This window comes from Neobacillus sp. S1115 (genome assembly GCF_055385565.1).
This window is the reverse complement of the sequence record NZ_AP038275.1, coordinates 345,515-403,185: the sequence shown is the minus strand read 5'-3', so window position 1 is coordinate 403,185 and position 57,671 is coordinate 345,515. Positions and strand designations below refer to the sequence as shown.

Below are 57,671 nucleotides of genomic sequence, written 5' to 3'. Positions count from 1 at the left end.
ATCACACCCGAAATGACCCCCAGCATCACGAACAGAACATATTGAAGATGAAACAAGGGCTTATCTCGAAAAATATGAAATAGGATTGGTACATCTATGACATAAATAACAGCATAAATGACAAATAATATAGCGCTTTTTTTCACTGCAGAAAAGCGGGCTATAAACAAATGGCTGATGCAAAAACCTGCCGTAATGATAAGCCAGCCAATCACTGGTATAACCCACTGCCCTCCTGCCATCAGTCTTGCGGTTAATGAAAAAACGGCCGTAACCAATCCGCCGACCGGCCCCAGATAAGCAAAACTGATAATAACAGCAGCATAGCGGATATCGTAAACGTAGCCATTCTGATGGATTGAAATTGCAACAAGAATAGCCGCTACAATTCCCGCATAAAGACCATATAGTATAGTTCTATGCTTCACCTGTTTCATGATATTAAACGATTGAAGCACCAAAGGGATACATACAAGGACAGAAAAAAGTGACAGATTAACAATGTAATCTAATAGAACCAACGGACTCCCACCTAAAAACTAGTATATTCATATCATAAACCAGACTGTCTTTCATTGGAATAGTTACCTTTAGGTGGAATTTTCCAATAAATGAATAATCTCCATATGCATTAGCCAGCCAATTTGATGCCTTGAGGAATCTGGATGATAAAGCGGCTTCCTTTTCCCAGTTCACTGTCGACTTTTATGGTCCCGCTGTGGGTTTCCACAATCCATTTGGCAATCGAGAGCCCCAAACCATGCCCTTCTGTTTGCCGAGTCCTCGATTTATCAGCCCGGTAAAAGCGCTCAAAAATATGGGGGATATCTTCCTTTATGATTCCTATCCCGGTGTCCTCGACGACCATTCGCAGCCCCTGCCCGTCCTTTTCAAGACGGAGATGGACTTCCCCGCCGTTTGGGGTGTATTTAATGGCGTTGTCCAATAGTATATATAAAAGCTGTGATAGTCTGTGCGGGTCGCCAATGATATTCAAGGTTTCTGGCGCACTCAGCGTAAAAATGATCTGTTTGGAAGCGGCAAGGGCTCCAACAGATTCGATGGCTTTATCAGCAAGCGACCGGAAATCAAATTGTTCTGCCCGTAATTCAATCGTATTCGTGTCCGAACGGGCCAATGTTAACAGGTCACCGACCAAATGATTCATCCGCTTGACTTCCTGCCTCATGTTCGTGAGGATCCTGTCCAGAAAAGCCTCAAATGACCAGATAAAGATCGGAAAACACAATGACAATAAAGATGGCACGAAATAGAATCAACAGCCCGCTTTGACTTCTCTCCCATGCATAAATGCAGGGGATTCTTTTTCAAACCTTCATCAAGGTTGCCTTTCGGCCTGAGCCTCCGGGTCTTACTGCCTCTCCAGTTCATTACGACATGTGGTTAAAACCACATACCGCAGCCCAATCATAGGCACTACGCCACTGTTAGCTTGTACTTCTTGCTTTTGACAATCGGTACAAGATTCACTCGACGATACTTTGTATTTTCGATTTTAGGAAGGGTTCTTCCTTTCGTTATTTCCCTATTCAACCCTTTGTCCAATATGTTTATGGCACCCACTACATCACGATGGCCTTTTTCTCCACACGGACAGTTAAAATTACGACTACTCTGTTTAGAGTACGTTCCGCATTTCGGGCAGGTCCCTGAAGTGTAGCTCTCTTCTTGCATTATAACCTCAGTCCCTATCAATTTCAGTTTATAGGTGATTAATCTTGTCAGCCTTCCGAAACTCCAATTGGATAGTTGTTGCCTTTGTTCATTTCTGGTTTTTCTCTTTTTCTTCGTTCCTCTTTGAACACCCTCAGGTGTACCAATGAAAAGCGTCTTAATTTGGTTCTCTTCGCACCAATTCACTGCTTGCTTAGAGATACAATGTTCGATGTATTCGATTTTTCGTTCCATTTTTTCTAAAAAACGGCGTTTGCGAAGAATCAATTTATAACGAGCATTGGAACCTTTTTGTTTTTTACTAATTTTCTTTTGGAGTTTTGCTAAAGTTTTATTTCTTAATCGGTGCAAAGAACGAAGCTCTTTTCCAGAAATGATGAAGTGATTTTTACCGTTAGAAAGCGTAATGGCGTGAATGATACCTAAATCTCCGCCAGCATTGTTTTCACCTGCCACTTTTCCTCTTTTTGTCAATTCCACACCCAAGTGAAGCCAATATTCATTTCGGTGCCAAACGATCTCTGCATTCTTAATCGAACCGAAATCAATATGCTTCGGTTTTTTAACATACAGCGGTTTTTCTTTTCCGCCATTACTAAATTTTAAGTACCCATTTGATTCTAAACTTATGGCTGATTTTTTGTATTTCACAGAGAAGAAACGCTTGTACTTCCATGGATACTTCCAATTTTTATTTCCAGCGTCCCGTTGTTTTTTTGTACGTTCACACGTTTCTTCATGTAATTCGATGATAGCTTGGATGGTTTGAGAATGAAGAGTGTGAGATTTAGCATTAAACCATTTTTTCTTATCTGATGCATTCGTCCAAAGTTTGTAAACATCATAGAGCCACCAATGAAGATCCAAAATGTCATTCCAAAGTCTGGCCGATTCTATTCTTAATCTGTCAACCAATTCTCTTTCACTTTCAGTTAAACGCAATGGAAATTTTCTAATTAGAATGTCTCCAGACGCCTCTTTTTTCTTCTTCTTTTTCAGACTCATTTTCTTCACCTCCCCTATGTTAAATTTACCGTATAGAACATATATTTGTATACAAAAAAGAGCAAGAGTTTGCGAGATTCCACAAAAAATGAGGCTTATATCCCCGTATTTAATTAGGGATTTTACGCCTCATTTTGGTAAATTATCTTAAAAAAATCCTCTTTTCTAATATATTGTTGCTTTTAAATATAAAAACTTCTTCAAGTAAGAAGGAATAACTAACTGGCTCGGTATAAGTGACCGAACACTTAAAAAAATCAGGGGACCTGTCTCATACAGCCTTTCTATGCGCTCCAATGCATGATAAATTCAGCGGTACGTTGCATAGAATCAAAAACAACATATTTACAAAAACAGCAAAAAAATATCCCTCCGCAAAATAAGAAAGAGCCATAAAACGTTTTAATTTTCTACTATATGTTAATGTCTATAACATGTCCACGCGCGGTGCCTGACACCATCATTGAGTCAATTTTATATACCCTACCTTTTCAACTAGTTCCTGTCCTTGCGGGCCCTGCATCCAGTCAAGGAAGGGTTGGATATTTGGGTATGCGTTGTCTTTGAGTGTGATGGCGTAGAGTGTGGCGGTGAATGGATATTTGCCGGTTGCGATGTTTTCCGCATTTGGTTCTATCTCATTTATTGCTAACAGTTTGATGTCCGGATTTTCTTTCATTCCCGTTGCAAAAAAGCGAAATGAGAACCCGATTGCATTTTGATAGTTTCGATAGTCGGCCACTTGTTCGATAATCCCGCCCATTCCTTCGGGAACATCCTCCTTTAGAGGCTTCATAATCTTTGTATCTCCCATTATTTTTTCCAAAAGGGTTTGGCTGCCGGAGTTTTTCGGGCGCTGGAAGGCAATGATTTTTTCGGAGTCTCCTCCAATCTCGGACCAACTTTTGATTTCTCCCGAGTAGATTCCTTTAATTTCCGAAACCCTTAAGCTATCTACCTTATTTTTCGGATTCACAAAAAATACAAACGCTTCCTTGCCAATTGGGGTCATCACTAGCTCTTTTCCAGCCTGCTTCGCCATTTCCCGTTGCTCCTTAGATGGCTCAGCCCCAAAGTAAATGTCTACTTCTCCCGATAATAAGCGTTCATAGGAATAAATGGTGTTTGTAAAGCTGACAACCTCCCTGCTTTCACCCATCACTTTTTCAATATTTTCATAAGTTGCGAGGGCAAAGGCGGAATAAACCGGAAAAGCCGCTTCCGCTCCATCAAGAACAGGCATTTCCAATGGGTTCGAAATGATAAAAGTCGATTTTGTGTTAAGCTTAGGCAATTTGTTGTTAGGATTCATTACCTCATAAGGGGTTAGGTCCGTGCTTGAATAGCCACCGGCAAATTTAAAGCCATAGGATGGCAATACAGTTTGGCTGCGATACCATTGAACAGCTGAACCAGCTCCTATTGCCAAAAGGATCACCGCTAAAATGGATAGTAACTGCCTCTTCTTGGTGAAAACAGCAGTGAATTGTACCTTTCGAGTAGCCGCTGCTATAATAACTCCAATAGTAAATGAAAGCTCGTAGGCCAGCGGAGCCCATAAAAACAGCCTTCCCTCGCCGCCAAACATAGCGACAAAGTAAATCGGTGCATAGGCGATATGAAAGATGCAATAGAACAACCATGAATTCGCCCCGTAAAACCCGCCGTTAATCAGCATAAAAACGGCCCACAGCACTGCAGTATAGGCAAGTGGAAGCGGGATTAGGACAATATACTCTTTTAATTGGCACAATCTTAGCAGTTTCCTGCTAGCAAAAAATCCTGTCAGACTACCGCCCGCAATCAGAACAGACAGCAGGATTTCCATTAGCATTTCAAAATTCCCCATTAGCGGCAGTGCTAAGAAAGAAATCACTAGTGGCACTACACCAAAATACAAGATGATGAAAAGCAGTTTTTTCCCCATTTTAAGCCCCCTTTTATAAAATAGAACTCCCAATATATTTTAGTGTAATTTTACACTTTACTACTCCGTTTAGCAATATGATTTTTCCTAAAATTAACATTAAAAAAGACTCCACCACTTTCGGAAGAGTCTGTTCTTCATTACTATTTTACTTATTTAACAGCTTCAGAACCGTATCCAAAACGACATTGACCCCTTTTTCACAGTCTTCCCAGGCAGTCAGTTCTTCCTCGCAATGGCTTTTTCCATTGATGCTTGGAACAAACAGCATCGCTGTTGGAACGTAACCCGCAATAAACTGGGCATCATGCCCAGCGCCGCTGACCATTCGCTTATGGCTATACCCGAGCGTTTCCGCGGATTGTTCCAAAGAAGCGCACAGTTCAGGCGCAAACCAGACCGTGTCACGCTCCCAAAGTTTTGTTACCTTTACCTCACAGCCTTCATTTAGGCCTTGGTGCGGCAGCCCTTGAACAAAATCCTTAAAGCTGTTGACGATGTCCATGTCCTTATGGCGTGCTTCTAGCGTAAAGACCACTTTGTTAGGAATAACGGTATGGATGCTTGGATAGACGTTGACCCTGCCGATGGTGAAAACAAGATCGGAGTCCAATGCACTTAGACGTTTACGGGTCTCATTAATTAGGTTGTTGGCGGCAAATAGGGCATCCTTGCGCATGCTCATCGGAGTTGTTCCGGCATGGTCCGATTCACCGGTTACCTCTATTTCAAAGCAGGCCATGCCCACGACGCATTCAACGACACCGATTGTGCGGGCCTCTTTTTCAAGGATAGGGCCTTGCTCGATGTGTAGTTCCAAAAAGGCTGTTGCTTCTTTAAGACGATTTTCTTCACTGCCTTCGTATCCAATTGCCTTAAGGGCCTCCTCAAAGGTTATACCCTCTGAATCTTTCTTTTGCAGCATGGCAGCTTTGTCAAATTTCCCGGCAAGAACACCTGAAGCCATCAGCGAAGGCTCGAATCTTGCTCCCTCTTCGTTTGTGAAGTTTACGATTGTAATCGGGTACTTGGGTTGGATTTTATGATCAACGATTGTTCGCACGACCTCCAGCCCCGTCACGACACCCAAAACACCGTCAAACCGGCCGCCTTTTTTGACCGAATCAAGATGGGAGCCAATCAGAATAGGAGGCTTATTTTCCGTTCCGGGCAGTGTCGCGTACATACTGCCCATGTCGTCGACCTTCACAGTCATCCCCAGATCCTCACAGCATTTGCGGAAATAACCTCTTGCCGCACGGTCCTCTTCCGATAAAGAAAGACGGGTGACACCATTGTTTTCCGTTCGGCCAAACTGGGCAAAACGTGCCAATTCTTCTTTAAGTCTTTCTCCATTAATCAACAGCTTTTGTTTTTGCATTTAAACACTCCCCTTATAGATTGATAACATTTTTATAAATCTCTTGGAGAAGAATTGCCTTTGTGTTAAAAATGCCCCTTAAACATTACAGGAATATTCAGTTATTTTAATTATAGTCCAGCTAAACAATATTTCACTAGACAGTTTCAAAAATAAAAACGGATAACCGACTAGGGCTATCCGTTCATATAAATTACTCTTCGTGAAATCCGATGAATCCCATAGAAGCATTCGAATCGTTGTCATCCCACGATTGTTTTTTCTGTTTTTGCTGGATGGATTTTAAATCGGCACAGAGGCGCGCGATGTCGACCTGCTGTTCATAATGCCATTGAAGCGCAATGGAGGTGTACAGTTCGTTCAACTGTGCATAGGAAAAGTCCTTCGATGTCTCGACGACCTCCCTTATTTCCTCCTCTGATAAGATTCGGTCAAGCTTTTTCGCCATTAAATACTGATAGCGAAGCTCTTTTGTCGGCAGTTTGATTTCATAGGCGCGGTCAAACCGGCCGGAGCGGTTCATTAGGGCCGGGTCAATTTTTCCCGGATAATTCGTCGTGCCGATTAAGAAAACACCCTCTTTAGAGGTAGCTCCATCGAGCGTATTCAAGAATACCGAGCGGACTCCTGCTGGCATTGAATCAATATCCTCAATCACCAGTACCATTGGAGCCAGCTTCAAAACCGAACTGAACACTTCTTTAATCGTATAGCTCGAGGTATATTCGGTAATCTGCCAATAGGCCACCGGGGCATTGATGCTGCTGGCAATTGATTTTACTAATGTTGTTTTGCCGTTGCCGGGACTGCCGTATAACAGAATCCCTCGCTTGTAAGGGATATCATACGTCTTGAAAAACTCACCGCTATCTGAGAAGAATTCGTCAATCGACCGGAAGATTTCCTTTTTCAAGGGTTCTTCAAGGAAAACGTCCTCTCTTCTTACCAAACTATTAATGCTTTCGATGTCTGTCTCCACACCATCTTCGGTATCCGTATAAACGGTCACGTAGTTTTTAATATAATCCCGCTTTCTTTTTAGAACATATTGCAGGAAAGAAACCAAGCATGCGTCATTTTCGGCAAAAATAAGATCGCGGTGGAGCTCGCCATCACTTTGAAAGGTTAGCACCCTGGATAAGGCAACCCGATAGGCTGGATAGTAGTAAAGACCATTCGCAATCCGCGGCTTGATGATAAACTCCAAGGCTTTATCCGTATGGTTGGAGGAAATCGTCCGGGTCTCACCCTCCTTATAAACATAGCTTAGAAGCCGTACCTCGGGGGATTCCACCTTCAAATCTTCCTCAAGAATCTCCCAAATCTCATTGGAGGTGTCTTCATCGGAATACATATTGAAGTCCACGCCCACTTCCTCATGAAGACGATATTGAATCGTGGAAATTATTTTTCCATAATCGTAATAGTAAGGTAATTCTGTGCGGTCCATTTCCCCTGTATTAAAAAGCACTTTATTGTTTTTCATCCGGCTCTCCTTTTTCAAAAATCTTACAATAAATATATCTCTTAATTAGGTTAATAGTCTAGTGGATTTCTTTTCCGGATTAGGTCTTTTGGAACTATCTAGATAAGCCGCTGCATGACAGCATTTTTTTCCATCCAACATTTGATTCTTGTAATATTAGTGAATATACCTTAAAATTGGTTGCATAAAAATACACACAGAATCGAAGGAGTTACATCATGTCACAGACAAAAAATGTAGATTCAGAGTTAAAGGCTTGGGCCATCGAGCAGCGCCGACATTTTCATATGAATCCGGAGCTGTCCGGGCAGGAATACAATACCTCCGCCTATGTAAAAGAAAAATTGGCGGAATTCGGCATCCCTTTGGATGACAGATTTTCAGGCCCAAGCGTAGTGGCCTTTTTTAAAGGAACGGAAGGCAACAAGACGATTGCCTTAAGGGCCGACATGGATGCCCTGCCACTCCAAGAGGAAGGGGACAAGCCTTATATTTCCAAGGTTCCAGGCGTCATGCACGGCTGCGGCCATGACGGCCATACGGCGGTTTTGCTAGCGGCAGCAAAATGGATGAGCAATCACCCTGATTTGGTGAAAAATAATATCCGCTTGATTTTTCAAAGCTCAGAGGAGGCCTCGCCAAGCGGCGCCCAGAAGCTTGTGAAAGAAGGAGTACTGGACGGGATTGACGCGATTTATGGAATCCATCTGATATCACGCATGCCTATGGGAAAGGTTGGCTTTGCCACCGGCTATGCGATGGCTTCCTGTAATGATTTTGATATTAAAATTGAAGGTAAAGGCGGACATGCAGGCTATCCGCATGATACGGTCGACCCAATTTATATTGCCAGCCACTTGATTCAGGCTTTCCAATCCGTTGTCAGCAGGAATTTGCATCCATTACATGCAGGCGTTATTTCATTTGGTGGGATGCAGGCAGGAAATTCCTACAATGTCATTCCTCACGAGGTAACGTTGAAGGGGACAATCAGGGCGTTGACCTTTGAGGCAGCCGAGCTCATGCACGAGAAAACGGCCCAGCTGACAGAGTCCATCTGCGCAAGCTTTGGGGCTAAAGGACATTATCAATTTATCGAGGGAACCCCTCCGTTGTACAATCACCCGGAGGCATGTGAATTTGCTCGCAGTGTCATTGAAAATACCTTCGGAGCAGATGCCTTCTTGCCAATAGATCCTGTATTAGGAGCCGAGGATTTCTCCTATTACCTGAAAGATAAGGTCGGGGCCTTCATCAACGTCGGGATGCAAAGTGAAAAAAGCCAGTATCCGCACCACCACCCGAAATTCGATATTGACGAAGAAGCTATCCCAACCGCTATCGAACTTATGATCCAACTTGCGCTGCAGGCATAGATTAGAGAGGTTTAATAAGGAATAAAAAGAAGCCGAACCCCAAAAGTAACATTTGGGGCTCGGCTTTTTATATTAGGTGTCCACCCTAGGCGGACAAATATCCACGAGCGTTGCCTGACACCTGTGCTTATGCTTCAACGATATCCGGCTGTTTGTAGGTGTCTATATCGAATTCGCCTGTTGCTTTGCTAGTGAGGACGCCAGCTGTCATGGCTCCGCTGACGTTTAGGGCGGTACGGCCCATATCAATGAGCGGCTCAACGGAGATAAGCAGGCCGACGATGGCGATTGGCAGGTTCATCACGGATAGCACGATGAGGGCTGCGAAGGTCGCACCGCCGCCAACACCGGCAACACCGAAAGAACTAATTGCGACGACAAGTATAAGGGTCAGAATAAAGCTTAGACTCGTCGGATCGACCCCGGCAGCCGGTGCAACCATGACAGCCAGCATTGCTGGATAAATCCCGGCACAGCCATTTTGCCCAATGGTCAGTCCGAAGGAGCCTGCAAAGTTTGCAATCCCTTCAGATACCCCCAAATCCTTCGACTGGGTTTTAATCGTCATCGGCAGCGTTCCCGCACTCGTTCGTGAAGTGAACGCAAAGGTTAACGTTGGCAATGCTTTTTTCACATAGTTAAATGGGCTTAATTTTGCCGCCATTAAAAGCAATAGATGCACAATAAACATAATGATGAGCGCTACATAGGAGGCGATTACAAACGTCCCTAATTTCACAATCGCGTCGTAATCGCTTGTTGCAGCCACCCTCGTGATAATCGCAAGAATCCCATATGGTGTCAGCCGGAGCACCAGGGTGACCACTCTCATAACGATCGAATAGACGGTATCAATGATTTTTGCAAAGAATTCCGCATGATCCGGTTCTTTTCGTTTTACCCCGAGATAGGCAATCCCGATAAAGGCGGCAAAGATGACCACCGCGATTGTTGAGGTTGCTCGGGCGCCTGTAAGGTCTTGAAACGGATTACTTGGGATGAAATCAACGATTTGCTGCGGTAATGTCATATTTTCCACGGTCGGAACCCGTTCCTCCAATTGTGCAATACGGGCCTTCTCTGCATCTCCTTGGGTCAACTGAACGCCGTCTAAATTAAATCCTAGGGCAGAGCCAATTCCGATGGCTGCCGCAATCGCCGTCGTCCCCAGCAGGATACCAATGACAAGGACACTGATTTTGCCAATGTTTTTGGATAATTTCAGTTTCGTAAATGCCCCGACAATCGAGACAAAGATCAACGGCATTACTACCATTTGCAGTAGTTTGACATAACCGTTTCCGGCAATATTAAACCATTCAATGGAACGGGCCAGCACTTCAGATGTCGTACCGTAGATGGCATGAAGAATAATTCCAAAAATAATACCTAAGCCAAGCGCCGTGAAGACACGCTTGGAAAACGAAGCATGCTTCCTTTGCATTTGGAACAACCCGAACATGAGCAACAACAGAACAGCAATGTTTACAATGATCAGAATGGTATTCATGTTAGTCCTCCCTTTAAAAGTTGTGGGAAACAGTATTCTACACATTCCAATGCGCCAAGTCGGAATTCCGTTTTTAAAACCATCAAACGTTTGATATTACATAAATATGTATGGAAGAATGTTAAAATTCCATTACAGAAACGGTGTAATCGAATAAATTTTTTAAATGGAAACTCGCCGATTGGCGAGTCCGATAGGACGAAGACAGAGGCGTAGTTGAATTTCCTATTAGCTAAAAGAAAAAAACTGACCTGCCGCGAAGCAAGTCAGTTAAATAGTATGTTCTTAAAGTGGATTTATATCGTTACTCGTTGTGCTGAGTTTCTCCAACTTCTTATTTCTAAAGTAATAGAACAAATAGCAAATTAATAAGAAGCCTAGTCCAATCAGGAGCCCTGTCAGCTGGGTTGGGTCAAAGGCCAGGAATATTAATATGGATACACAGAAGATGATGCAAACGAGTGGAACTAGAGGATAGTAGCGAACCTTAAATTGCAGGTCTTCCAATCTTCCGCCTGCTTGCAAGAACTTGCGCCTGAACATAAACTGGGACAGAGCGATCCCAATCCACGAGATAGTAACAGAAATACCGGCAATGGACATGAGCAGCACAAACACTGTATCTGCCGCCAACACGCTTGTAAGCAGCGACAATAACGAGAAAATCATCGTAAACACAAGGGCTGCGAACGGCACTTTCCGTTTGGATAATTTTCCGAAATACTTTGGCGCCATATCGTCATGCGCCATCGCCCAAAGCAGCCGGGTGGAAGCATAAATACAGGAGTTCCCCACCGAAAGAATTGCAGTTAAAATAACAAAGTTCATAATATCAGGAGCAAATGGGATTCCCGCCATATCCATTAGCGTTACGAACGGGCTTTCCAGCAGGCCAAGTTCTTTCGTTGGAAAAATAGCCGATAAGATAATAATAGAAGCGATATAAAAGACGATAATTCTAAAAAGGACATTTCGAATGGCACGAGGTATATTCTTCTGAGGTTCTTCACTTTCGCCGGCGGCAATGCCGATTAATTCTGAGCCTTGGTAGGAAAAAATAACATTCATCATGGTGACAAAAATAATTGTCAAGCCTGCTGGAAACAGCCCTTTGGGAGCGAGGTTTTCCATAAATGGTGCCGGTCTGTCTTCAAGCGGAATGATGCCAAAAATAGCCGCTGCCCCGATAATAATAAAGAAAATTACGGCTACGACCTTAATACCTGCAAACCAATATTCGGCCTCAGCAAATCCCCTTGTGGTCAGGGCATTAAGGACAAATAACAAGGCGATGAAAATGGCGCACCAAATCCACACTGAAACACCCGGAAACCACCGCTGCATCAAGATACCTGCAGCTGTAAATTCCACTCCCGCAGTGGTAGCGGAGCCAATGAAATACATCCAGCCTAACGAGAAACCGGCGGCTGGATTAATAAATTTGCTGGCGTATGTTTGAAAGGAACCTGTAACCGGCATATAGACCGCAAGCTCTCCCAGGCACACCATTACTAAATATAAAATAAGGCCGCCAAATAAATACCCTATTAACGCCCCGCCTGCTCCTGCCTGGTTAATCGTGTAGCCCGCATTTAAAAATAACCCGGTACCAATGACACCACCTAACGAAAGCATAAACAAATGACGCCGTTTCATTGACCTGCTTAACTGGTTCTTTTGACCTTCTTGTTCCATCTTTGCCCCCCCTTTTTTAGCGGTGTCCAACCCCACGTGGACAAAACACCCATTTGTCCACGCGCGGTGCCTGACACCCATTCCAATAACATTCATTAATTCCTAGCAGCGAACCTTTTTCTCAGCCAGCATTTTGACCATGCCTTCGACGAGGGCTGGCACTTCTTCGAAGGCGTTTTTGATGTGAAGGCGTTCGGTTCGTTTGTGGGCATCTTTGCCGAATGGTCCGACGTTTAGAACCGGTGCATGGAGCTTGGTCATTTCATCGAATGGGATGCTGTAGCTTGTTCCCCAAACCGGTGTGTTCTCTTTAAATACGGTCCAGCCCTCCCCGGCATCCTGGTAATTGACATAGCTTAGATCGCTGATTCCATTAAAATAATGGACTTGGTTGACAGGCAGACCAAACTTTTCGAAACCGCGTTCCTTCACGTATGAAATACACTTTTTCACTAATTCATTTTCTGATGAATTTACTGCCGGATAATATGGCGGTGCATACAAGAGGACAATCGCCGGTGCGAGTTCTTGGCACTCAATGATTAACGCATCCGCAATTCGGAAGGATTTTTCCCGGTCGTCCCATTCCTCCCTTTTCTGAATCGCAGCTTTGATTCCCGCAACATACTCATCACCAAATTTTCGAACCGCATGCTTTTCCAAGTCTTCGTAACGGAGCACGCGGACGTCTCCTACCGGAGTGACAGTCTGCTCTTTGCAAATCTCATGATAGGCCTGGTTGCAAGCTTTAGCTGCATCTGAAGTCACCTTTTCAAACATATTCATAATTTCTTCGGCGTTTCGCTGCATTAAAAATACATTATATAAAGCTGCCGAACGGTACGGTGTTTGAACAGAGTACTCCGATCGCAAATCCTTTTGCTGCAGTGTCACCGGAAGGGGCGCCCTCTCTCCCATCACCGTTTCCTGCAAGCTTAAGTTCCACTCCATCCGCTGTGTTAAAAAGGAAGCGATATACGGGGCCGTAATGCCGCTGAGCGGTTGCCCCACATGTGTTTCTTTTCCGTAAAATAAAGCGGATGGCATGATTTTGCCGATTGAACCTGAGTACACATAATAATTTCGGTCACCTGGCTCCTGGGTAAAGACCGGCTCACCGTTTAGGAAAAGCTTAAAGGTTAGCTGATGCTTTTCCTTTAATTCTAATAATTTTGGAACCGCGGCCCGCATTCCCGAAGAATTCACTTCTTCATCCGGAACCGTCAGGAGCAAGAGATTAATCGGCCATTGCTCGACCGAAGCTTTTTCAATCAGCCCCATATGCATGACCAGACCCATTTTCATATCCATCGTGCCCCTGCCAAATAGGTACTCTCCTGATAAAAGATCTTCCCGGGCCTCTGCCGGCAATTCATCGATTCGGGAATGGAGAAGCTTCGTTAATTCCTCTGGCCGGTATGCATACTCCTGAAGGTCTCCGTATTCTTCGGTATTCACCGTATCAAAATGACTAATCAATACAACCGTTTCCGCGGCACTCGGGTGTTTATATAAAGCGGTTACAAAGCGGCGGCCCAGATCGGCATCATGAAGACCCAAGTGTTCTGGATTTTCTTGAAAATATGCCAAATCTTTAAGCTTCGCCATCACCTTGGAAGGAAATTCACGCTCTCCCTCCGTCAGCGTCATACTTTTCCAGCTTACTACTTCACATAATAGCTCCCGCAAAGCTTTCGGTGTTCCCCACTTAAGCTGTGTCATTGCTTCCAAACTCCTTCACTCACAATTTTTAAAATCTTAGTGACAAGCAGCTCAAACCGCCGTCTAATTTCCTGAATTCCGAAGTATCCAGCTCAATCGTCTGATAGCCGGCTTCCTCAATACTTTGTTTAGTTTGCGGATAGCCTGACGGGATTATAACGTAGTCGTTTATGCGAATACAGTTCGCTGCATACTCCTCTTCCGGAGGCACAATAATTTTTTTGTAAGAATTGAAATCAGGGTGATCGACAAATTCACCAGCCGCCACAATGGTTTGATTTCCCAAATAAGCAATTCCGGTTTTTAAATGGAAAAACTTCTGAAGCGGTACAATGGTAGCTTTATAGTTTTCAGATTCTAAGATTAGTTTCAGCTGCTCGGCGCCTTCCTGGTTTGTCCGGGCGGAAATGCCGATATAAAAATGGTCTTCAGCTTGTAAAATATCGCCGCCATCGAGTGTACCTGGCGCTTTAATATAGTAAATTTTATCGTAGAAGGATTTGATGGCCGGCTCCATGTCATGGATTTCTCCGTTTCTTGACTCAGCGCCTGGATTGGTAATAACCGCAAATTCCGGGGTTAAAACAGCTGTATCTTCCACAAAGGTGGAGTCCGGAAACTGGTCATTGCTTGGCAGGACAGTTACTTCAGTCCCGCACTTTTTAAGTGCTTCAATATAAGCATCGTGCTGCTCAAATGCTTTTTCCAAAATCGGTTTGCCAAGGTCTGAGGTAGTTAAGCCATTAACGTAAGTCGTTCCAGGTCTTTTGACAATTGTATGATGGAACAATTTTGTTCCTTCTGTTGATTTCAACGCAGATTCTTTTAACATTTTTTCATCCTCCAATTTCTTATTCTCGTTCCACTGGGCATGTCAGGCAGGTCGGGCCGCCAGTCCCTAAATAAGAGATTTCGTTTCCGTCATATTCATAGACAGTTGCTCCGGCATTGATTAATTGCTGTTTCGTGAAAGGGTTTCCGGAAACCATCATACAAACCCGAGGTGCCAGCGCGAGCACGTTGCAGCCAAGTCTTAGGTACTCATCTTCGGGTACCTCAACCAGCCGGAAGCCCTGTTTAATAAGCATTTGTCTGAGAAACACAGGCATCAATCTTGAATAGACTACTGCCAAATCTTTGTCCACGATACTGATTATGGACATTAGGTGCAGACACTCGTTCTCCCCTTGGTCATGCGGCAGCTGCACGACAATGACCTCTTCGACTTGATCTGCGACCATCTCTTTAATTTGCCGGATAGCTTCATCATTTGTCCGGTAGCCACGTCCGATTAACAGTGTGCGGTCATCAAGCCAGACAAGGTCTCCCCCGTCGGCAACTGCCTCGCCCGTCAATTCTCCTACTATCGGAATCTCTTTTTCTTGTAAAAAATCTTTGTAAACCTCTGCCTCCGTCTGCCGCAATGTTTTTCCTGATTTCAAAATGATGGCGCCCTTTGGCGTAAATTTAACGGGATCATGGGCATAGAGTGAATCCAATCCAACCCGTTCCGAGACAGGCAAAAACTCAATATTTCCCACATGCTCCTTGATGATGGCAATAAACTGCTCATATTCATGCTGAGCCTTTAGAAAATCCGGTTCATTAATATAGTTGAATCTTTTCCATTCCCTACCTAAATGTTCTTGACTGATAAAAGCGTCTTTCGGATGTTTGACGATGACTCTGTTGAGCTTCTTATACATGGACGTCAGCAAAAAATCCCCTCCGTTTTCCGCATAGTGGAATACGTTTCCTGTGACAGGAAAACTTATAATATGATATTATAATCTTAGAAATTACATGTCAATATTTTTCGAATTTACAGAATATATACAATATCTTCCAGTAGTTTAATAAAGGCAGGGAATTGCTATATGCAAACAATCGATCGAGCAATGCAGGTTATTAAGGTTCTTGCAGGAAGTGATACAAAAAGATGGTTCGCCATTTCGGAATTATCGAAGGAATGTGGACTGCCTGTCAGTACTCTTCACCGGCTTTTGCAATCCATGAAGCAGCACGGTCTTATTCAACAGGATTCCGATTCAAAATTCTATTCTATGGGGAATGCCTGGCTGGAGTACGGCCTGCAAATGTACGATACCTTTGATTTTGTGGGACTCATCCGTCCAGAAATGGAAAAGTTAATGAAAATCGTGGAAGAGAGCATTTATTTTAGTAAACCAAACGGATTAGAGTCTATGATTGTAGAAAGGATTGACTGCCCGAATAATCCTATCCGTATTTATGACCAGCTTGGAATCCGGATCCCTTTGAACATCGGGGCAGCCAATAAAGTAATGCTCGCCCATATGCCCCAAAAGGAAGCCATCAGCAACGTTTATTCGTTAGTAACTGAGGATGAACGAGAGGCATTTTTGAAACTATTGCGGGAGATTAGGAAACAGGGCTATGGGGAGAGCCATGGGGAGAGGACACCGGGCACATCATCCGTGGCAGCCCCGATTTTCAACCACCAAAATGAGCTGATTGGGGCCATCAGCATTGGCTACGTCGATCTCAACGTAACGGAGGAACGAAAAAGCCTTTTAATTGAAAAAGTAATTGAATACGGGCTGCGCATTTCCGAAAAATTAGGTTCAAAATAAAAAAGCGGTGTCAGGCACCGCAAAAAAAGCAAATGTCCACCCTGGGTGGACATTTGCTCAGTATTGTTGTTTGTTTGGTTTGTTGACCCAAGCAGTGAAGGGCTGATAAGTGTTGTTTGTGAGAAGCCGTATAAAAGGAATGGTGCGTTTTTCAGGAAGCACTTCAAGCTGTTCGTAAATAAATTGGTCGTCGAACCCGATTTTCGCGGCATCTTCATGTGTACAGGAATAATACACCTTCTCTAATCTGGACCAATAGATGGCGCCGAAACACATGGGGCAGGGCTCACAGCTTGTATATAGTTCACAGCCGGTTAATTGGAAACTATTTAAAACCTTGCAGGCTGCCCTAATCGCCTGCATCTCAGCATGGGCGGTCGGGTCATTCTTCACGGTTACCTGATTACGGCCAACACTGATAATTTGGTCATTCTTCACGATAACCGCCCCAAACGGACCGCCGCCATAACGGAGTACATTATCAAGCGCTACATCAACGGCCATTTTCATAAACCTCTCGTCCCTCATAAATTCCCCCCAACACTAAGACATTATCTCTTCCCTTCAATTTATTATCCTTCCTGTGAAAAAAGAATGATGACTTATTTTTCCACTTAAAATTAAGACAGGATATTTTTTAAAAAAATGTAGGTTATATAATAGAAATTTTGTAAAATATGATTATCCATTTGCTTGGCCTATAATCTTTCTTTTTTAATAAATCGGCAATTTCATTGCCTCTTCTTTGAAACCTGTTGGAAGGACTGACAATTATGCATAAAGCCAAGCTTTACGAGATTTCCTTATTTACCGTTGCACTTTTGGCTGCTTTAAGTTCTTCCGGTATTTTAGTGGAACATTCCATTTTTTTTAAAATATTAATTGTATACTGGTTGTTCTCCATTCTTTACTTCCGCCTTCGAGTGTTCTTTAAAAATGGCAATACCAATATTGAATATGGGATTAGCTACGACCTATCCTTTGTCCTATTTGCCGGGCCGCTCGGCTTATTTATATTTGAGACGATTTACCGCTTTTCTGTTTATATTTATCGGAAATGGACAAAAACAGCAGACCCGACCGAGTTTTTTGATGCATTTTATAATACCGGAACCTTTGTGATCACTAACTCGGCAGCCTACCTGTTATTTCATTACCTCCATGAAAGCTTTCAAGCCATTCCATTTGGGTATTGGATTCTAATCTTTCTAATTGTTTGCATTACCTCTTACCTTTCCGGTACCACGATGGTCATCCTGTTTCTATTTTTGGGTGAAAAAATATCCTTTAAGAAGGCCATCGATTTTATTTTTAAAGACATCAGCATGCTGGATTATGGGAAAGTTGCCATTTCAAACGGCCTTCTTTTCCATTTCCTTCAGGATCAAAAGTGGGAGATGTTAATCATTGTCTTTATTTTGAATTACATCGTCAGCCATTCCTTCTATTTAAAATCGCAAAACATTCAAACGAAATTGGAGCGTGACCAATTCGAGCAAATGGCCTATACAGACTTTTTGACAGGGGCCTTCAATCGGACCTTTATGGACAAAAAATTGGCCGAGCTCAGTCGATCTAATGAAAATATCGGGATTGTCGTAACCGATATTGATAAATTCAAAGGAATAAACGACAGCTATAACCACGCTGTGGGTGATAAAGTCATTCAGCAGTTTGCCGCCACTTTAAAGAGCTATCTTGGACCGGAGGATTATCTGTTTAGGAGCGGCGGTGAGGAATTTACACTTTGCCTCCGAAATCGGAATTTCGAACAAACCGTTGATTTGGTTAACGATATTCGCAATGGGATTGAAAACGGGTCAGTAAATGCGGAATACAACGGGGAAAACATTCTGATTTTTTATACCGCATCTTTCGGACTTTACTACTATAAGGTTAATGAATATGTATCAATGGAAAAAGCCTATATCCTTGCCGACGAATTAATGTTCGAATCCAAGCAGCTCGGAAAAAATCATGTATCCTATCTAAACGGTCTTATAAACAAAGAAGCGGCAGTAACCTAACAATAGGTACTGCCGCTTCTTTGTTTTGGTGTGGTACCATTTTTGGTGTCAGGCACCACAAAAGACATTTGTCCACATGGGCGGTGGACATTTCAAGATGTCCGCTTAGTCTTCTACCTTAGGATGCCCGCTTCAGGTTTTTGAATTGACCCTTAGAGAGGACGGTTTTTTCTAGACGGTGGGCCATGATGCCTGCAAATACGGACAAGATGATATCTTTCGGAAGCGGCGGTACCATCCATAACCAGGCCATTTTATAGGTGAAGCCTTCCGGCGCTGCAGCCCAAAGCTTGTAGGCATAATACATCCAGTTGGTTCCAAACAGGTAATTCACCGTCATTCCAATTAAAGCCGCTATAATAAAAGCAGGCAGGCTTTTTTTCTTTTCGACGATTTTCCCAATGATAAAAGCTGCAAAAATATAAGAAATAATAAAGCCAAAGGTTGGACGAAGGATGATTCCGAGTCCACCAAAAAAGCCGGCAAAAACAGGTACTCCAATCATGCCAACTAAGGTGTAAACAATCATCGCAATGGCTCCCAATCGGCTTCCTAAAATTAACCCTGCTAAAATAGCAAAAAAGGTCTGCAGCGTGATTGGCACTCCGCCAACCTGCAAAAATGGTGCAATCGTCGTAATGTTTGCCCCGACCGCCATTAGGGCCACGAACATCCCGACAAGCGTGATATCCAGCGCTCTTAACTTTCTCATTTTCTCCCCACCCTAAATTAAATTCTGATATCTGATAATTTAAAAATAATGGGCGGGTGGTTATTTGTCAACCAAAATATGATTTAAGTTAACAAAAATAACTGATTTCTACCATAATTAATGAGATATCTCCCTATTCCGCTTTATTGGCTTACTACGGTATTGATCTATCCGCATTAATGTAGCCTTCGCCGTAAATCGCGTTTTCGCGGTCCTGCCATAAATCTGTGTTATTCTTCAATAGGTCTTTCACTTGCTGCGGTGTTGCTCCAGGCACGCGTTGTTTAATCAATGCACATATACCCGCACAAATAGGTGTTGCCATGGAAGTACCTGATAAAACAAAGTAATCATTGTCTACCCTTGCTGATTTTTGCAGCTTGTCTAAATAGGAATTAGGAGATCTTAGTGAAATGATATTCACCCCAGGCGCTAAAATATCCGGCTTATTTAGCTCATCTTTAACATCCTTTGCCCCTCTGCTCGAAAAGCTGGCCACATCGTCATCGCCGCGGTCCACAGAATTTTTATCATCAAGAGCCCCAACGGTAATCACTTTTTGACTAATACCAGGACTTGCGATGGTTCCATAATTCGGACCTTCATTTCCAGCCGCCACCACCACGACAATCCCTGCTGCCCAGGCCCTTTCAACGGCCTTAACCATTAGATCTTCACCCGGCTGAGCTGTGCTGCCTAATGACATGCTGATGATATCAATTTTTTCAGGCGGATTACCGGCATTGTACTTAATACACCAATCCACCCCTTCCATGACGGTATCCAAAGACCCCGAGCCTAATTTATCCAACACCTTTACGCCAATCAGATGAGCTCCTGGGGCTGGTCCTGCATAGGGACCATTGGCAGCCACGTCACCGGCACAGTGCGTGCCATGGCCATTATCATCATAAGGGTCTGTTTCATTATTGACGAGGTCAACAAAGCCTTTAATTCTATCCCCCAAGTCCTTGTGTGGATAAATGCCAGTGTCGATAATCGCGATTGTTACTCCTTCTCCTGTTAGTACTGTGTTATTTCTTTTAATATTTTTGGCATTAGCGGCAGGGACAGCAACATCAAGCAACGCCTTTACTTCCCTGTTTAAATAAACCTTTTTGACATGATGGCAGCTTGACAGGATCCCTTCTAACCCATTTGGCGTCACATCTGCACTATGGCAGGACATACTGGATAAACTTCGTTTCATGCCATTTCGGGCATGCTGTTTCATCACCTCGGATACCTGCTGGCAGCCTTTTTCAAAACAGCCTTCCTCGAATTCAATAATGACGGACATTTTGCGGCCCCATTTGAGGAATCCCTCGAAATGTTTATGCAAAAAGCACGGTGTCCAAGTAAACGGCTTGTACAGGTTTAAAACTTCTTCGCGCAAATGCCTGTCCAGTTTATGTGCATGAGTCCGCACCATTTGAACCATTGAATAACCAAACAATTATTCTCTCATCCTTTCATCACTTTTTTAAATAAGTTATGAAACTTTTAAAAAATGGTAACGGTACTTGTCCACATTCTAGTAAATAGGCGCAATGTCATAATCTAAGGCAGGCGGACACCCAACCTCTATTTGTCATAAAAAGGAATAATTAGCTTAGTGCCGAATATAAAACATAGTGGGACATATTTTGTTAGTCCAATTTAGGGGGAATGGTTATGGTTGAATTGGAGGTACTTCGTGAAAGGCTGGCGGAGGCTCGCTCGCAATTGATTAACGAGATACAAAATCTCGGTTTTGATGGTTTCAACAAATCACCTGGAGAAAATAGCTGGAGTGTGGCCCAAGTCTGCCACCATCTTTACTTAGCGGAAAAATCTTTTACAAGCGGATTTATTTATGGAATGAAATCTGAAAAAAGCCAAAAGGCAGATGCAAAACCGTTACAACTGTATTTATTGGACCGCACGAAGAAAATAGATGCTCCGAGTATCGTCGCTCCTTCTATGGGCCCTTTCGAATTACAGCAGATTCTCAATTTGCTGGAGGAATCAAGGACAAATTTACTGACTGTTATGGATGGGGTAAAAGATAAAACTGTTCTAACTGAGAAATCTGCTAAACATCCTCTTTTTGGTTATCTGCCTCTTTACCAATGGATTGAAAACGTCTATTTGCACGATCAGCGGCATATTGAGCAAATAAAGGAAATTAAATCTGAAATTCTCTAAAGCCCATCCTTAGAATCATTTCAATCGCTGCACGCTAATCCTTACTTTTCCATAAGCTAGAGTAATAACATCAAAGAATTGAAGGGAAAGATGTGGTGGATTCATGATGGTAAATCCCAGGCCTGCAGGCCATACATTTAAAAATCTTCAAGAGAGCAAAATGGCATTTGAACAGGTTTTCGAGCGGATAACTGAATTTATGAAGTGTGACCCACGCGGGAATTACCGCTTAATGGTGGGAACCGATTCTCAGGTTCACAGGTCACATACCATTTTCATTACCGGCATTGTCATTCAAAATATGGGAAATGGCGTATGGGCGTGTATAAAAAAGGTGATTGTTCCAAGAAAAATGACTCAGCTGCACGAGCGGATTTCACTGGAATTATCATTAACGGAGGAAGTCGTCTCCCTGTTTACAGAGGAAAAGAAAAATGAATTAATCAATATTGTTCTGCCAAATGTCTATCAAGGGGCTACTTTTACGATAGAGGGCCATATCGACATCGGGGCGGGAATTCGAAACAAAACGAGTGAGTTTGTGAAAGAAATGGTCATGCGAATGGAATCCATGGGCGTAGAACCAAAAATAAAACCTGACGCCTTTGTCGCCTCAAGCTATGCCAATCGCTATACAAAATAATGCTAAAGTAAGCAAAAAAAGTGTCCACCCCTGGTGGACAAATGGCCCATTTGTCCACGAGCGGTGCCTGACACCTTTTTAAATATGTTTTAATTCCACTTTTACTGTTTTGCCATGCCGATATGACTTTCGTTTTCTTGGTGCCATGGTGTTCTTGGATAATTTTGTTGCTGACAGTTAGGCCAAGCCCGATTCCTCTGTCCTTTGGCATAGAATGGGATCCGAGGGTCAGGTCTCCGGTATCTTCATGCGTCGCATTGGCGGAAGCTTCGTATATGTGATTGCCCGCCAAATCCACTCGAGCGGGCCGTATTGGAAGAATCTCAGCCAAATGACACTAAATGTCATTTGAATAACGTAAATAGCTAGACATATATAAAGAGTTTCTATGTAAGAAATCCTTCCGAACAGGTTAAAGGTATAGCCTGCCAGATAGATAAACACAGTTTGCAATAGATAGTTCGTCAGTGCCATCCTTCCGTAGCTTTTTAAAGGTGACAACAGCTTTTGGATAATCTGAATCTGCAGCAACAGCACTACAAGACCGGCATAAAAAGCCGAAACAATCGGACCTATTGTTATGCCAATATCAATAAACCTCGCTGCCTCTCTACCAGATTGTACACCCTCGGACAAAACCGGTGCATATTGGTATTGATAATACAGTCCTATTGCGCTTAACCCGAACATAATCACAGTGAAAACGGCAACCTTCTTTACCCTTTTGGATACAGCCTCAAACAAACCGAACTGACCTGCTGCAATCCCTAACAGCATAACCGGAATGACCATTAAAATTTTTATGGCGGAAATGCCAATAATGACTAACAAACCAAGCCCTATGATGAGGTTAACCGCTTTATTAATCTTATAAAAAGGCAAAAGTATCAATCCACAGGCTGCATAAACGGTTAATGCCTCTCCAGGATGAAACTGTACATGAATCAAGCCAAAGAGGAATAGTACAGCAATTCGCCTCAAGAATAAGACATATCCGTTTTTGCCCTTTGCGTTGGCCCGTGTAATAAAAATATAGAATCCGACGCCAAACAAAAAGGTGAAAATGGTGTAAAACCGGCCTTCCACTAATAAATATAAAAATTGCCAATAGGAAGCGTCCAATGAGTGAGGCGCGGGGGTTTTAGCAGACAGCAATGGTCCAATATTCACTAGAATGATTCCCAACAAAGCAAAACCGCGCAAATAATCAAGCACATCAATTCGTTTATTTAACTCCATTGTACTCTCCTTAAATTGATCCCTGACACCAGATCACTCTACTCCCACACACGCTTAATACTGACATTCTGATTGCAAAAGGTCAAAAGGTAGACATCTGGGTTACTGAGGTTCTTCCACTCTTCAAATCCAAAATTCGGTTGAAAATATTTTAATAGCAATGACATCAAGTTCCCATGGGTGACGATAAGTGTATTTTCAGTCTCCACAGCCAAAACTTCCTTTACGACACTAACAATTCGGTCCATCGCTTCGGCACTGGACTCCCCGCCATCAAATTTGGCCTCTAGATCCACAAATGACGTCTCTAATTTTTCTTGCCAATCCTCCAATGGCTTGGTACTTAGAATGCGCTCTGAGAGGCGCTCATCCACCTCTATTCTAATTTTTCCCGAAAAAGCGGCAGGTTCAATCGACTGAACAGCACGTCGAAATGGACTTGAAATTATTTTATCAATCTTTACACCCGCCAAAAATCCAGCCAATTCCTTCGCCTGCTGTCGCCCCTTCTCTGTTAGCTGTGCTCCCTTTGGCTGTCCCTCCGCCTCACAATGCCTAATCACGTACACCTTTTTTTCCATTAAACATTCCCCCTTATAAATAAACACTTCTTTTATTTCGCTGTTCTCCTGGTATCTCCTCCATATAAAAAAGGGAATTAACCATTCACTAGGTTGATTCCCTTTTTTAATCATTTATTTTCATCATTTATTCCTTTTTAGCCAATTTATCATGATCATTAAATTGCGGCGGCTGTTCCATCCATCTTCTTTCAATCATTAAATTCAAACCATCCTCGCCAAACGTTCCTGTTTTGGCGATAAAGCCGGTGTACATGGCACTTATGTCCCTGCGCATGGTAGCTGACATTGCAGCACCATAAGAGGAAATGCCAAGATTAGAAAGAACCCCCACGATATAAAGCATTAGTTGATCCGAAAATGGTGCAGCTGTTGAGTCGGTTACACCTTGATCCCACGACATCGCTGCTGGTACATCACTTTCTATTAACACATCATGGATGGAATTTAGAATATGCTTGCAGACGTGTTTTCCGCGGAGAAAATACTCTCTAACCTCCTGGTCTTGGGCTACCTGAGAAAATCCAGCACAAATTGCCCTTCCAACTTCATTCTGAATGGCATTGACCATTAAATGGGTTACTTCAATGCCTAACAGAGGACGCCTTCTGCCAAACCAGCCAGTCAAAAAGCTTTCTTTATTTACAAAGTCAATTTTAGTTGGATAGTTCATATATGGCATTCTTACAAAGATCCCTTTTTCTTGCATACAATTTACAACCTTATTATAGAGATCAGAAACATCATCAAATAGCCCTTTAAACAATATTCGTACATCTTCCCGAGCCGCAAGAAGCATTCCAGCAGTATGGGAGGTAACCCCGAACTTTGTAATATGAAGGATCGAATGGATATAAAACATATCGGAAAAAAGTTTTGGTGCGCGGGGGATGACATGCTTCTCCACCTTGAAGCCTTCAGGTATAGCAATTTTCTCTGCATTAAATAAATCTTCAATCAGCCTCAAATGTTTTTTGGCACAATGTTGACACTCATCAAGAAGAGCAAGAATTTCAGGGTCATTACATGTTTCTTCAAAGTGTGTTGATAGGCAGTTTGCCACACCGATGTTTATATACGAAGACCATAACGAGGATATTTCACTACTAGTTAGCTTGATCACATTTTCATTCATTTTTTATCCCTCCATCATCTAAATTCCCCCAAACTTCAATTAGATATGTTTTTTCAAAGAAAAAACTAAAGGTGAGCCCTAGGATACATGGCTCACCTTTAGCTTTTCAATATAATATTTTAGACCGTTTCCAGTACAGGCTGCAGCATAGTTCCATTTGTTGCAAAATTCGTATGCCAGGAAAATGCTTTTTCCAACACATGAGGGGTTTGTCCGCCTCTTGTGAGAGCTTCCCGGTAATATTCGCGCAGCTGCTGACGGTACATTGGATGCGCACAGCGCTCGATGATCAATTCTACTCGCTGTCTCGGTGAAAGTCCCCGTAAGTCTGCATACCCCTGTTCCGTCACAATGACATCGACATCATGCTCGGTATGGTCGACGTGGGAAACGAAAGGCACGATACTTGATATCTTACCGCCCTTGGCGATGGATTTTGTTACGAAAATCGCAAGGCGGGCATTGCGGGCGAAATCGCCGGAACCGCCGATTCCGTTCATCATTTTCGTTCCAAGTACATGAGTGGAGTTGACATTGCCGTAAATGTCTAATTCCAGCGCGGTGTTAATGGAAATTAATCCAAGACGGCGGATAATTTCCGGATGATTGGAAATCTCCTGCGGCCGCATGATAAGCAGATCACGGTATTTTTCAAAATTGCCATAAACCTCTTTCATCTTCTGCTCTGACAATGTAATGGAGCAGCATGAAGCATACTTAACCTTCCCGGCATCAATTAAATCAAACACGGCATCCTGCAATACTTCAGAGTATACTTCAAGGTCTTCAAACTCTGAATCCAGGAGGCCATGAAGAACTGCATTCGCAACCGAACCAATCCCTGACTGAAGCGGCGCAAGCCGGTTTGTCAGACGGCCCGTTTGCACTTCGGTACGTAAGAAATCAATTAAATGGTTGGCCATGATGACCGTTTCCTCGTCTGGAGGAACAATCGTTGAAGGTGAGTCTAGCTGGTTGGTAAACACAATCCCTCTTACCTTATCAATGTCAACCGGTATTCCAATCGTGCCGATCCGGTCTTTTACCCCCGTCAATGGAATCGGTCCGCGCTCTCCCTGCTTCCCAGGCTCATATAAATCATGCAAGCCTTCCAGGTTCACCTGATGTGCCAAATTGATCTCAATAATAATCGACTTTGCATTCAGGGCAAACGATAGAGAATTGCCCACTGAAGTGGTCGGAATCACCATTCCATCCTCGGTAACTGAGAACGCTTCCAATATAGCGTAATCGACAGGATCCATTACACCAGCGCGAACTAGTTCCGAAGTGTGTGATAAGTGCTGATCTACAAACAACATCTCACCGTTATTGATTTTTCCGCGCATCGTCGGGTCTGCTTGGAAAGGCAGCCTTTTTCCAATAATTCCAGCCTCTGCAAACAGCTTGTCAACGTCTGAGCCCAATGATGCTCCCGTATAAACATTTACCTTAAACGATTCGTGCTCGGCACGTTTCACTAATGCAAAGGGAACCGCTTTCACATCACCGGCACGTGTAAAGCCGCTTAATCCCAGCGTCATACCGTCTTGAATCCAAGATGCTGCCTCTTCCGGCGACACTACACGGTCCCAAAGTCGTGAATCTTTAATCCGTTCGTATTTGCTATCCAACATTTCATCCCACTCCCCAATGGAATTTTATTTTAATTGTAACCGATAAAGGTTTTCAGTCAGAGAAATTGGGGACTAGTTACGAAATTTTCGGATAAAACAGAAAATCTACTGACTAAAGCAGAATTTTTTCTAAAATCCTAACAATCTACGAAAATAGCTCGAATAAGATTGGCTGACCTGCACCCTGTCGCCATTTTTCATCGTTAAAATAAAGGTCGAATGGGTGTCTGGGTGAATCTCCTTTATATGATTGACATTCACAATAAACGAGCGGTGGCAGCGGATAAAGTCATCCTTTGGAAGTAGAAATTCAAATTCCTGCAGCGAATATTTATGGGTGCCGCTGTGCTCTTCGGCGTAAACAAAGGTCTTCTTTTCCTTAGCCTCGAGGTAGATCACCTGTGAAAACGGAACTGGAATCCAGCCATCTTCTGATTTAATGGTGACGACTAACTTGCCGCTGGTTAGTGACGGAAATATTGCTGTCACACAGCCTTCAATCTTCCCATCATGAAAAAATGGCACAGCCATCCCATGGTAAGGAATCCCAAAAACATCACGGTCGATAAACTCCGAAACCTTCTGTCCAGTATTCACTGCCTTATAGGCAATCGTGCCATCCTTCAAAGGATCGCCACGCCGAATCTTCAAATCAATCCGCTTGCTCGGCCGGTAATAAATATACTCACTAGTGTTGGAAACCGCAATCGAAATCTCATCCGAAAACAACTCACTAATTACATCTAGAAGCGAAACAACCGTAATACTCTCCATTCAAAACCACCTCCAAATTCAAACCCTATTTATTATATGGGTATAAACATATGAATTAAGAATATCACTAGAAACATCATGGCAGCGATGAGGTGGAATTTTCGGCGGAAGCCGGATGCCTTTTTGTGTCTAAGCCAGCCCGCAAACAACACGACTGCCAGCGTTACCAGCGCCAATAGGCCGCTCCATAATTTTAAATGTCCCCAGCCAAGCAGTGGGGCAATTGCATATAAATTGATCGCTGCATGCCCAATAATCGTTGACGTACCCAATACCGCAATCGGGATATGCCATTTCATAAAATAGCGCGAAAACTTGGCAAGCCGGATTTTCACCTTTCGTATCGATGTTTTCCGAATCACCAAAAAGATGAAATACATATTGATATTGACTAGAAACAATAGCATTGCCACCTGAGCCAAAAACTGCGCCAGTACTACTAATGAATTATCATGAGGACTGAATAACCAAATATAGACGATAGAAATCAAGGCTAAACATCCATTTAAAAAAATCCATAAACGGTGGTACATTCATAATCCCTCCCGGTGAATCCTGACGCTGCCCGTGCAGTTTCTCTAATATCCCAGCCTATAAATCAAAAATCGCTCGTTTTGATTATGACGATAAACATACGGCAACTTTACTTCCTCATGCAGTTCAAAGGCCGTTTGGTTTTCCAGAAAATAAATATAATCCTCAGAGGGGTAATATAAAATCACATCAAGTTCCCGCGGGTGTTCTTCCAGTGAAACTAAGATATTATTAATAACCTTTTGAAAGACCTGAATCGAAAACGGATTGAAAAAATAAAACCGATTATCCCGAGGAGCTACCGGATATTCTTCTGCCAGGCAGCAACGAAACTCAACTTTGTCGTTGCGATTCTTTGTTTTTCTAATATAGCTTTCGTGATTTGCCAAAGCTGCCTGAAACAGCCCCTCATCCATTTCAACTCCAACCACTGATGCATGAAAGAAATAGTGGATATAAAAGTTCAGCCGTCCCCGTCCGCAGCCAAAGTCCACAACCCGGTCGCCTGGTTTCAGCTCATAGGTTTTAAATAATTCTTCCAGTCCGCTATAGGGAGTTGGCTCATAGCGGTGGTAATGCAGGGACTGGTGAAATCCCTGCTGCTCCGCTCTTGTCTTTATATTTAATAGCTTATCATAATAATGTTCTTTCATGTCCCTCAACCAATCCCCGTCCATCTCAACCCTTTTGGGAAATGGTTTTTCAAAATATGATCTGACAGCTTGCCCCAGCCGATGGAATAGCCGTCTACCTCCAACAAGTACCAGCCTTTCGGACCCTCTGCCGCCAAAGACTCTCCTTTTAAATAGGCGAGCATTTCACGGGAATCCTTCTCGAGATTCCATTTATGCTTCACCTGTTCCCCGGTTAAACCTAAAGCAAGGGCATGTGACGGCTCAAAGCGGTTCTTTTTAATCGTCCCTAGATGCCATCCCGGCCGAACAACCTTCAAATTTTCCAATGACAGCATTTCTTTCGGCAACAGGTACAACTGCTCGCCAAATAAAAGAAATTCCCCTTTTGGTGTCTCCAGCAAAGTCTCCTCCGCAAACTGATAATAGCTTTTTAAAATTTTCTGGTCGGACAAGGTTTTAGCGTACTTCAGCCTGCCGCCCGCCTCGTCACCATCCGTTTTTCTTAGAACAGCAATGTAGTGCCCCTCACCCTGTAATTGATGAGGCCAAATCCTGACCGTCTTTCCAAGACCAGAAGCACCATCTGAAATCCAGTCCGGCCTGCCCTTTCCAAAGCCCTCATAAACCTGAACATCCTCTATCTCAAAGTTAGGGTTATCTTTTAAAAACTTACTAATAACACCTTCATTTTCTTCAGGTGAAAATGTACAGGTCGAGTATACGAGCCTGCCCCCCGGACGAAGCATCGTCCCAGCGTGTTCGAGAATATCAAACTGCCGAGCGGCACATACCGCTACATTCTCAGGACTCCATTCAGCACAGGCATCAGGATCCTTGCGAAACATCCCCTCTCCAGAGCACGGTGCATCGACCATGATCCGGTCAAAATACCCCGGAAACCGCTGGGCCAGTCTCGCCGGAGTTTCATTGGTTACAACGGCGTTCCTAATCCCCATCCGCTCGACATTCTGCGAAAGAATCTTGGCCCGTGCAGGGTGAATTTCGTTCGTGAGCAAAAATCCCTGCTGCTGCATTTTTCCCGCAATATGAGTGGTTTTCCCACCCGGCGCTGCACATAAATCCAAGACACGCTCACCCGGCTGCGGGTCGACTAGCTCCCCTGCCGCCATCGCGCTTGGCTCCTGAATATAGTACAGGCCTGCCTCATGGTACGGATGCTTCCCGGGCCGGTCCTCTGTTCCATAGAAAAACCCCTCTTTCACCCATGGGATTTTTTCCAGATTAAAAGGGCTGATTTTTTTAAACTCCTCAACTGAGATTTTTAAAGGGTTCACCCGAAACCCTTGCGATCTATTATCGTGATAACTTTTTACAAAATCCTCATATTCCTCATCTAAAAGGCTCTTCATTTTTTCGAGAAAGTCCTTTGGCAACTCCATGTTGATCACCCATCTGCTGATTAAAATAATGTTTACGATAAATTTACCACTCTTTTTAAAAAAATAAAACGGCAGTCCCCTGTATCAGAGTTTCTGCCGTTCAAGTAAGCTAACCTGACCATAACAATCAGTAAATTCAAGCTTGTCCAGTTCTTTTTAGACTTCAAGGCCATTAATCTTGTGACCCACTTTTGATAACACCTTTCGAAAAATCTGCGACTATTGAAGAAACGATATGAATCGAGTCCCATTCCCCGCCCGAAACAGTAATAAGCGGGTATTTTTTTGGAAACAGCTTTTCATTAATCTCCGCTGCGGAAAGCCCACTTTTATAGAGATGTTCCACTTCCCCGCTAAGATTCTCGAGATTGTCCAATTTTTGCTTCAGCGTGTCTTTTCCATTCGGTATGTAACCTGCATGGGCGCAAAACATCGAACCAAAATCATAGCTTAATAGGGTCCGAATGGAATTGATAATAACCGGAATCGATTCGCTCGACATAATTACCTTTGTTTTCGGGGCGACAAATAAATCGCCTGAAAAAAGCCGGCCTGTCTCTTCATCAAGCAGTGCAACATGATCATCGGCATGGCCCGGGGTGTAAATCACTTTCCAAGTTGATTTGTGCGATTGAATTGATTCTCCCAGCGGCAATGCCTGAAACTCCCTGCGCACCCCCCAAGTAATCTGGCGGTATTTCGGATAGGGAGCAAACTCCGCACAAACGCGGACCCCTTTTGGATGGACATAAATTGGAATATCGCGATTCTCCTGAATCCACTGAGCGGTTCCGGAATGGTCCTCGTGGCTGTGGGTTAAAACAGCTTTATCAAATGAATGCTCTTTATAAAAAGAAATAAAATCCGCTTCAATGGATTGTGGACCTGTGTCAACCAACAGGCCGTCTACTAAATAGGCAAAAATTTTGCGGCCAAACCTTTCCACGGTCCCTTCAATACAAGTGACATCCTCATTCGTGTACCATTCTATCATTTTTGTATCATTCCTTTCTTTCTATCATTATACAATACCAGTTATTGGATGTATTAATTTTACAAATCCAATAAGGCCTTTAATTTAGAACCCACTAGTTGTTTGCGAAAAGAAAACTCCCTGTTTATTTGCGAATCTCGTCCTTTTATTTGCGCAAGCCTCCGTTATATTTGCAAATCTAAACAAGAAGGGGCTGCCTCTACTAGTTGTTTGCGAAAACTTACTGTTTATTTGCGAATCTCATCCTTTTATTTGCGAATACCCCCGTTATATTTGCGAATCTAAAAAAGAGGGGGCTGCTTACACTTGTTTTTTGCGAAAACTCCCTGTTTATTTGCGAGTCTCAACCTTTTATTTGCGAATACCCCCTTTATATTTGCGAATCTAAAAAAGAGGGGGCTGCTTACACTTGTTTTTTGCGAAAACTCCCTGTTTATTTGCGAATCTCATCCTTTTATTTGCGAATACCCCCTTTATATTTGCGAATCTAAAAAAGAGGGGGCTGCTTACACTTGTTTTTTGCGAAAACTCCCTGTTTATTTGCGAATCTCATCCTTTTATTTGCGAATACCCCCGTTATATTTGCGAATCTAAACAAGAAGGGGCTGCCTTTACTTGTTTTTTGCGAAAACTCCCTGTTTATTTGCGAATCTCGTCCTTTTATTTGCGAAAGCCCCCGTTATATTTGCGAATCTAAAAAAGAAGGAGCTGCTTCCACTTGTTTTTTGTGAAAACTCCCTGTTTATTTGCGAGTCTCGTCCCTTTATTTGCGAATACCCCCGTTATATTTGCGAATCTAAAAAAGAAGGGGCTGCCTCTATTAGTTGTTTGCGAAAACTCCCTGTTTATTTGCGAATCTCATCCTTTTATTTGCGAATACCCCCGTTATATTTGCGAATCTAAACAAGAAGGGGCTGCCTTTACTTGTTTTTTGCGAAAACTCCCTGTTTATTTGCGAATCTCATCCTTTTATTTGCGAATACCCCCTTTATATTTGCGAATCTAAAAAAGAAGGGGCTGCCTCTACTAGTTGTTTGCGAAAACTTACTGTTTATTTGCGAATCTCATCCTTTTATTTGCGAATACCCCCTTTATATTTGCGAATCTAAAAAAGAGGGGGCTGCTTACACTTGTTTTTGCGAAAACTCACTGTTTATTTGCGAATCTCATCCTTTTATTTGCGAATACCCCCGTTATATTTGCGAATCTAAAAAAGAAAGCGGTGCCTCTACTAGTTGTTTGCGAAAACTCACTGTTTATTTGCGAATCTCGTCCCTTTATTTGCGAATGCCCCCGTTATATTTGCGAATCTAAAAAAGAAGTAGCTGCCTCTTTGACCCTGGCTCGGGTAAATCCTATAAAAAGTAAATGCAGCCGCCCGGAAATCACTCCAAGCGGCTGCATTTCTATTATTCATATTTCGTCCGGTCCGTAAAGGTAATATATATCAAGTATATAACTATACAAATTGCCGTAGTCAAGAAGCCCCAGCCTAGCGTGATTTGCTCGATAACCAAGTAGTTATTACATAACTGGACAGGTGCATCAATATAAAGCCAGCCCACCACCACGAACAAAATGGTGAAGAAGATGAAAAAAATATTTTTACCAAGAGAATTTAACTTTTTCCAGCTGTCCCTCAAGGGAATTCCAGCTAAAAGTGATAAACTCAAAAACTTAAATACCTCTACGCTTTGTTCAGTTAAAGCATCATCCATGGAACGCGGCAGAGTCCAGAAGCCTATAATTATGACAAACAATAAAATTCCCGGAACGCCATTCCCGTTCCATTTTTCAAAAAATCTCGGAAAGCGGTCCATAAAAAGTCGTGCCATCAGGAATCCCGCAAACACCACCATTGGCATTTGCATATGCATATGGATAATCATCACGGATTCCATAAAATGAGCAATAGGCGGAATAGCTAGGGCAATAAGTAACAATAATCCATATATAAATTGTTGCATTGATTATTCCCCCGCTTCCTGATTCAGAATCTTGACAACCTTATCGGCTGCCTCATCTATTTTTTTATAGTCCATCACATCTTGAAGACTGCCTTTTGGGTCCACTAAATAAAATGCTGAATTATGCGTGAAATTCCCGTATCCGTCAGGAATGACAGTCACTCCAAATTCTTTTAGCAATGCATCCAATTCATTCTTGTCCGGAACCCTTGCCATCCGCCAGGTTTCCCCATCACTTTTAAAATAAGTGCGGTATTTTTCGAGCGTCTGTGGAGTGTCTCTGGATGCGTCAAAGCTGATGCTTAAAAATACAATATCTTTCCCCAAATATTTTTTCGGAATCTGTTCGTAAACCTTTGACATGTTCATTTCCAACTGTGGGCAGACAGATGTACACGACGTATAAAGAAAGGTAATAAATACGTACTTCCCTTTGAATTCAGAAATGGAATACTCGCGCTGCTTGCTGTCCTCTAACGTTATTTTAGGAAATTTCGGCTTCTCGTCCAGCAGCCTGTTGACCCTGGCCGTTTCCGCCGTAAAGGCCCGAAACCCATCTGTACCTGTATAAAATAAAACAAATCCAAACACAAATACGACTAATAGTGAAATTACCTGATGCCGATTTTTGATCATAACGACCACTTCCCAAACCTATTTTTAAAAAAGTTCTCTCTCTTTTTAGCAGAAAGAGACAGCCCTGCATGCGAGCTATCTCTTTTGTTATCAATTCTGTCCGACTTCAGCACTTAGGCGCTTCCGCTTTTTCTAATTACCAAGTCTTGAATCCAGGTGATCCTGGAGGTGCATTGACAATAAATTCTGTTATTGGAACGACATATGCCATTGCTACAACGATTAGCATTAGAACAATCCACAGTCCCCAGCGCTCTGTCCAATAAGGAGTTGGAGAGGCATTTTCTTCTGCTTCCGCAATTGGGAATTCTGTTTCTCCTTTTGGTGCAAAGAACATCATATTAATTACCGCATACACTTGAAGAATAACACCGATGATTAACAAAGTACCACCGACAGCCATTGCCATCATATATGGGTTCCAGCCTAATGCTGTTGCATGATCGCCATATGTTGTAAATGAAGTTCTTCGTGGTGAGCCAAATAATCCGACTGTGTGCATGGCACCTGACATAAAGATCATGCCGATTGTCCAGATCCAAGTTTGGATAACACCTAATTTATTGATTTGTGGTGTTAGAACACGTCCTGAAATATATGGAACTAACCAATAACTAATCCCAAAGAATGCCAATGCGACCGTCACACCAAGCGTTAAGTGGAAGTGACCGACAATCCACATCGTGTTATGAACAACTGTGTCCAATTGGTTTGTTGTTTGCGCAATACCACCGGCACCCGCTGGAGCAAAGGAAGCCATACTGATAAATAGTGCTAGGAAACGAACATCGCCCCATGGCATTTTTTTATACCAGCCGATCAGTCCTTTTCCGCCTTGCTTTCTCGCAGTCTTTTCAAATACTGCAAACATGGCCCAAGCGGTCATTAATGATGGGAAACCAATTGCTAAACTCATAAATACGTGCATCATTTTAACTGGTAAAGAAATACCTGGGTCAATGATTTGGTGATGGAATCCACCGGTAATGTTCATGATTACCAAAGCGATAATAACGACGCGGGTTAATGTGTCGCTCCAGCGTCTGCCGCCGATTAATTTCGGTGCAATGACATACCATGCAGAAGTAGCTGTTAAATACCAGATATTTACAAGCGTATGTCCGAAGGCCCAGAATAATGTACGAGAAACCATAACATTAACGGTCTTAACCCAGCCTAAAGACCAAGGAATTAGATATAAAACTTCGATTGCTACAGGAATAAGTGCAAAAAACATTAGAACGTTGATACCAGTTGCAAAGTAAGAGAAGATTGGAACATGCTTTCCTTTATTATTTTTCCGCCAATTGGCTACTTGGATAAATGCGCCAACGTTGCACAGCCACATACCCACTGCGAAGAATACTAAACCGATATAAAACATTGGGTGTGCTTTTAAAGGCGGATAGAATGTGTACATTACTGATGCTTCATTCATGAGGATTGGAATAACAACCAATACCGCGCCAATAATCTTGGATGCAAACGCAGTCCAGACAATCTTTCTAACCTTTGGAAGAAGCCCTCCCAGTTCATGTGAAAGACCTGCATACAGATAGCCAAATGTAAAGAAAGTAGTGAAGGCAAGAAGCATGAACACACCGTGCATCGTAAGAACCTGATAATAGTTTAACCACGATGGCAGTTCAAGAAGACCGGCACGGTTTAATCCTTGCGCTAAACCTAAAAATCCACCAACTAACAAGATGACAAATGATACAAATAAATATGTTTTCGAAATTTTTGCGTCTGCTTTATTAACACCTAGCAATTTAGTTGCTTTTGTTTTATACGTTTGATTTATTGCTGTTTCCATTAGCCTTTCCCCCCCTTTACTTAACCGTAATTGTCGTGCTCATCATTTGGTGACCGGCACCGCAATATTCGTTACATAACACTAAATAACTTCCCGGTTTATCAAACTTTTGGGTAACTCTTGAGATATAACCTGGTGTTACCATTGCGTTAGCGTTAGTTTCGGCAATTTCAAAACCGTGGACAACATCTTTTGAAGTTAAGATAAAATGTACAGTTGATCCAGCTGGAACTTCAATATTTCCAGGATTAAAGCTAAAAACTTGCAATGTCATGACTACTTCGTATTCATGATCGCCAATCTGTTTAATTCCAGGCTTATCAAAAGGCGCTGTTTGATCTACTTTTTGCGAATCGATAGTTTGGATATTACTTGGCGGTGCCATTCCTTCAGCAACAGCCTGATAGCCCGTGATTAACATGAAAATCATCATTATACCGAAGCTTAATGCCAGCCATATTTTTTCATCAAGATGCATTTTCATTTCTTTCCCCCCTATACTCTAGTCATATAAAGCCCATATAAAGTTAAATAAGTAACGAGAATAACAACGCCAACCACACCTACGGAAATCCATGTACCTTTTAACGGTTCTTCGTGCTGCTTGCCTGGCTTATTATTATTGCGATTTGCTTTTGCAGATGCCATTTGTGAATCCCCCTTTTGATTTATTCTGTTTTCTTACTTCTATCATAGTTAGGAACGATTCTCAGCGAAGTGAACTGCGTCACATTTCATAAGTGATTTTAGTCGTAAGAAAAAAGGGAATATTATTGTACTTTTTGTCCAAAATCCGAATGTTTATGAAAAAGAGTACGGAAAATAGCTGTATTTCCACTGTTTTTAACTTGTTAATCGAATAATTTTTATTGTGGAATAGAAAAAAGTGGTGGAAAAAGGGGAAGAAATCAAAAATGACAAATTTGTGAATTAAAGTAAAATCATCTTAAAAAAACAAAAAAGCCGCCCTTATTTTTCATAAGGACAGCTGCTAAATAACCTATTTAAATATTGGCAATGTTACCACAATCATCATAAGAAACAGGATGGTGATATAGTTTACGGAGTACAGAAAATTAATCTGGGCCCATTTCAGGTCATCTTTTGTAAAAAATCCGCTGATGCTCACAATTAGCCAGCCAAGGTTCATCACTGTAGCAATGACAACAAAGGTAAGCCCAAGCGATCCTAGATAAAACGGCAATGGCAATAGGCAGGCGATATAGACCACCATCTGCCGCTTCGTCATTTCAAACCCATGTACCACAGGCAGCATCGCTACCTTCGCCGCACGATATTCCTCGCACTTCTTCATCGCGATGGCAAAGGTATGCGGCATTTGGAAAACAAAGATAATCAGAAATAACATAATCGGAACAATATGAGTCCCTGGCTCAATTGCCGTCCAGCCAATTAGCGGGGTAACAGCACCTGAAACGGCACCAATCACGGTGTTAAGTGTATACCTCCGTTTGGACCACATTGTATATAAGATGACATAAGTAAACCAGCCTACGAAAGCATAAATCACTGCTTCCCATCTTGTAAAAGACAAAAGAATGAAGCCTAGTACTGTGAGGACAATTCCTATCGTTAATACTACTTTTAGAGGAATATGCCCTGTTACAGTCGGCCGATGCTTCGTTCTATCCATGACAGTATCGATGTCAACATCATACCAGTTATTGATGACAAGTGCTCCGCCCATGACCAGCGTACTACCGATGATGGTCAGCAAAAATACATTCAAGTAATCAGAAAAAGAGGCGCCGGTAAAATAAAGGGCCAGCCAAAACCCAGTAAATACTGGCAGAACATTGGCTATTAAGACAGGTCCTTTAAAAAGAGCTTTTATATCAGCCATAAGGCCGGAACGATTATTTGAAATAGCAGCACTTTTGCCTTTCAGTGCGGAAGGTATTCCATTTTGACTCATCCTTACAACCTCCCCAAAAAGTGGTTATTACTATCTACAACTTAAGTACATGATTCCATATTACCATACTTTATCATGGAACACTCTTGTAGAAAAATTGGCAAAAAAAAGACGGGGGATGGCCCCCGAAACTTAGTTATTCTTTAAATTTACTTATTACTACTCTCCCCGGAAAACAGGTTTCCGTTTCTCGGCAAAAGCTTTTACCCCTTCTTGGACGTCTTTTGTTCCAAAACAAACTTTAATTGAAGCTAATTCTTGTTTTAGAATTGTTGTAAGATCCGTGTCAGGGCTTGCGGCAAGCAATCTTTTGGAAAGTGTCAGCGCAACAGGCGGTCCTTCCGCTAACTCCTTGGCAAAATTCATAACCCTATCTTGAAATTCCTCATCTGGGAATATTCCGTTAACCAAACCAATCCGTTCGGCTTCTTCAGGATAGATGTCCCGACCCGTATATATCAACTCCGTTGCTTTTCCCTGTCCTACCAAACGTGGTAAGAAATAGGTCATTCCCGCATCCGGATTAAGACCGCGGCGAATGTATCCAGCAGTTACCCTTGCGCCAGCAGACATAAAGCGCAGATCACAGGCAAGAGCCAGAGCGAGTCCTGCACCAGCTGCAATTCCGTTAATCGCGGCGATGACAGGTTTATCACAATGAACGATTCCTAACGCCTGATGACCAACCCAGCCCAGGTTATCTAATGTTTTATGACGGGAATCAGCGGATTTATCTCTCTTAGCAAACTCGGTCAGGTCAAGACCTGCACAAAAACCTTTTCCACTCCCGGTTATCACAATTACACGAACTTCATCGTCGGCAGATGCCTCCGCAATAGCCTGAATGATCTCAGCACTAAGTTTATCATTAACGGCATTGAGGCGCTCTGGCCTGTTTAGTGTTAAGGTGCGAACCCCATTCTGCGTTTCTACTAAAATATGTTCCATTTTACTCCTCCTATTCTATTAATTTTAATTTTCTGATTAATAAAAACATAGCATATCCAAGATGGTTTGTACATGCGAGTTACTTATTTTGGAAAAATATAATCACCTATGATTTATGTTAGTCCACAGAAATCTTCACAACATCATCCAAATATTTCGTAGTGCTATACCCATAAATCTCCAGTCTTTTAGGGATCACTTTGTCATCAGCGTTGTTACTGTGTAATCTTATTCTTTGAACGGTAAAAAAATTGCGAGGCTGCTCGATTTCTTCATATGGTATTTGAATTTTACTCATATCGTATTCTACTCCATCTTTATCAACGAGCACTCCTTCTGAATCCATCTCCATTGAACCAATTTCATTTTCATCCTCACCCACAATATTAAAGTTAAGCGACTCATATGCCCGATTCTTAATTTCATGATTGCTTATGATAACATTGGTAGGCTGTCCAACTTCCACCTGGTCGATAGTGATTGTACTGCCTGCATACTCAAAGGTTTGAGGATATTCCTTAGCAGCGTCCAGTTCAATGGTTTTGTGGTCTTCAAACGTTAAAAGAACAGATTTGAATTGAACGCTGATCTCTTTAGGCTTCTCTCCAAAAAGAGAGCCAAAATGTGTTTGAAAAGTAGTCCAATTCATATCTTGCTGTAAATCCAAAAAATTGCTGCCATACCTATCAGCTTTCATTTTTTTATCGTTCACTTCTAGATTGTCAAAATTAAGAAAATCCACCCGTTTCTCTGTCTGTTCATTATTAATAGCATATTGCAGAATCGTTGCTGTTGGAGCAATCGTTAGTTTATCAAATCGAATTGGGATTCCGTCGATGTCAGTCTCTTCATTCAACGCATATTCGATAGATGGCTGTTTTGTTACAGGAATCTCGAAGTTCCACTCCCCTGCTTTATTCTCCATGTTCCCGTAAGGTCTAAAACTATTCTGGTCGGAAGTATCACGACTCAATTTCTGAAGCTTGGTGATCTTGAGTTTGATTGTCCCGTTATCCGTTGTGAGTGGCAGCAGACTAATCTTTCCATGATACACATTCTTTTCTCTATTATTTTCAGCCGATTTAAGGTCAGGAGGATAGTACCTTGGATATGTATCACGGCTCATGATGTCTTGTTCGTTCTCTACAAAAAAACCTTCATTATAATCCATTACATATTGATTGTCTTCTTCTGTATCTTCTATTTCATAAAGGATAAGCGTCTGAACATCATCAGCAATCGCACTCTTGATCTTAATTTTCACCCCCGCGCTTTCCGCTTCCAGGTTCTGCCTTTCACCCAGGCCCTGTTGCAGAAAAGCACGTAACTCTTGATCTTCTTCTGTCCATGTGTAGTAAAGGTTGGTAAAAGAGCCTGTAAAAACTTCAATACCCATTAATAATGCTAAAACACTTGCAAAAACAAGGCCCATTCTTTTACGTTTGTTATTCTTCTGTTGTCTTTGCTTTTCCCTTTCTGCCAGCCTAGCTTTGACGTTCTCCATGAAATCAGATGGCACACGGAAATCCTTCATCCTTTCAGTAAGATTTACCATAGTTAACATGACATCCTGAAAGGGACCCAAATCCTTCTGACAGTCTTGGCAATGATAAACATGCACCTCAAAATCAATCTTTTCCGACCGATCCATGGTTCTTTCCAAGTAATCGATATAATTTTTTTGATACTCCTTACAACCATTAAAGGATGACCCGTACCCCATTTCTTTTCTAAGTGACTGGATACCGGAAAACAGAAGCTCTTTCAGCTTTTCCATTGAAACCTGGAGAAGATGTGCCGTTTCCTCCTTAGAGATTCCTTTTACATATGTAAGGGCCACCGCTTCTTTCTCATCCTCTTTCAACCGATCAAGTGCTTTAAATAAATCCTTATGTTGTTCACTTTCCTCTGAGTCTTGTAAACTTCTATCTTTAGAAAGTTCTCGGCAAGTATGTATAAAAATGGATGTAGCCCCCGTTTCGTATGTTGTTTCACTTTTAAAACGAGGTAATTCCTTGTGCACTTTTATAATGGACCGGTAAAAAAGCTCTTCCATTTGCTGCTGCTTCCTAAGATAAGACCAGCCCAGAGTATAGAACGATTGTTTATGTTGATCGAACCAATCAACGATGGATTCCATGCTTTTTTCCCTTATTGCAGTGATAGCTAAAGGATCTATTTTTGCTGGGATCATAAACATGTTCCCCCTAATATTCACCTTTAATGACAAAAAACGAGCCACGAATGGTTCCAGCTAGTTTAGACTTCTGCCTAGCAAACTTAAACTTCCCTTCTAACTCCTTTGGTACCTCCATCCCCTCAGAAAGCTTAAAACCTACAGCCCGCTTCTTAGGATTATCAACTGTATACAGGACGTTGATCGAAAGACCATCCTCATAAAAGACGTACGTCCAATCGATATTTTCCACTTGAAAACGCGACGTCTCTAAAGGTTTAGCGGCAAACTCAATACCACGTTCTTCCTTCAAAATCCGGTTCACATAATCAAGGGTCTCCCCGCTTTCGCTAGCTGGTACGACAGTAAATTCATGCTTGTATTTGTTCATAAAGTAACGGGCTTCATTAGCACGTAAACCAGCAAGCGCTTCTGCTACCGGTGAGGACTCTAAACCAACTGTAGACACATTTTTAAAATCAACGATATAGGACATCTCCATCTCTCCTTTAATCTCATATTTCCTAACAACAGGATACCACATTTAACCAAAAACTAATCCGTTTCACTGCCATATCTCAACCTTTTTGAATTAATCATAACCGGCGAAAAATTAGTAGAAATAGAAAAAAGGCAACGCCCAGAGGGTTAGTTGCCTTTCTTTAAAATGAGTTGCGCCACGCATTCTACATGTGTCGACCACTGATTGTAGATACGTTTGATAATGCAGCAAGGGGAGTTACCAACCAATTCTAATCCTATTTTCCCTCCATTGCTTTTAGAGCCTTTCTTTTAAATCCACATTCCTCCATGGCTGAAGTAAGCTCTGCTCTTAATTTCGTTAGATCAAAATTTACTAATTGTTTTTCTGCCACAACTTGCTTTCCATCGATGAATACATCTCTTACATTTCCGGCATTTGCAGAGTACACCAAAGCACTGTACGGATCAAAAATAGGAAACATATTGACTGAATCGACTTCCACTAGAATGAAGTCAGCTTGTTTTCCCGCCTGGATTGAGCCATTTTTGTCCTCCATACCTAAAACTTTCGCTCCCCCGATGGTCGCTAACTTCACAATCTCTTCCGCTGGGAAGGCACTGCGATCCTGTAAAATAGTTTTATGGAAATTCGCAAACAAGCGCATTTGGCTGAATAAATCGAGCGTATTCCCGCTGCTTGGACCATCTGTTCCCAACCCAACTGTCACACCCGCAGACAATAAATCCTGGACACGGGCCACACCTTTAGCCGATTTCGTATTGGCACCGATACAATGGGCAACCTTTACATCATACCTCTTCAGCAATTCAATATCATGATCAGACAAATGAATACAGTGGGCAGCTACCAGCCTTGAGCTTAGCACACCAATCTCTTCTAAAAATTCAATCGGCGTTTGGTTTCGCTCTTTACGATACTTCTCCATTTCAAAATCCATTTCACTGACATGCATCATCCATGGCACATCGTACCTTTGAGACAATGCATCCGCCTGCTGGAGCACTTCAATGGTGTTCGTGTAAGGGGCATGCGGTGCTACCGTTGCCCGAATCCTGCTATTTCCTTGCCATCTTGGCAGAAACCCTTCAGCATATTGCAATCCGCCCATTGGCTCCGGCACATCAACCGTTACGGAGTCAATGACTGTTTCCGCAAAAATGCCGCGGCTATGCATTTCTTCTGCTGCTTCTGCCAATCTTTGCTCAAAATAATACATATCAAAGAAGGTTGTCACACCGGCAAGCTGCATTTCGGCAATCGCATATTTTCCGCTGGTATAGGCAAGCTGTTCATTCATACATTCATTTTCTAACGGAAATAAGAAGCGGCGGAGCCGGTCAGGATAGTCATCACCTAAAGAACGAAACGGGATCATGCCAATGTGAGTATGCGTATTGACCATACCCGGCAGCAAAATCGCCCCTCTGGCATCAATGCATTGGTCGAAGGCCAGCTTCTTTGGCAGTGAATACATTGGGCCAGCTTCTACAATTTTACCCTCGTTTACTATTAAATAGCCGTCTTGAAACTGTTCCATTTTTTCATTCATCGTTAATATCCAGGCGTTTTTAATGAGTAAATTCAAACTTTCTCACCCTCCACCAGCGGGATCATCATTTGCGAACGTACATTCATCATCCCTTTGTCGGTAATTTTGATAGCAGGTGAAACCGGCAAGGATAAAGTTGAAAAAGACATGATCTCGTTACTGTTGCGATAGCCTAAGCTAATCATTGCTTGACGTACTTCCTTTAATTGCTGACCTAATTCTTGAATCGGTGCATCGCTGATAATCCCGCCGACTGTCAATGGGCAAACCGCTTGCACCTGCCCCGCTTGTGTCACTACATATCCGCCTTGCATGTCCAATAATTGTTTCTGTGCCGCAAGTATATCTGCCGCACTCATCCCCATTACCATCAAATTATGATGATCATGTGCCCAAGTAGTGGCTACAGCTCCTTTTTCAGATAAAGCATTCTCAACAAACCCATAGGCGATGTTCCCTGTTTTCCCATATCGCTCCATCACTATAATTAAGGCCAGCCCGCTATTCTCCCAATCTAAATAACCATCTGTAACGGCCATCTCTCGCTGTACATGTTCGGTAAAGGTACCCACTTCGGAAATTTGCATCACGTTGACGACAGCCTTTTCAGCTGAATTCACCTTAATCCGCAAATCCTCTAAAGTCAGTTCCCGACAATGTATGGATTGATAGAAGTGCTCAGGAAAAGCAGGTTCCACTGCTGGATACTTGATTGCATTTCCCCGCTCGTGTACCAATTTTCCATCCTTATAAACTGCCGCAATATCCAGGCGTTCCACATCATCTACTAATAGAAAATCGGCTTTAAACCCCGGGACAATAGCACCGCGGTCCTGGAATCCCATCCGTCTTGCAGGGGTATAGGTAGCACAGTATAGCGCCTGTTCTGCCGGCATGCCGCATGAAATGGCTAAACGTACGTTTGCATCCAAATGTCCTTCAAGCAAGTCGTCCGCCATCACATCATCTGTAATGATTGCCATATATTCATAGAATTGATTTTCCACAATAACACGCATATTTTCCGGCGTTATTGATTTCTTTTGAAATTCTAAAAACATCCCGCCGGTGATTTTCTCATAAATCGATTGGGGCGACTGATGGGTGTGGTCAGCGGTAATGCCCGCATATAAAAATTTGGCCAATTCCAAATCCGAAACACGCGGCACATGTCCTTCCAAAGGCATAGCTGGCCTCTCCGTTTGAACAACGCGTAAAATCTGCCGAATCAAGGAATCCTCTTGATTGACAATGCCATTGAAGTCCATTGCTTCCCCTAAAGCGATTACTTTCGGATGCTTGAGGAGCTGCTTCACTTCTTCAACACCAATATAACCGCCAGTCGTTTCCAGCTCTGGGGTCGTAGAAGGAACAGAGGAAGGAATCGCATAGAAAATATCCATGACACTCGGCTGGGCAAAAAACGCCTCCAGCCCTTCCATGCCAAACACATTGGCGATCTCATGAGCATCAGCAACAACGGTTGTCACTCCATGAGTTAGGACAGCCTTTGAAAAAATAGCCGGGGACGTCATAGAACTTTCAATATGCATATGAATATCCATTAAGCCTGGGACCAAATATTGACCTCTTGCATCGACTACATCACCGGCCTGTAAATTCTCCACCTCGTCAGCTGTTACATAGTAAAATTTATCTTCAACAATGTACACATTTTTCTGTTCAAACTTTTTCGTAAACGTGTTAAAAACCTGTCCATTTATAATGGCTAAGTCAGCTTTCATTTATCTTTCCCTCCTTTAGATCAACCGCTAAAGAGAAAAGGGCCAAGATGATCCTCAGCCCTTTTCCTTAACCGAAACTATTTGTTCAAAATTCTATTCCACTGATTGATCCAAGATTCAAGGTTCTTATTGACTAATAGTGAATCCACTTTCTTGGTACGAGCTGCCACATCACCATATGTTTTATTTTTTGCTGTTTCCTCGTTTAGCTCTACCTTTTTATTGGTTGGCGCTTCATTTAGAGATACGGCAGTTTTTTCTTGAACTTCCTGACTTAGTCTCCAGTTGATATACTTATAAGCTAAATCTTTATTTTTAGAATTTTTGTTGATATTGATAGTATTAAAGTTGGCGTAAGTCCCAGATTGCGGTACAACATAAGCGACATCCGGATTGGATTCTGTAATCATCGGTACAGCAAAGTCGCCGACAACTGCTGCTGTGATTTCTCCTGATTGGAACATGTTGGCTAAATCGGATGATTTGCTATATGTTTTTACTATGTTTGGCGCTATCTCAGTGATTCCTTTAAACGCTGCCTTACCATTATCCTTTGAAATGTCAGTATTCTCGTGGTTACTTCCTAAATAAAGCATGGCCGGACCAAAGGTTGTTGCAATGTCAGGAATAGAAACTTTCCCTTTCAAAGAGGAATCCCATAAATCATTCCATTCTTTGATTTCCTTCCCTGCTGCCTTCTTATTGTAGACAATTCCGATACTGTTTAACGTGTAGGCAGGGCCAGAACCATCTGCAGCTAATTCTTTTGCACTATCAATTAAGTTGTCCATATTTGGAACCTTAGAGCTGTCGACTTTTTCAAATAACCCTGCTGCTACACCGTCAGCGGCATTGGATTGGGACAATTCAATTACATCAACTGTTGAATTTGGATTGCTTTTAAGCTTTGTTAAACGCTCAGAGCTTGTACCTGTTTCTAACACAATGTCTACATTATATTTTTTTTCAAATGGTTTGAAGACGTCTTCCTGCATTTTATCTTCTTCCAAACCGAAAGTTGAGATAACCAATGTTTTTGGTTTTTCCTTGCTTGCAGTGCTGTCACCCCCGCCGCATGCAGCCAATACACTAGCAGCTGCAAGAGTTAAGCCTACTAAACCTAATGTCTTTTTCATTTTTCATGTCCCCATTTCGTAGATGTAGTTTTTATTAATAATTTTATTGCCTATTAAACTATGATTAGCTTGTGAGCAGGAATGGATAATGTAACTGTGTCTCCAACTTGGTAGATGACATCATCCGCTTTATTTGCCCGTAATGTTCCAATCGGGGTTTCTACCTCATATTGGTAGGACTTGCCTAGGAACGTCCGGACCTTTATCTTTCCTGATACCGCATTGTTGGTATTTGGCTCGGTACCTTCCCCAATCTCAATATCATCTGGACGAATGGTTCCTGTACCTTTTGCTGGTCTCCATTGGCGGGTGCTTTCGAAGACCGTTCCATCGACTGCTTTATACTTCCAATCTTCAGTAGGCGCTAGCTTAAAGAAGTTCTCAAACCCGATAAAGCGGGCCACAAACTCCGTTTTTGGGTTTTTATAAATTTCTTCAGGTGTGTCGAACTGCTCGATCACGCCTTTATTCATAACGGCCACCTTGTCCGAAATGGAGAAACACTCCTCTTGATCATGCGTGACAAACACGGATGTAATCCCCAATTGGCTTTGAATCCGTTTAATTTCAATCCGCATCTGCAGGCGCAATTTCGCATCCAGGTTACTGAGAGGTTCATCTAATAATAATAATTTCGGCTCGATCACTAAGGCACGAGCTAATGCTACACGCTGTCTTTGCCCGCCGGAGAGCTGTTTCGGATAACGATTGCCCAGCTCTTCTAACCCCGTAATGGCTAAAATATCATTTACTTTTTTTTCAATGGTTTGCCTTTTTTCCTTGCGTAATTTCAACCCGAACGCAACATTTTCTTTAATTGTTAAATGGGGAAACAAGGCATAGCTTTGGAAGACCATTCCAAACTCCCGTTTATGAACGGGCACTTTCGTTAAGTTTTTATTATCAACCACGAACTCGCCATCATTTGGCTCAATTAGGCCGGCAATCACCCTTAAAGTGGTTGTTTTCCCGCATCCGGATGGTCCTAATAAGGAGACCAATTCTCCTTTTTCAATCGATAAATTTAAATCTTTTAATATATCAGCTTTGTTGTCATAACTTACACGAATATCTTTTAATTCAACATAGGACATAATGCTGTTCTACCCCCGTCGCTGTTGGATTCTGTCTGTTCTATGAAATACTGGCTAACCCTAATGTTTTTTCAATAATAAACATCAAAACAATCGTCCCAAGCATTAATACAACGGATAATGCCGAAACAGATGGGTCGTAGTTGTATTCAATATAATTCATTAAGCTGGTTGGCAGCATGGTAACACCTGGTCCTGATAAAAACTGCGAAACAGGGATATTGTTAAAGGAATTAATGAACGCAAGCATAAAGGAAGCAAAAATTCCCGAAGTAATGTTTGGCAGCACCACTTTAATAAACGTCTGTAATTTTGTGCAGCCTAACGTCCATGAAACCTCTTCAATTGAAAAATCTAACTGCTCGATCGTTGAGCCGACAACCCTGATTACGTATGGCAGGCAAATTAAGAAATGGCCTAACAACAGTCCTTGGATAATCGGGAATTGGAACTTAATCACGATAAATTGATACATGGCATATCCAACGACCAATCCAGGCACGATTGTTGGCGAAAGAAAGAAACTCTTAATCCAATTTCGTCCAAAAACCTTATGACGGGCCAAAGAATAGGCGGCTGGTACTCCAATAATTAAAGCCAAGAGTGTTGCAATAAAAGCTACTTTTAAACTGAGAAAAAAGCTATCCATAAATGCCTCATTGCTAAACACCTTGCCGTACCAATCAAGGGTAAAACCTTTAATTGGAAATTGAATAGTTGAATTCGTTCCAAAAGAGGTCACGATAATAATCAGCAAAGGCACTAGCAAAAACGCAAATACCAAACCCGCAAAGACTTTTAAACCAACATTTTTACGCACTTGCCTCACCTCGCTTATCCATGCGGCCCGCAACCCAGTTGAATAGCTTCATCACAATTAAGGTCGCTACAATCATAATCAAAGCAATAACACTGGCACCCTGCCAGTTTCCTAACGCAGTCGCATTTTGATATAAGAAAGTTGCTAGCATGATGTTCCGGTTTCCGCCTAATAATTGCGGGGTAGTATAAGCGGTCATGCTTCCGGTGAAAACCAATATACTCCCAACAATAATTCCGGGCACACTTAACGGCAGAATTACCTTCATAAAAGCAACCAAACGATTGGCGCCTAACGTTTCTGCAGCTTCCATAATTTCTGAATCAATGTTCTCTAATATCCCCACTAAAGTAATGACCATTAAAGGCAAGAAGAGGTACACAGAGCCAATCACAATGGCGAATTCCGTATAAAGCAGGGTAAGTGGTTTTGATATTAACCCCAGACTCTTTAACGCATTATTTAGAATACCGTCTTGTCCTAAAATGGTGATCCATGCAAAACTTCGCACAACCGAATTCGTCAACAACGGAAACAATGTAATCGACATTAACAGGCCACGCCATTTTTTTGGACTTTTCGAAATATAGTAGGCAGTCGGAACTCCTAGCACTACACAAATCAATGTTGCAATCAGTGAAATCTTTATCGTCCGCCAAAAAATACCAAAATTATAATCATCCAAGAAGAACGAAGTATAATTCGCCAAGGTGAATCCTCCATCAAAGAAGGTTGGGTAAATGGCGGTAATAAGCGGTAACACCAAGAATAAAATCAAAAGAATCAATCCTGGAGCCAAGATGATGTATGGGATTCTTCGCTGTGTCATATCTGGCCTCACTTTCAAAAAGGGTTATTCATGTTGATAAACAAGTATAAGTTGTATTCCTTTCATAGAGTATTATAATTTATTAATTTCTCTTTGACAACACAAAATGCGAATAATATATATTGAATTTACTTTTAATGTTCGTGAATTCGGTTGCTTAACACGTAGTTTCGTAATCGGATGATTAATTTTACCCTCATCCACGAATATTATCAACAAAAAACCACTCCCTATTTTTATAAGGAGTGGTTTTTTGGTATAGAAATAAAACCTTTCACGGTTAGAATTATAATAGTTGGTTAGTTGTCTTACTTTAAAATGAGTTGCGCCACACATTCAACATGCGTAGTCATCGGAAACATATCAACTGGCTGGACTTCCAGTGTTTTGTAGCCGCCATCTTCTAATATCCGCAGATCCCTCGCCAAAGTTGCGGGATTACAGGAAACATAGACTACCTTTTTCGGCTGCATTTCAATAATGGTGCGGAGAAGGGCCTCATCACAGCCTTTGCGCGGTGGGTCGACCACCAGCACATCCGTTTTATTGCCTTCCTTGTACCATTTTGGTATAACAACCTCGGCTTCCCCTACAGCGAATTCAGCATTAGTCATTCCGTTCAACGCTGCATTCCTGCGCGCATCTTCAATCGCTTCCGGAACCACTTCGACACCAAAAACCTTCCGAGCCTTTTGTGCCAAAAATAAAGAGATGGTACCAATTCCGCAATACGCATCAATGACACTTTCCTGACCGTTTAAATCCGCATATTCCAAAGCTTTATCGTAAAGCACCTTCGTTTGAACAGGATTAACCTGATAAAAGGATAACGCTGAGATTGCGAATTTCACATCGCCAATATAATCATAGATCACTTCGCTGCCCCATAAAAGGTTGTTTTTCTCGCCAAGGATGACATTTGTCCGCTTCGAATTCACGTTATGGACAATCGACTTTACCTCTGGAAGGCGGGCGGTAATTTCATCAATTAACTCCTTTTTATGTGGAATTTCTGGTGTTCTGGTAATCAGCACGACCATGAGTTCCCCGGTTTGTTTTCCATACCGGGCCATAATATGCCTTAAAACACCTTTATGAGTTTCCTCATTATAAGCCGGAATCCCGAGCCGGCTGCAGATTTCCTTGGCCGTCTGGATAGCTTCATTTACTTCAGGCAACTGGATGACACTTTCATCCATATCGACGATTTCATGGCTTCTTTGCTTAAAAAAGCCGGCAACCAGCTTGCCGTCCTTTTCACCGACAGGCACCTGGGCTTTGTTTCGATAAGACAAAGGGTTGTCCATTCCTAATATCGGGTGAACTGTAACATCCTCCAATTTACCAATCCGTGTGAGTACCTGCCTGACTTGATTTTCCTTGTACTTTAGCTGCCCTTCGTAGCTGATATGCTCAAGCTGACAGCCCCCGTATTTCGTTTTCTCACTGTCAGGGATATCCACCCGATACGGACTTCGTTCGTAAAGCTCGATTAACCGCCCAATCCCGTAGCTTTTATTAACCTTGATGACTTTGACTTTCGCCTTTTCACCCGGCAGGCCCTTCGGCACGAACAGCGGATAGCCTTCCACCTTCGCCACCCCCGCCCCGTCATGAGTTAAATCTTCAAATACAACATCTATATAATCATTTTTATTGACTGGTAATGCTCTGCTCATTCGCTTCTTCCTTTACGTCTCTATTTACTAGCAAGATTTTATCATAAAGCAGTATCAAATGCGAAAAGACCCTTTTCCAGCTTATCAAGGACATTTCTTTCTAGTTTTCAACAGGTTTTGTCCTTGATCCGGCTTATCAAAGACATTTTCATCTGATTTGGATGCGAGTTTGTCCTTGAAAAAATAATATTGTAAAATAGGCACATAAATTGTCAGAATATTTTTGTTTTAAAATATAATGATAGTGTATATGATTAAATTATCCCTTTTGGAAGGAGTGGATCGCGATGAAGATGATAAAAGGCTTCTCAATCATCATGTTCCTTGCCTTTCTGGCCTTCACCTTTTTACATTCTTCAAATTCGCCTCCCCACCACCATCCAGAAAGCAAGGCAATCATTCAATTAGATGATTGGACAGCGAAGCATCAATGGGACGATGAGAAAAAACAGCCATTTGACCTGCATCTATTCTTCCTGCTTATATCCATCATGACTTTCGCAGCAATACCTCTCCATTTGTTTCAGCCAAACTTCAGCAGAAAGCAAAGTTTTCTTATCCCCATTTTTTGTCAATCTAACTATGTGATTAGAGCCTCCCTTTTTTAAATAAATTTAAAAATAAGGGAGGAAATATAAATGGCAATGTGGTTCCGACTATTAATGATTGGCTACTTTTCCTTGACAGCAGCTGGACTTCTGACCTTCCAAGGCATCGAAATTTACCATGCCTTTATCGACTTCTTTAAACAAAAGTAAAAATAAAAATAAGGCTGCCCCCTCAATCATGATAAATCTTAGGGGCAGCCTTTTTGTTATTCTTCTTCTTTCATCGCTTCTACTTTATCTTTCACTTCTTCGATATTTCTCATTTTGTTATCCCAGCATTTTTGGCTTAAATCCACTGGGTAATGCTCTGGATTCAGCATCCGCTTGTATTCGTCCCAAAGAGCAGCCAAATTTTGTTTTAAATAATCCCGGGATTCCTCCAAACAAGGAATTTCATAAACATACTCCCCGTTTACAAAAATATCCTCATGAAGTTCTTTTGCTGTAAAATTCGTAACCACCTTATTTAAATACGTATGGGTCGGATGGAACATGCGCAGCTTCTTTTCCGGAAGCTTTTCACCCTCCATCGCGATATAATCCCCTTCCGCATGATGGTTTGTATTATTGATAATCCGGTAAACCTTTTTCAGGCCCGGGGTTGTTACCTTTTCAGGGTTGGAAGAAATTTTAATCGTATCCTCCATTTCACCTGCATCGTTTTCAATCGAGACGATTTTATAAACAGCTCCTAACGCAGCCTGGTCATAGGCAGTGATCAATTTCGTGCCAATTCCCCAGCTGTCGATTCTCGCGCCTTGCGCCTTCAAGTTAATAATCGTATATTCGTCCAAATCGCTCGAGGCAAAGATCTTTGCATCCTTAAAACCTGCCTCATCTAACATTTTCCTTGCTTCCTTAGAAAGATAGGCAAGGTCCCCGCTGTCAAGGCGAATGCCGATGAAATTAATCGTGTCCCCCAGTTCCTTTGCCACCTTGATGGCATTTGGCACGCCAAGGCGAAGCGTATCATACGTATCCACTAGAAAAACACAATCTTTATGGGTCACGGCATATTTATGAAATGCAGTATACTCATCCTTATAGGCTTGCACCATGGAATGGGCATGTGTCCCGGCCACAGGAATCCCGAACATTTTCCCCGCTCTAACATTGCTGGTAGCTTCGAAGCCGCCTAGATATGCAGCTCTCGTTCCCCAAATAGCGGCATCCATTTCCTGAGCCCGTCTTGACCCAAACTCCATCGCTACTTCATTGCCGACAACCTGCTTGATTCTTGATGCCTTCGTGGCGATTAATGTTTGATAGTTCACAATGTTAAGCAAGGCTGTTTCAATGAGCTGCGCCTCCGCAAGTGGTGCTTCCACTCGCAAAATCGGCTCACTGGCAAAAACTAGTTCGCCTTCTTTCATGGACCGAATGGTTCCAGTGAAACTCATCCCTTTTAAATAGTCCAAAAAATCAGTCTGGTAGCCTACTTCATTTTTCAAATACTCGAGGTCTTCCTCACTAAAACGAAAGCCTTGAATAAATTGGATGACTTTTTCAAGACCGGCAAAAACGGCATAGCCATTACCAAACGGCTGCTTGCGGAAAAACAATTCAAAGACAGCCCGTTTATTGTGAATGCCGTCCCTCCAATACGTCTCTGCCATATTAATCTGGTAAAGATCTGTATGCAGACTTAAACTATCATCATGATAAATGTGTTTCATAATTGACCTCCGAGGTACTAATACAGCTTTTTACTATTATATCCCATAATATCATTAATAAGACTATTTAACCACAGCGCCTAGCGACTGTTCGAAGTGGCCGAGAGCCCACTCATGCCCCGCCGGATTAAAAGAAGCAACTGCATCCTTGTAAACAACAATCTTAAAGCCTTTGTTATAGGCGTCAACAGCGGTATGGAGGACACAAATATCGGTACATACACCAACTAGGTGAACCTCCGTGATTTCGCGCTCGCGCAGCTTGATTTCAAGGTCTGTCCCAGCAAAGGCAGAGTATCTGGTTTTATCCATATACTGGACATTTTCCCGTTCCTTATTTTCCTCATATACTTCCTGCAGCGCCCCGAATAAATCCCTTCCGGAGGTGCCGCGCAGGTTATGGGGCGGAAATAGCTTTGTTTCCGGATGAAATTCATCACCTTGGTCGTGGACATCAATCGCAAAAACAACATATTCGCCGCTTGCAATAAACTCTTTTGTCAGTTCTACAATCTTCCCCTCAATAGCCTGCCCTGGTGCGCCACAGGTTAATGCCCCGGCATCGGCAACAAAATCAAACGTATAATCAATATTTATTAACGCCCTTTTACCCATGTGAAATCGCTCCTTTTAATCGTGTCATGACTTATGTCTTTAATTCATTATACACAGTCTTTGAAACCTTTTCACACAATTAAGAATTCATAAATGGAAACTCGCCGATTGGCGAGTCCGATAGGACGAAGACAGAGGCGTAGTTGAATTTATGCGTTAGGGAAGAATAAATTTGTAAAAATTTATTCTTCCCTATTAGCAAAAAAAGTCCGCTCCATCTGGAACGAACTTTCGCGATTGTATTTATTTTTCCTCTAACTATATCGCTTTCCCGGAACCCAATCCGTAGGCCGGTCATTTGGACGGATATCATCAAATCGGACGAATACTTCCAAATGGCGGTACAGGTTTTCGAATTCAGCCGGCAGCAAGCCGCCAAATTCTCCGTCTAAATTTAACTGCACCTTCTCATCTGAATACACTTTCACTCGGTTTGCTTTGGTATAAAGGACGTTTGGGTCATTTACATGCTCACCGCGAACAGCTAGCGTTGCAACCCTAATAAATTCAGCCAAATTTACTTTTTTCAAAATCAGCAGTGAAAATAATCCGTCGTTAATTGATGCATCTGGAGCTAATCTTTCAAATCCACCAATGGAATTGGTCAACCCAATAAGAAACATCATCGCTTCCCCTTCGAATATTTTTCCATCATATTCAATCCTGAGATGGGAAGCCTTAATTGACGGCAGCATTTCCATTCCTTTTAAGTAGTAGGCAAGCTGGCCGAGCATTGTTTTCAATTTGCTGGGTACCTCATAGGTTAATTCGGTAATCCTTCCCCCGCCGCCAATATTAATAAAATATTTATCATTAATCCGGCCAATATCAACAGGAATGAGTTCCCCGCGTGTGATAATATCAACTGCTGCCGTAATATCACGCGGTATATGCAGGGCCCTGGCAAAATCATTGGTCGTACCGGCAGGAATAATCCCTAGCCTCGGACGGTAGTCTTGCTCGGCAATGCCATTAACCACTTCATTAATTGTTCCGTCACCGCCAGCAGCAATGACCACATCGTACTGACGTTCAACAGCAATTCGCGCCGCCTTTGTCGCATCGCCCGCACCTGTTGTCGCGTGGCAAGATGCTTCATATCCGGCGAGTTCTAATTTTTCAAGGATTTCCGGTAAATGACGTTTAATCATTTCACGTCCGGAAGTAGGATTATAAATCAGTCTTGCTCTTCTCATCCATCATCATCCTAATTTTAATATCGGCTTGTTATTTCTATATTCTACCAATTAATGTAATGCGTTACAATTATGCCTTACATCCTATTTTTAGGGAAAAACGTCCCTTTACTATAATACCTTTGTTTTATTTTTTTGCAAAAAATAATTACCCTTTAACTCAACAAAAAAGGCCTTTAGACTGTACCAGATTAGCATCCAAGAGTATCTGGGAGCATATGGGAGGATTTTTTAGGATGTTTCAGCTCATAAAACGAGAGCTATCGAGAGCCCTTCTCATCCAAAATAATCCCGAAATATCAGATTTGTCTGATTTTTAAACTTAAAGTAAAATGGGAACCAACCCTTTTCTGCCCAGTTTTCTTCCATTTTTCCAATCAAAGAATTTTATTATTTTTATCAGGGAGGTCGATCATGAAACAGTTAAAAACTATATTGATAGGCATTTTATCTATTTTTCTATTAGCCGCTTGTTCGGTTACTACCTCAGGGGATGAACAGCTATCCACCCTTGAAAAAGCAAAAAAGGAAGGCAAGATTGTTGTTGGATTTGCCGGTGAAAAGCCGTATGCATATGAAGATGAAAACGGGAAATTGACAGGGGAAGCGGTTGAGGTTGCCCGTGCCATCTTTAAGGAAATGGGTATTGAAAAAATGGAAGGAAAATTAACGAAGTTTAGTTCACTGATACCAGGGCTAAAAGCTGGGAAATTTGATGTCATAACGGCAGGGATGTACATAACACCAGAACGTTGTAAACAAGTGGATTTTGCCGAACCTGATTATTCCATCGGTGAAGCACTTGCTGTTAGAAAAGGGAATCCAAAAAACATTCACAGTTACAAGGATATTGCTGCAAACCCCGATACCAAAATTGCCGTTATGAACGGCGCGATTGAAATAGATTATCTTAAGGCTGCCGGGGTGAAGGAAAGCCAGATGGAAGTTGTCACCGATATTCCATCAAATATCACCTCACTAGAGTCCAATCGTGTTGATGCCATTACGATGACAGGCCCGACACTGAATGCTGCTCTTGACACAGCCAATGCCAAAAACATTAAGGTCGTGGATGATTTCACTCAGCCTTCTGTTGATGGAAAAAGCGTCCGCGGGTACGGAGCGGCAGCGTTTAAACAAGGCGATAAGGAAATTGTCAAAGCCTATAACGCCGAACTGAATAAAATGAAAGAATCTGGGGAGCTTTTGGATATCCTCAGCAAATTTGGATTTACGGAGTCAGAATTACCTGGAGATGTCACAACAGCAGAACTTTGCAAATAATGATTGTTGTTCCAGTTTAAAAAGGCACTCCTCCTCGAGAGTGCCTTTTTCCTGCTAATCTATGAAACTATTCTTTGGAGGGATGAATTATCAATAAATATATCGATATTTTTTCAAAAATATTACCAGGGGCAGTCGTGACCATTGAGGTTTTGCTTGCATCCGCCGTATTGGCATTTGTTATAGCATTCATCGCTGGGCTCGGACGTGTATCCCGATTCTCCATTATCCGCAGAGTCACCGCTGTTTATGTTGAGCTGTTTAGAGGAACATCGTTACTTGTACAGCTATTTTGGATTTTCTTTGCCCTGCCGGCTTTCGGAATTCAGTTTTCCGCTTTTCTTGCCAGTGTCGTTGCCCTCGGGCTAAATTATGGGGCGTACGGTTCTGAAATTGTTCGCGGCGCTATTACGGCTATCCCCAAAGGGCAGACAGAAGCTTCAATTGCATTAAATATGACGAACTTCCAGCGGATGAGACTGGTCATTTTACCGCAGGCCTTTCGTATGATGCTGCCAGGATTCGGCAATATATCAATTGAACTTTTGAAAGGGACCTCGCTTGTATCCTTGATTACCTTAACCGATTTAACTTATAGGGGCTTAATCATTCAGAATTCAAATATTAGCTATACGATGCCAGTTTTCGTTACCTTGCTGTTCGCCTATTTCATTGTGGCACTGCCGCTTATTATCCTCGCTAGAAAACTGGAGAAATGGTCAGCGAAAGGAGTGGCAAACGCATGAGTTGGGATTGGAATTTTGCCATTGAAGTTTTCCCTGAAATCCTTGGCGCTATTTGGCTTGTGATTGCAATAACTGTTGGGTCTTTTCTTGTTTCATTAATCCTCGGGCTCATTTTGACTTTTGGGAGACGGTCAAAGTTTAAGCCATTATCACTAACCGTTTACGCATTTATTGAATTTGTCAGAAGCACTCCCCCGCTTGTTCAATTGTTTTTTGTATACTTTGCACTTCCTGCGATTGGCATTTCCATCAATAAATATGCGGCAGGAATCCTGACACTAGGGGTTCATTACAGCACTTATATTTCTGAAGTATATCGTTCGGGAATAGAGGCTGTTCCTAAGGGGCAATGGGAGGCCGCTACAGCCATGAACTTTAGCAAAACACAAACCTGGTTCCGTGTCATCCTGCCGCAAGCCATACCTCCAGTTATCCCGATGCTTGGGAACTATTTTATTGTGTTATTTAAAGAAACCCCGATTTTAATGGCCATTGGCATCGGGGAATTTTTACAAAAAGCGCAATTGATAGGAGCTAATCAATTTAAATATCTCGAACCGATTACTATTGTGGGATTGTTGTTTCTCCTGCTTAGCTACCCATCAGCCTTGCTGATTAATAAACTGGAACAGAAATCAAAGCAGGCATTCAGCGGAAAAAATAAACGTACGAGCGCCCGCCCATTCCGCTTAAAGTCGGGGGCATAAACTAGTTATTGTTTGAAAAAAGACACAGAAAGGATGAGATGATGAGTGTTCCAGAGAGGAAACTAGAATCGTCAAAAAAACTATTTCCAATAAAACAAATGAAAAATCCAATTGTTGCCTATGAAAATATCAAAAAAAATTATGGTGAGTTCGAAGTATTAAAAGGCCTAAACCTTAACATCTCTCCCGGTGAGAAAGTGGCTTTAATCGGCCCAAGCGGTTCAGGGAAAACCACGATTATCCGGATGCTAATGACACTAGAAAAACCCACTTCCGGTTTTATTAAAGTAGAAGGACAATATTTGTGGCACAAAGAACTAAATGGAGGATTGGTGCCAGCCACCGAAAAACATTTGCGTGAAATACGCCAGAATATTGGAATGGTGTTCCAACACTTTAACCTATTTCCCCACATGACCATTTTACGGAATGTCACAGAGGCACCCATTCATGTATTGGGATTACCAAAGGAAGAAGCACACCGAAGGGCGGTTGAAATGCTCGAAAAAGTCGGATTGGGTGACAAATTGGATGCCTACCCAGCCCAGCTTTCCGGCGGACAAAAGCAGCGGGTTGCGATTGCGAGAGCCGTTGTCATGCAACCAAAGGTGATGCTGTTTGATGAGGTTACTTCTGCACTTGACCCAGAGCTTGTGGGTGAGGTTCTACAGGTCATTAAGGAACTGGCAAAGGAAACGGATATGGCAATGATTTTGGTTACTCATGAAATGGACTTTGCCCGTGATGTCGCCGACCGAGTTGTCTTTCTTCACGACGGTCAAATTGAAGAAGAAGGAGCACCAAAGGAAATTTTCGAAAACCCTAAAAGTCCAAGATTAAAAACCTTCTTAAGCCGATTCTTGAAATCTTAATATCAATAAAAGGAGGGCGTCGGTCCTCCTTTTTTCTCAATTTACTAATCCCAACTTACAAATAGTACTCTTATCTATCATCGTCAAGAACACACTTGTTAATTTTCCAATTCATGATAGTTCGACAAAATACTTCCAATTATTTATGGTAGAATAAAAGAAAATTCTTCTAAAAGGGAATGATTGTTATGTTTTGGTGGCTGCTGCTTGCCTCCTACTTAATT

53 protein-coding genes (2 of these 53 running past the window's edge) are annotated in these 57,671 nt (G+C 42.3%); 11 read left to right on the top strand and 42 right to left on the bottom strand.

Going from position 1 to position 57,671, the window contains the following annotated elements; genetic code table 11:
* The 6 genes from ACZ5B7_RS02085 to ACZ5B7_RS02060 all read right to left on the bottom strand — a co-directional run.
* Positions 1-521 carry the start of an ATP-binding protein gene (locus tag ACZ5B7_RS02085; RefSeq protein ID WP_464492432.1) on the bottom strand. The gene continues 1,105 nt to the left of window position 1, outside the view, so 521 of the gene's 1,626 nt are visible here — the first part of the coding sequence; it begins with the start codon at positions 519-521; the stop codon falls past the left edge of the window.
* Positions 522-631: 110 nt separating this feature from the next.
* On the bottom strand, positions 632-1,168 hold the full coding sequence (locus tag ACZ5B7_RS02080) for a sensor histidine kinase (protein WP_464492431.1): 537 nt from the start codon (positions 1,166-1,168) through the stop codon (positions 632-634).
* 269 nt (positions 1,169-1,437) lie between these two features.
* Entirely contained in the window at positions 1,438-2,700 is a 1,263-nt protein-coding gene (locus tag ACZ5B7_RS02075) for an RNA-guided endonuclease InsQ/TnpB family protein (RefSeq protein WP_464492430.1), read from the bottom strand.
* 460 nt (positions 2,701-3,160) lie between these two features.
* Positions 3,161-4,627 (bottom strand): PstS family phosphate ABC transporter substrate-binding protein, encoded by a 1,467-nt coding sequence (locus ACZ5B7_RS02070; RefSeq protein WP_464492429.1) that lies wholly within the window; start codon positions 4,625-4,627, stop codon positions 3,161-3,163.
* 148 nt (positions 4,628-4,775) lie between these two features.
* Positions 4,776-6,008: an allantoate amidohydrolase gene (locus ACZ5B7_RS02065; RefSeq protein WP_464492428.1), complete on the bottom strand. Its 1,233-nt coding sequence runs from the start codon at positions 6,006-6,008 to the stop codon at positions 4,776-4,778.
* 193 nt (positions 6,009-6,201) lie between these two features.
* Positions 6,202-7,494: an ATP-binding protein gene (locus ACZ5B7_RS02060; protein ID WP_464492427.1), complete on the bottom strand. Its 1,293-nt coding sequence runs from the start codon at positions 7,492-7,494 to the stop codon at positions 6,202-6,204.
* Positions 7,495-7,712: 218 nt separating this feature from the next.
* Here ACZ5B7_RS02060 and ACZ5B7_RS02055 point away from each other — a divergent pair, with 218 nt between their 5' ends.
* Entirely contained in the window at positions 7,713-8,870 is a 1,158-nt protein-coding gene (locus tag ACZ5B7_RS02055) for a M20 metallopeptidase family protein (RefSeq protein ID WP_464492426.1), read from the top strand.
* 127 nt (positions 8,871-8,997) lie between these two features.
* Here ACZ5B7_RS02055 and ACZ5B7_RS02050 read toward each other — a convergent pair whose 3' ends face one another.
* The 5 genes from ACZ5B7_RS02050 to ACZ5B7_RS02030 form a co-directional block, all read right to left on the bottom strand.
* Complete coding sequence (locus ACZ5B7_RS02050; RefSeq protein WP_464492425.1) at positions 8,998-10,380, bottom strand: L-cystine transporter; 1,383 nt, start codon at positions 10,378-10,380, stop codon at positions 8,998-9,000.
* Between the two features lie 285 nt (positions 10,381-10,665).
* Complete coding sequence (locus ACZ5B7_RS02045) at positions 10,666-12,075, bottom strand: amino acid permease (RefSeq protein ID WP_464492424.1); 1,410 nt, start codon at positions 12,073-12,075, stop codon at positions 10,666-10,668.
* 102 nt (positions 12,076-12,177) lie between these two features.
* Positions 12,178-13,797 carry a M20/M25/M40 family metallo-hydrolase gene (locus ACZ5B7_RS02040; RefSeq protein ID WP_464492423.1) on the bottom strand — a complete coding sequence of 540 codons (1,620 nt, stop codon included), beginning with the start codon at positions 13,795-13,797 and terminating at the stop codon, positions 12,178-12,180.
* A gap of 28 nt (positions 13,798-13,825) precedes the next feature.
* On the bottom strand, positions 13,826-14,629 hold the full coding sequence (locus tag ACZ5B7_RS02035; RefSeq protein WP_464492422.1) for a dimethylarginine dimethylaminohydrolase family protein: 804 nt from the start codon (positions 14,627-14,629) through the stop codon (positions 13,826-13,828).
* A gap of 19 nt (positions 14,630-14,648) precedes the next feature.
* A complete protein-coding gene (locus ACZ5B7_RS02030) occupies positions 14,649-15,503 on the bottom strand; it encodes a dimethylarginine dimethylaminohydrolase family protein (RefSeq protein WP_464494417.1) in 855 nt (284 codons plus the stop codon).
* Between the two features lie 171 nt (positions 15,504-15,674).
* Between ACZ5B7_RS02030 and ACZ5B7_RS02025 the strand changes: the two genes are divergently transcribed.
* Positions 15,675-16,409 (top strand): IclR family transcriptional regulator, encoded by a 735-nt coding sequence (locus ACZ5B7_RS02025; protein ID WP_464492421.1) that lies wholly within the window; start codon positions 15,675-15,677, stop codon positions 16,407-16,409.
* A gap of 57 nt (positions 16,410-16,466) precedes the next feature.
* On the opposite strand, the gene ACZ5B7_RS02020 is transcribed toward ACZ5B7_RS02025, so the two are convergent.
* The gene (locus tag ACZ5B7_RS02020) at positions 16,467-16,937 is read right to left on the bottom strand and encodes a nucleoside deaminase (protein ID WP_464492420.1); all 471 of its coding nucleotides are present in this window, start codon (positions 16,935-16,937) and stop codon (positions 16,467-16,469) included.
* Between the two features lie 245 nt (positions 16,938-17,182).
* Between ACZ5B7_RS02020 and ACZ5B7_RS02015 the strand changes: the two genes are divergently transcribed.
* Positions 17,183-18,436: a GGDEF domain-containing protein gene (locus tag ACZ5B7_RS02015; RefSeq protein WP_464492419.1), complete on the top strand. Its 1,254-nt coding sequence runs from the start codon at positions 17,183-17,185 to the stop codon at positions 18,434-18,436.
* A 118-nt stretch (positions 18,437-18,554) separates the two neighbouring features.
* On the opposite strand, the gene ACZ5B7_RS02010 is transcribed toward ACZ5B7_RS02015, so the two are convergent.
* Positions 18,555-19,148 (bottom strand): biotin transporter BioY, encoded by a 594-nt coding sequence (locus ACZ5B7_RS02010; RefSeq protein WP_213147678.1) that lies wholly within the window; start codon positions 19,146-19,148, stop codon positions 18,555-18,557.
* A 154-nt stretch (positions 19,149-19,302) separates the two neighbouring features.
* Positions 19,303-20,604 (bottom strand): S8 family peptidase, encoded by a 1,302-nt coding sequence (locus ACZ5B7_RS02005; RefSeq protein ID WP_464492418.1) that lies wholly within the window; start codon positions 20,602-20,604, stop codon positions 19,303-19,305.
* Between the two features lie 218 nt (positions 20,605-20,822).
* Here ACZ5B7_RS02005 and ACZ5B7_RS02000 point away from each other — a divergent pair, with 218 nt between their 5' ends.
* Together ACZ5B7_RS02000 and ACZ5B7_RS01995 are read left to right on the top strand one after the other, a co-directional pair.
* Positions 20,823-21,335: a DinB family protein gene (locus ACZ5B7_RS02000; RefSeq protein WP_464492417.1), complete on the top strand. Its 513-nt coding sequence runs from the start codon at positions 20,823-20,825 to the stop codon at positions 21,333-21,335.
* A 106-nt stretch (positions 21,336-21,441) separates the two neighbouring features.
* Entirely contained in the window at positions 21,442-21,978 is a 537-nt protein-coding gene (locus tag ACZ5B7_RS01995; RefSeq protein ID WP_213147820.1) for a ribonuclease H-like YkuK family protein, read from the top strand.
* Positions 21,979-22,206: 228 nt separating this feature from the next.
* Here the strand turns inward: ACZ5B7_RS01995 and ACZ5B7_RS01990 are convergent, their stop codons facing one another.
* The 25 genes from ACZ5B7_RS01990 to rlmD form a co-directional block, all read right to left on the bottom strand.
* The gene (locus ACZ5B7_RS01990; RefSeq protein WP_464492416.1) at positions 22,207-23,217 is read right to left on the bottom strand and encodes a DUF418 domain-containing protein; all 1,011 of its coding nucleotides are present in this window, start codon (positions 23,215-23,217) and stop codon (positions 22,207-22,209) included.
* A 38-nt stretch (positions 23,218-23,255) separates the two neighbouring features.
* Complete coding sequence (locus tag ACZ5B7_RS01985) at positions 23,256-23,798, bottom strand: histidine phosphatase family protein (RefSeq protein ID WP_423800517.1); 543 nt, start codon at positions 23,796-23,798, stop codon at positions 23,256-23,258.
* A gap of 127 nt (positions 23,799-23,925) precedes the next feature.
* Complete coding sequence (locus ACZ5B7_RS01980) at positions 23,926-24,933, bottom strand: DUF3231 family protein (protein ID WP_464492415.1); 1,008 nt, start codon at positions 24,931-24,933, stop codon at positions 23,926-23,928.
* Positions 24,934-25,052: 119 nt separating this feature from the next.
* The gene (locus ACZ5B7_RS01975; RefSeq protein ID WP_464492414.1) at positions 25,053-26,570 is read right to left on the bottom strand and encodes an acetyl-CoA hydrolase/transferase family protein; all 1,518 of its coding nucleotides are present in this window, start codon (positions 26,568-26,570) and stop codon (positions 25,053-25,055) included.
* 129 nt (positions 26,571-26,699) lie between these two features.
* Complete coding sequence (locus ACZ5B7_RS01970) at positions 26,700-27,344, bottom strand: LytTR family DNA-binding domain-containing protein (RefSeq protein ID WP_423800514.1); 645 nt, start codon at positions 27,342-27,344, stop codon at positions 26,700-26,702.
* 32 nt (positions 27,345-27,376) lie between these two features.
* The gene (locus tag ACZ5B7_RS01965; RefSeq protein ID WP_464492413.1) at positions 27,377-27,877 is read right to left on the bottom strand and encodes a hypothetical protein; all 501 of its coding nucleotides are present in this window, start codon (positions 27,875-27,877) and stop codon (positions 27,377-27,379) included.
* A 45-nt stretch (positions 27,878-27,922) separates the two neighbouring features.
* Positions 27,923-28,531, bottom strand: coding sequence for a class I SAM-dependent methyltransferase (locus tag ACZ5B7_RS01960; RefSeq protein WP_464492412.1), 609 nt, complete (start codon positions 28,529-28,531; stop codon positions 27,923-27,925).
* A gap of 5 nt (positions 28,532-28,536) precedes the next feature.
* Positions 28,537-29,913 (bottom strand): RsmF rRNA methyltransferase first C-terminal domain-containing protein, encoded by a 1,377-nt coding sequence (locus ACZ5B7_RS01955; RefSeq protein ID WP_464492411.1) that lies wholly within the window; start codon positions 29,911-29,913, stop codon positions 28,537-28,539.
* 172 nt (positions 29,914-30,085) lie between these two features.
* On the bottom strand, positions 30,086-30,907 hold the full coding sequence (locus ACZ5B7_RS01950) for an MBL fold metallo-hydrolase (protein WP_464492410.1): 822 nt from the start codon (positions 30,905-30,907) through the stop codon (positions 30,086-30,088).
* Between the two features lie 1,409 nt (positions 30,908-32,316).
* Complete coding sequence (locus ACZ5B7_RS01945) at positions 32,317-32,874, bottom strand: hypothetical protein (protein ID WP_464492409.1); 558 nt, start codon at positions 32,872-32,874, stop codon at positions 32,317-32,319.
* A 3-nt stretch (positions 32,875-32,877) separates the two neighbouring features.
* A complete protein-coding gene (locus ACZ5B7_RS01940) occupies positions 32,878-33,510 on the bottom strand; it encodes an SCO family protein (protein WP_464492408.1) in 633 nt (210 codons plus the stop codon).
* 136 nt (positions 33,511-33,646) lie between these two features.
* A complete protein-coding gene (locus ACZ5B7_RS01935) occupies positions 33,647-35,326 on the bottom strand; it encodes a cbb3-type cytochrome c oxidase subunit I (RefSeq protein WP_464492407.1) in 1,680 nt (559 codons plus the stop codon).
* A 16-nt stretch (positions 35,327-35,342) separates the two neighbouring features.
* A complete protein-coding gene (locus ACZ5B7_RS01930; RefSeq protein WP_213120850.1) occupies positions 35,343-35,810 on the bottom strand; it encodes a cytochrome c oxidase subunit II in 468 nt (155 codons plus the stop codon).
* 11 nt (positions 35,811-35,821) lie between these two features.
* On the bottom strand, positions 35,822-35,974 hold the full coding sequence (locus tag ACZ5B7_RS01925; protein ID WP_464492406.1) for a hypothetical protein: 153 nt from the start codon (positions 35,972-35,974) through the stop codon (positions 35,822-35,824).
* 352 nt (positions 35,975-36,326) lie between these two features.
* A complete protein-coding gene (cyoE, locus tag ACZ5B7_RS01920; RefSeq protein WP_378588042.1) occupies positions 36,327-37,262 on the bottom strand; it encodes a heme o synthase in 936 nt (311 codons plus the stop codon).
* 159 nt (positions 37,263-37,421) lie between these two features.
* Positions 37,422-38,210 (bottom strand): enoyl-CoA hydratase/isomerase family protein, encoded by a 789-nt coding sequence (locus ACZ5B7_RS01915; RefSeq protein WP_423800504.1) that lies wholly within the window; start codon positions 38,208-38,210, stop codon positions 37,422-37,424.
* Between the two features lie 118 nt (positions 38,211-38,328).
* Complete coding sequence (locus ACZ5B7_RS01910; RefSeq protein WP_464492405.1) at positions 38,329-40,404, bottom strand: DUF4179 domain-containing protein; 2,076 nt, start codon at positions 40,402-40,404, stop codon at positions 38,329-38,331.
* Between the two features lie 13 nt (positions 40,405-40,417).
* Entirely contained in the window at positions 40,418-40,882 is a 465-nt protein-coding gene (locus ACZ5B7_RS01905; RefSeq protein WP_464492404.1) for a phage tail protein, read from the bottom strand.
* 262 nt (positions 40,883-41,144) lie between these two features.
* On the bottom strand, positions 41,145-42,476 hold the full coding sequence (locus ACZ5B7_RS01900; RefSeq protein WP_464492403.1) for an amidohydrolase: 1,332 nt from the start codon (positions 42,474-42,476) through the stop codon (positions 41,145-41,147).
* Positions 42,473-44,185 (bottom strand): adenine deaminase C-terminal domain-containing protein, encoded by a 1,713-nt coding sequence (locus tag ACZ5B7_RS01895; RefSeq protein ID WP_464492402.1) that lies wholly within the window; start codon positions 44,183-44,185, stop codon positions 42,473-42,475. The genes ACZ5B7_RS01900 and ACZ5B7_RS01895 overlap by 4 nt, the downstream gene beginning before the upstream one ends.
* 77 nt (positions 44,186-44,262) lie before the next feature.
* Positions 44,263-45,321, bottom strand: coding sequence for an ABC transporter substrate-binding protein (locus ACZ5B7_RS01890; protein WP_464492401.1), 1,059 nt, complete (start codon positions 45,319-45,321; stop codon positions 44,263-44,265).
* A gap of 53 nt (positions 45,322-45,374) precedes the next feature.
* Entirely contained in the window at positions 45,375-46,415 is a 1,041-nt protein-coding gene (locus tag ACZ5B7_RS01885) for an ABC transporter ATP-binding protein (RefSeq protein WP_464492400.1), read from the bottom strand.
* Between the two features lie 40 nt (positions 46,416-46,455).
* Positions 46,456-47,235, bottom strand: a complete 780-nt coding sequence (locus ACZ5B7_RS01880) for an ABC transporter permease (protein WP_213147701.1) — start codon at positions 47,233-47,235, stop codon at positions 46,456-46,458.
* Complete coding sequence (locus tag ACZ5B7_RS01875) at positions 47,228-48,064, bottom strand: ABC transporter permease (protein WP_464492399.1); 837 nt, start codon at positions 48,062-48,064, stop codon at positions 47,228-47,230. The genes ACZ5B7_RS01880 and ACZ5B7_RS01875 overlap by 8 nt, the downstream gene beginning before the upstream one ends.
* Before the next feature lie 308 nt (positions 48,065-48,372).
* Positions 48,373-49,743 (bottom strand): 23S rRNA (uracil(1939)-C(5))-methyltransferase RlmD, encoded by a 1,371-nt coding sequence (gene rlmD / locus ACZ5B7_RS01870; RefSeq protein WP_464492398.1) that lies wholly within the window; start codon positions 49,741-49,743, stop codon positions 48,373-48,375.
* A gap of 287 nt (positions 49,744-50,030) precedes the next feature.
* Here rlmD and ACZ5B7_RS01865 point away from each other — a divergent pair, with 287 nt between their 5' ends.
* Complete coding sequence (locus ACZ5B7_RS01865; RefSeq protein WP_464492397.1) at positions 50,031-50,351, top strand: hypothetical protein; 321 nt, start codon at positions 50,031-50,033, stop codon at positions 50,349-50,351.
* A 206-nt stretch (positions 50,352-50,557) separates the two neighbouring features.
* On the opposite strand, the gene ACZ5B7_RS01860 is transcribed toward ACZ5B7_RS01865, so the two are convergent.
* The 3 genes from ACZ5B7_RS01860 to ACZ5B7_RS01850 all read right to left on the bottom strand — a co-directional run bounded on the left by ACZ5B7_RS01860 (position 50,558) and on the right by ACZ5B7_RS01850 (position 53,838).
* Positions 50,558-52,027, bottom strand: coding sequence for a nicotinate phosphoribosyltransferase (locus ACZ5B7_RS01860; RefSeq protein ID WP_464492396.1), 1,470 nt, complete (start codon positions 52,025-52,027; stop codon positions 50,558-50,560).
* 63 nt (positions 52,028-52,090) lie between these two features.
* Positions 52,091-52,642, bottom strand: coding sequence for a cysteine hydrolase family protein (locus ACZ5B7_RS01855; RefSeq protein ID WP_464492395.1), 552 nt, complete (start codon positions 52,640-52,642; stop codon positions 52,091-52,093).
* Between the two features lie 254 nt (positions 52,643-52,896).
* A complete protein-coding gene (locus ACZ5B7_RS01850; protein ID WP_464492394.1) occupies positions 52,897-53,838 on the bottom strand; it encodes a diacylglycerol kinase in 942 nt (313 codons plus the stop codon).
* A 414-nt stretch (positions 53,839-54,252) separates the two neighbouring features.
* On the opposite strand from ACZ5B7_RS01850, the gene ehuB reads away from it, so the two are divergent.
* From ehuB to plsY, 5 genes are all read left to right on the top strand, one after another.
* Positions 54,253-55,122, top strand: coding sequence for an ectoine/hydroxyectoine ABC transporter substrate-binding protein EhuB (gene ehuB / locus ACZ5B7_RS01845; RefSeq protein WP_464492393.1), 870 nt, complete (start codon positions 54,253-54,255; stop codon positions 55,120-55,122).
* 89 nt (positions 55,123-55,211) lie between these two features.
* A complete protein-coding gene (gene ehuC, locus ACZ5B7_RS01840) occupies positions 55,212-55,868 on the top strand; it encodes an ectoine/hydroxyectoine ABC transporter permease subunit EhuC (RefSeq protein ID WP_423802558.1) in 657 nt (218 codons plus the stop codon).
* Complete coding sequence (ehuD, locus tag ACZ5B7_RS01835; protein ID WP_464492392.1) at positions 55,865-56,575, top strand: ectoine/hydroxyectoine ABC transporter permease subunit EhuD; 711 nt, start codon at positions 55,865-55,867, stop codon at positions 56,573-56,575. The genes ehuC and ehuD overlap by 4 nt, the downstream gene beginning before the upstream one ends.
* A gap of 98 nt (positions 56,576-56,673) precedes the next feature.
* Positions 56,674-57,447, top strand: coding sequence for an ectoine/hydroxyectoine ABC transporter ATP-binding protein EhuA (gene ehuA, locus ACZ5B7_RS01830; RefSeq protein WP_464494416.1), 774 nt, complete (start codon positions 56,674-56,676; stop codon positions 57,445-57,447).
* 188 nt (positions 57,448-57,635) lie between these two features.
* A protein-coding gene (gene plsY, locus ACZ5B7_RS01825; protein ID WP_464492391.1) for a glycerol-3-phosphate 1-O-acyltransferase PlsY crosses the window boundary here: on the top strand, positions 57,636-57,671 show its start. Its footprint extends 591 nt past the window's final position; 36 of the gene's 627 nt are visible here — the first part of the coding sequence; it begins with the start codon at positions 57,636-57,638; its stop codon lies beyond the right edge, outside the window.

Bases quoted from the DNA above. Each gene is read 5' to 3' on its own strand.
- ACZ5B7_RS02020 (WP_464492420.1), bottom strand. From the start codon at position 16,937: ATGAGGGACGAGAGGTTTATGAAAATGGCCGTTGATGTAGCGCTTGAT.
- ACZ5B7_RS01990 (WP_464492416.1), bottom strand. From the start codon at position 23,217: ATGGAGTTAAATAAACGAATTGATGTGCTTGATTATTTGCGCGGTTTT.
- ACZ5B7_RS01865 (WP_464492397.1), top strand. From the start codon at position 50,031: ATGAAGATGATAAAAGGCTTCTCAATCATCATGTTCCTTGCCTTTCTG.
- ACZ5B7_RS01910 (WP_464492405.1), bottom strand. From the start codon at position 40,404: ATGATCCCAGCAAAAATAGATCCTTTAGCTATCACTGCAATAAGGGAA.
- ACZ5B7_RS01980 (WP_464492415.1), bottom strand. From the start codon at position 24,933: ATGAATGAAAATGTGATCAAGCTAACTAGTAGTGAAATATCCTCGTTA.
- ACZ5B7_RS01915 (WP_423800504.1), bottom strand. From the start codon at position 38,210: ATGGAACATATTTTAGTAGAAACGCAGAATGGGGTTCGCACCTTAACA.
- cyoE (WP_378588042.1), bottom strand. From the start codon at position 37,262: ATGAGTCAAAATGGAATACCTTCCGCACTGAAAGGCAAAAGTGCTGCT.
- ACZ5B7_RS01905 (WP_464492404.1), bottom strand. From the start codon at position 40,882: ATGTCCTATATCGTTGATTTTAAAAATGTGTCTACAGTTGGTTTAGAG.
- ACZ5B7_RS02055 (WP_464492426.1), top strand. From the start codon at position 7,713: ATGTCACAGACAAAAAATGTAGATTCAGAGTTAAAGGCTTGGGCCATC.
- ACZ5B7_RS02015 (WP_464492419.1), top strand. From the start codon at position 17,183: ATGCATAAAGCCAAGCTTTACGAGATTTCCTTATTTACCGTTGCACTT.
- ACZ5B7_RS02040 (WP_464492423.1), bottom strand. From the start codon at position 13,797: ATGACACAGCTTAAGTGGGGAACACCGAAAGCTTTGCGGGAGCTATTA.
- ACZ5B7_RS01935 (WP_464492407.1), bottom strand. From the start codon at position 35,326: ATGGAAACAGCAATAAATCAAACGTATAAAACAAAAGCAACTAAATTG.
- ACZ5B7_RS01965 (WP_464492413.1), bottom strand. From the start codon at position 27,877: ATGTACCACCGTTTATGGATTTTTTTAAATGGATGTTTAGCCTTGATT.
- rlmD (WP_464492398.1), bottom strand. From the start codon at position 49,743: ATGAGCAGAGCATTACCAGTCAATAAAAATGATTATATAGATGTTGTA.
- ACZ5B7_RS02045 (WP_464492424.1), bottom strand. From the start codon at position 12,075: ATGGAACAAGAAGGTCAAAAGAACCAGTTAAGCAGGTCAATGAAACGG.
- ACZ5B7_RS02030 (WP_464494417.1), bottom strand. From the start codon at position 15,503: ATGTATAAGAAGCTCAACAGAGTCATCGTCAAACATCCGAAAGACGCT.
- ehuA (WP_464494416.1), top strand. From the start codon at position 56,674: ATGAAAAATCCAATTGTTGCCTATGAAAATATCAAAAAAAATTATGGT.
- ACZ5B7_RS01950 (WP_464492410.1), bottom strand. From the start codon at position 30,907: ATGATAGAATGGTACACGAATGAGGATGTCACTTGTATTGAAGGGACC.
- ACZ5B7_RS01985 (WP_423800517.1), bottom strand. From the start codon at position 23,798: ATGGAAAAAAAGGTGTACGTGATTAGGCATTGTGAGGCGGAGGGACAG.
- ACZ5B7_RS01890 (WP_464492401.1), bottom strand. From the start codon at position 45,321: ATGAAAAAGACATTAGGTTTAGTAGGCTTAACTCTTGCAGCTGCTAGT.
- ACZ5B7_RS02010 (WP_213147678.1), bottom strand. From the start codon at position 19,148: ATGAGAAAGTTAAGAGCGCTGGATATCACGCTTGTCGGGATGTTCGTG.
- ACZ5B7_RS01875 (WP_464492399.1), bottom strand. From the start codon at position 48,064: ATGACACAGCGAAGAATCCCATACATCATCTTGGCTCCAGGATTGATT.
- ACZ5B7_RS01960 (WP_464492412.1), bottom strand. From the start codon at position 28,531: ATGAAAGAACATTATTATGATAAGCTATTAAATATAAAGACAAGAGCG.
- ACZ5B7_RS02060 (WP_464492427.1), bottom strand. From the start codon at position 7,494: ATGAAAAACAATAAAGTGCTTTTTAATACAGGGGAAATGGACCGCACA.
- ACZ5B7_RS01860 (WP_464492396.1), bottom strand. From the start codon at position 52,027: ATGAAACACATTTATCATGATGATAGTTTAAGTCTGCATACAGATCTT.
- ehuD (WP_464492392.1), top strand. From the start codon at position 55,865: ATGAGTTGGGATTGGAATTTTGCCATTGAAGTTTTCCCTGAAATCCTT.
- ACZ5B7_RS02075 (WP_464492430.1), bottom strand. From the start codon at position 2,700: ATGAGTCTGAAAAAGAAGAAGAAAAAAGAGGCGTCTGGAGACATTCTA.
- ACZ5B7_RS02035 (WP_464492422.1), bottom strand. From the start codon at position 14,629: ATGTTAAAAGAATCTGCGTTGAAATCAACAGAAGGAACAAAATTGTTC.
- ACZ5B7_RS01855 (WP_464492395.1), bottom strand. From the start codon at position 52,642: ATGGGTAAAAGGGCGTTAATAAATATTGATTATACGTTTGATTTTGTT.
- ACZ5B7_RS01940 (WP_464492408.1), bottom strand. From the start codon at position 33,510: ATGATCAAAAATCGGCATCAGGTAATTTCACTATTAGTCGTATTTGTG.
- ACZ5B7_RS02080 (WP_464492431.1), bottom strand. From the start codon at position 1,168: ATGAATCATTTGGTCGGTGACCTGTTAACATTGGCCCGTTCGGACACG.
- ACZ5B7_RS01850 (WP_464492394.1), bottom strand. From the start codon at position 53,838: ATGAGAAGAGCAAGACTGATTTATAATCCTACTTCCGGACGTGAAATG.
- ACZ5B7_RS02000 (WP_464492417.1), top strand. From the start codon at position 20,823: ATGGTTGAATTGGAGGTACTTCGTGAAAGGCTGGCGGAGGCTCGCTCG.
- ACZ5B7_RS01975 (WP_464492414.1), bottom strand. From the start codon at position 26,570: ATGTTGGATAGCAAATACGAACGGATTAAAGATTCACGACTTTGGGAC.
- ACZ5B7_RS01895 (WP_464492402.1), bottom strand. From the start codon at position 44,185: ATGAAAGCTGACTTAGCCATTATAAATGGACAGGTTTTTAACACGTTT.
- ACZ5B7_RS02065 (WP_464492428.1), bottom strand. From the start codon at position 6,008: ATGCAAAAACAAAAGCTGTTGATTAATGGAGAAAGACTTAAAGAAGAA.
- ACZ5B7_RS01945 (WP_464492409.1), bottom strand. From the start codon at position 32,874: ATGCAACAATTTATATATGGATTATTGTTACTTATTGCCCTAGCTATT.
- ACZ5B7_RS01925 (WP_464492406.1), bottom strand. From the start codon at position 35,974: ATGGCATCTGCAAAAGCAAATCGCAATAATAATAAGCCAGGCAAGCAG.
- ACZ5B7_RS01930 (WP_213120850.1), bottom strand. From the start codon at position 35,810: ATGAAAATGCATCTTGATGAAAAAATATGGCTGGCATTAAGCTTCGGT.
- ACZ5B7_RS01885 (WP_464492400.1), bottom strand. From the start codon at position 46,415: ATGTCCTATGTTGAATTAAAAGATATTCGTGTAAGTTATGACAACAAA.
- ACZ5B7_RS02070 (WP_464492429.1), bottom strand. From the start codon at position 4,627: ATGGGGAAAAAACTGCTTTTCATCATCTTGTATTTTGGTGTAGTGCCA.
- ACZ5B7_RS01970 (WP_423800514.1), bottom strand. From the start codon at position 27,344: ATGGAGAGTATTACGGTTGTTTCGCTTCTAGATGTAATTAGTGAGTTG.
- ACZ5B7_RS02025 (WP_464492421.1), top strand. From the start codon at position 15,675: ATGCAAACAATCGATCGAGCAATGCAGGTTATTAAGGTTCTTGCAGGA.
- ACZ5B7_RS01955 (WP_464492411.1), bottom strand. From the start codon at position 29,913: ATGGAGTTGCCAAAGGACTTTCTCGAAAAAATGAAGAGCCTTTTAGAT.
- ehuB (WP_464492393.1), top strand. From the start codon at position 54,253: ATGAAACAGTTAAAAACTATATTGATAGGCATTTTATCTATTTTTCTA.
- ACZ5B7_RS01995 (WP_213147820.1), top strand. From the start codon at position 21,442: ATGGTAAATCCCAGGCCTGCAGGCCATACATTTAAAAATCTTCAAGAG.
- ACZ5B7_RS02050 (WP_464492425.1), bottom strand. From the start codon at position 10,380: ATGAATACCATTCTGATCATTGTAAACATTGCTGTTCTGTTGTTGCTC.